This window comes from Aeromonas sp. Prich7-2 (assembly GCF_017939255.1).
GTDB lineage: Bacteria > Pseudomonadota > Gammaproteobacteria > Enterobacterales > Aeromonadaceae > Aeromonas > Aeromonas caviae.
Genome location: NZ_JAGKRI010000049.1, coordinates 1 through 57021 on the forward strand (window position 1 = coordinate 1; position 57021 = coordinate 57021).

Sequence of the window (57021 nt, forward strand, 5' to 3'; positions counted from 1 at the left end):
TTGGTTGAAGAAGTTTCGCCGGTTTTCAACGAGATATGAAAAGCTAGCCAAGAGTTTTGCAGCCTTTATCAAACTGGCTTTCTGCCTTCGCTACTTGCGCGAGTTATGTGTGGACAGAAAACCAGCATTTTGAGAACACAGCCTAGGCTGCGACCCGGATGTGACAAAGGCGACCCCGGGGTCGCCTTTATTCATCCTGTGTATGGATATTATTTCGCCACGCACCCGCTGAATAATGCCGGGTCCTGGCCCGGCAATCGGCCAGGCCAGGGGCTCAGAGGGGCTTGATGTAGCTGTAGAACTCGTTGTCCCGCTGGTAGCCGTGCCCTTCGTAGAGGGCCTGAGCCTGCCGGTTGTCGGTGGCGGTGCTCAGCATCAGGAAGGCGGCGCCCGTCTCCTGGCCGTGGCGATCGGCCCGCGCCAGCAGCGCCTGGGCCACCCCCTGCTGGCGGGCCGCCGGCGCCACGAACAGATCGTACAGCAGCCAGATGGGCTTCAGGGCGAGGGAGCAGAACAGGGGATAGAGGTGGGCAAATCCCAGCACCTCTCCCGCCTCGCTCTGGGCCACGAAGAGCACCGACTCCCCGGCGGTGCAGCGCTCCAGCAGGAAGGCTTCGGCGGCCTCGGGCCGGGCAGGCAGCCGGTAGAACGCCCGGTATTCCACGAACAGGGGGGTGACCCGGGGAATGTCCCCGGGGGTGGCCTGGAAGATCCTCATGGGGCGTTCCCCGCCGGATCCTGGCTGACCCAGATCAGCCGGTCGGTGGCAAAGCCGAGCCCCCGGGCTCGCTCGACCAGGGCCTCTACCTTCTCTTTGGGGGGATGGGGCGTGCGGGAGAGGATCCAGAGGTACTGGAGGTTGTAACTGCTCACCAGAGAGAGGTCATAGTCCGTCGCCAGTACGTTGTAGCTGCCGTAGAAGGGGCCGAAGAAGCTCACCTTGAGGCGCCCCTCGTCGCTGTCGCCCACGAAGTAGGCGCGCCCCTCGGCCTCGCGCCATTCCCCCTGTTCGTCCTGCCCCCGGTTGATCACCCTGACACCGCCGTCATCCCGCAGGCTGTAGGTGGCGGTGACCCGGTTCAGGCCGCGCTCGAAACCGTGATCGAGGCGGGCCACCTCGTACCAGGTGCCCAGGTAGCGGTCGAGCTGGAAGGGCTTGACCACCTGGTGCCCCGGCGGAATGCCGGTGCAGGCGGTGGCCAGCAGGGTCAGAACGAGCAGGATCAGTGTGCGCATGTCATCCCTCCACGATACGCAGTTGTCCCGAGCGGAAGCGTGCCGCGTGTTCGCTCGGGGTGTTGCCAAAGAAGCGTTTGTATTCGCGGCTGAACTGGGAGCAGCTCTCGTAGCCTACCTTGTCCGCCGCCACCCCGGCCTTGAGGCCGTCGTGCAGCATCATCAGCCGCGCCCGGTGCAGGCGCAGGGTCTTGATGTACTGCAGGGGCGAGGTGGCGGTGGCCGCCTTGAAGTGGTGGTGGAAGGCCGAGATGCTCATGTTTGCCTCCCGGGCCAGCTCCTCCACCGTCAGGTTCTCGGTAAAGCGCTGCTCCATGATACGCAGCACCCGGGCTATCTGGCTCACCTGGCTGTGACGGCTGGCCATGGCCAGCAGGGCGGGGGCCCCCCCTTCGTGCAGGGCGTGGAACAGGATCTCGCGAACGGTCTGGGGCCCCAGCACCCGGGCGTGGAGCGGTTTGTCCATCACGTCGATGAGGCGCTCCACCGCGCAGAGCATGGTCTCGGAGAGGGGCACTGAGACCACGCCGCGACCCTGCTCCGCCGGGGCGGGGGCCGCGTCCCCCATCTCCAGCAGCAGGGCCTGCAGCGCCGCCACGTCGATCTCCACCGAGAGCCCCACCAGGGGGGATTCGGGGGAGGCGAAGCACTCGCACTCGCAGGGCAGCGGCAGGGTCATCATCAGGTAGTGCTCGGGGTCGTAGCGGAAGGTGAAGTCCGAGAGATAGCCCACCTTGTGCCCCTGCAGGATGATGATCATGCGCGGGCGGTAGAGCACCGGGATGCGGTCGTGATGCTCCGTGGTGTAGATGAGGTGCACGCCGGGCACGGGGGCGGCGGTGATCCCCGGGTGGGGGGCCAGGGCGGCGAGTCGGCTGGCGAGGGCGGACTGGTGGGTCGCCGCGATGGGCTGATTTGTACTCATTTATCTAGGCTCAGTAGAAATAGGCAAGAAATCGGCAGAAAGTTCCCTTGATGGTAGGTGGTTATAAGAGAAAAATGCAACCCATACCTTACCGACTACGACCACCCCGGGAGATCCCATGAACAACTTCATCCTGCACACCCCCACCAAGGTGCTGTTCGGCAAGGGCCAGGTGGCCCAGCTGCGCGGCCAGATCCCCAGCGACGCCCGTATCCTCGTCACCTACGGCGGTGGCAGCGTGGTGCGCAGCGGCCTGCTGGACCAGATCCGCAGCGAGCTGGCCGGCCTGACCCTGTTTGAATTTGGCGGCATCGAGCCCAACCCCACCTACGAGACCCTGATGGGTGCCGTCGAACTGGCCCGCGCCGAGAAGATCGACTTCCTGCTGGCAGTGGGTGGCGGCTCCGTGCTGGACGGCTCCAAGTTCATCGCCGCGGCCGCTCACTACGATCCGGCCAGGGATCCCTGGCACATCCTCGAGACCGTCGGGGGCGAGGTGGCCTCCGCCATTCCTCTGGGCAGCGTGCTGACCCTGCCGGCCACCGGTTCCGAGATGAACATGGGCGCCGTCATCACCCGCAAGAGCACTGGGGACAAGCAGCACTTCTTCTCGCCCTTCGTGATGCCGCGCTTCGCCGTGCTCGACCCCGTGCTCACCTACACCCTGCCCGCCCGTCAGGTGGCCAATGGGGTAGTGGATGCCTTCATCCACACCCTGGAGCAGTACCTCACCTACCCGGTGGATGCCAAGGTGCAGGATCGCTTCGCAGAAGGGCTGCTGCTGACCCTGGCGGAAGAGGGGCCCAAGGCGCTGGTGGAGCCGGAAAACTACGACGTGCGTGCCAACATCATGTGGAGCGCCACCCTGGCGCTGAACGGCCTGATCGGAGCCGGTGTGCCCCAGGACTGGGCCACCCACATGCTGGGTCATGAGATCACCGCCCTGCACGGTCTGGACCACGCCCAGACCCTGGCGGTGGTGCTGCCCGCCCTGCTGCAGGCCAAGCGCGAGCAGAAGCGCGCCAAGCTGCTGCAATACGCCGAGCGGGTCTGGGATCTGCGCAGCGGCAGTGACGAGGCGCGTATCGACGGTGCCATCGCCGCCACCCGCGACTTCTTCGAGCGGATGGGGATCAAGACCCGGCTGCGGGATTACGTGGCCGACGCCCGGATCGACGCCCTGCTGGCCAAGCTCGAAGAGCACGGCATGACCGCCCTGGGTGAGCACGGCGACATCGACCTGGCCCAGAGCCGGCATATTTATGAGGCGGCCTGGTAAGCAGAGCACGCCTGAACCGGGCCCAAGGCCCGGTTGCACCAGGGGGCCCGAGCCCGCCAGCAGGCGGGGACGCGGCCCCCTGATCGTTGCAAAATGGTTACTTTTTCCCTTTTCATCTCATCAGATGAGCCAACGGCAGATTTCGTAAGAACAAAAAACGCTAAGGTAGAGGCCGGGTTAAACATTTTTTTTGACTGGTTGGATCACTTTTTTTAGCGCTTTTTGCTGGTATAAGCCCCTAATTTGGTTTGTTTTTTTTAATCATGGTCCGGGATGGGCTGAATTCTGTACCCGCCCGCCCGGGGCCGTGGTTGTAATAAAACTCCAAAATTTGATACTAATCACCCTCGCGCCTGAAAAGCGGGGGCCTGACCGTGACAGGAGGTCGAGGTGAAGCCTGCTGATTTTCATAACAAAGGGCCCGTGACCTGCACTTTGATCATGCCTTGTCCCCTCAGACATGAGAGACTTGGCGATGATTGTTTATTAACCATCAGGGAATAGTCATGCAGATTGGAATACCGAGAGAGAGTCTCGCCGGTGAGACCCGGGTCGCAGCGACCCCGGCCACTGTCGAGCAGCTGAAAAAGCTCGGCTTCGAGGTTGCCATCGAGGCCGGTGCCGGCCTGCGAGCCAGCTTCGATGATGCCGCCTTCGAGGCTGCCGGTGCCAGCGTGGTACCGAACGTCTGGCAAGCCGACCTTGTCTTCAAGGTCAACGCGCCGACCGAGGCCGAAATCGCACAAATTAAGGATGGTGCCACCCTGGTGAGCTTCATCTGGCCCGCCCAGAACCCCGAGCTGGTCAAGAAGCTTTCCGAGCGCAACATCAATGTGATGGCGATGGACATGGTGCCGCGGATCTCCCGTGCCCAGTCCCTCGACGCCCTCTCTTCCATGGCCAACATCGGTGGCTATCGCGCCGTCGTGGAAGCCGCGCACCAGTTCGGTCGCTTCTTCACCGGCCAGATCACCGCCGCCGGTAAAGTTCCGCCCGCCAAGGTGCTGGTCATCGGTGCCGGTGTGGCCGGTCTGGCCGCCATCGGGACCGCCGGTTCCCTCGGTGCCATCGTGCGTGCCTTCGATACCCGTCTGGAAGTGGCCGAGCAGATCGAGTCCATGGGTGGGGAATTCCTCAAGCTGGACTTCGGCGGCGAAGATGGCGCTTCCAGCGACGGTTACGCCAAGGTGATGAGCGAAGAGTTCATCAAGGCCGAGATGGAGCTGTTCGCCCAGCAGGCCAAGGAAGTGGACATCATCATCACTACCGCCCTGATCCCGGGCAAGCCGGCACCCAAGCTGATCACCAAGGAAATGGTGGACAGCATGAAGCCGGGCTCCGTCATCGTGGACATGGCGGCCCAGGCCGGCGGCAACTGCGAATACACGGTACCGGGTGAACTGCATGTCACCGACAACGGCGTCAAGGTGATCGGTTACACCGATCTGCCGGGCCGCCTGCCTGCCCAATCCTCCCAGCTCTACGGCACCAACCTGGTGAACCTGATGAAGCTGATGTGCAAGGAGAAGGACGGCAACGTCGCCATCGACTTCGAAGACGTGGTGCAGCGCAACATGACGGTGGTCCAGGCCGGTGAAGTGACCTTCCCGCCCCCCGCCATCTCCGTCTCTGCCGCCCCGCAGAAACCCGCTGCCGCCAAACCGGCCGCCAAGAAGGAAGAGGCCAAGCCCTCCAACAAGAAGTTCGTGTTCGGTGCCCTCGGCATCGCCGCCTTCGGTTGGGTGGCCGCCGTAGCGCCTGCCGCCTTCCTCTCCCACTTCACCGTCTTCATCCTGGCCTGCGTGGTCGGTTACTACGTGGTGTGGAACGTCTCTCACGCCCTGCACACGCCGCTGATGTCGGTCACCAATGCCATCTCCGGCATCATCGTGGTCGGTGCGCTGTTGCAGATTGGACAAGGGTCGACCCTGGTCACCGTGCTGGCCTTTGTCGCCGTGCTGATTGCCAGTATCAACATCTTCGGTGGCTTCACCGTCACTCAGCGCATGCTGAAGATGTTCCGTAAGGATTAAGGGGGTTTAACGTGTCTCAAGGACTGGTAACAGCATCCTATATCGTTGCCGCCGTGCTCTTCATCCTCAGTCTCGCGGGACTGTCGAAGCAAGAAACGGCCAAGCATGGCAACCTGTTCGGTATCGCGGGGATGGCCATCGCCCTGCTCGCCACCGTCTTCAACCCGGAAACCAGTGGCGTTCACTGGATCATCCTGGCCATGGCCATCGGTGGCGCCATCGGCGTGCGTCTGGCCCTCAAGGTCGAGATGACCGAGATGCCCGAGCTGGTGGCCGTGCTGCACAGCTTCGTGGGCATGGCAGCGGTGCTGGTGGGCTTCAACAGCTTCATCGATCTGCACCCCTCCGCCCCCGCTGAAGTGGTGGTCTCCGTCGGTTCCAACCTGGATGCGACCCTGGCAGCTGCCCGGGCGGCATTCGAGCAGGCGGCCAGCGTCGCCCAGGTCGAGCACCTCTCCGGCGCCATGCTGAACATCCACCTGGTGGAAGTGTTCCTGGGCGTCTTCATCGGTGCCGTGACCTTCACCGGTTCCGTGGTGGCGTTCGGCAAGCTGCGTGGCCTCATCTCTTCCAAGCCGCTGATGCTGCCGCACCGCCACAAGCTGAACCTGCTGGCCGTGGTGGTCTCCATCGCGCTGATGATCCACTTCGTCAACGCCGGTGGCTCCACCTTCGCCCTGCTGGTAATGACCCTGATCGCCTTCGCCTTCGGCTGGCACCTGGTCGCCTCCATCGGCGGTGCGGACATGCCGGTGGTGGTCTCCATGCTGAACTCCTACTCCGGTTGGGCGGCGGCGGCGGCGGGCTTCATGCTCTCCAATGACCTGCTGATCGTCACCGGTGCCCTGGTGGGTTCCTCCGGTGCCATCCTTTCCTACATCATGTGCAAGGCGATGAACCGCTCCTTCATCTCCGTGATCGCCGGTGGCTTTGGCTCCGACGGCGTGGCCTCCACCGCCGAGCAGGAGCTGGGCGAATACCGCGAGACCAACGCCGAAGACGTGGCCGACATGCTGAAGAACGCCAGCTCCGTCATCATCACCCCAGGCTACGGCATGGCGGTGGCGCAGGCCCAGTACCCGGTGGCCGAGATCACCCAGAAGCTGCGTGATCGTGGCGTCAAGGTGCGCTTCGGCATCCACCCGGTGGCCGGTCGTCTGCCTGGTCACATGAACGTGCTGCTGGCGGAAGCGAAAGTCCCCTATGACATCGTGCTGGAAATGGACGAGATCAACGATGACTTCGCCGACACCGACGTGGTGCTGGTGATCGGTGCCAACGACACCGTCAACCCGGCCGCCATGGAAGATCCGGGCAGCCCCATCGCCGGCATGCCGGTGCTGGAAGTGTGGAAGGCGCAGAACGTCATCGGCTTCAAGCGCTCCATGAACACTGGCTACGCCGGTGTCCAGAACCCGCTGTTCTTCAAGGAGAACACCCAGATGCTGTTTGGCGATGCCAAGGCCAGCGTCGAGGCCATCCTGAAGGCGCTGTAAGCGTTGACCGGATGAGACAAAAAGGGGGCTTCGGCCCCCTTTTTTTATGACCAGAGTGGATGACCGTGGCAGGGAACAGACAGACGGTGGTGCCTGCCTGTCCGGACTGACTGACGAGCCCTGGCTCAATTAAAGTTGAGCCAAAGCACCAAAAAACCACCTTAAAGGCCTCTCATGGGGCCTTTTTGTCATTTTCGTCGTGATTTTGCTCACATTTTGTGGTGTTGTCTCACCAGTCGGGCATAATGCCCGCGCAAAAAGCGGATTTGCTCAATTTTATTTGAGTCCGCTTTGATTATCCTTGCCCAACGTTGACCGGATGACCCCATGACCGAGGTAGCTCCCTTGCGCGACGCCAGCACACTGACCGATGAAGAGCGCCATCTGATTGCCAGCTTTGAGCCTGCGGTGGCGGCGCTGTCCGCCCTGTTTGGCCCGGGCTGCGAGGTGGTGCTGCACGCCTTTGACAGCCTGCACGCCTCCGTCATCAAGATTGCCAACGGCCACATCACCGGCCGCCAGGAGGGAGCGCCGGTCACCGATTTTGCGCTCGACAAGTTGCACAGTGCCGCCGGCAGCCAGTGGAGCAGCTATTTCTCCCGCACCCGGGAGGGCTCCCTGCTGAAGTCCTCGTCCATCACCATCAGCAACCGCGAGGGCAAACCCATCGGTATGCTGTGCGTGAATTTCAGTCTGGACACGCCCCTTGGCAGCCTGCTCGACACCTTTGCCCCGCCCGCAGTGCCCCCTGCCCACGGCACCGAAACCTTCGCCAGCTCGGTGGATGATCTGGTGGCGCAGGTGATCGCCAAGGTGGACAGGGATCCCGGGCTGGGCAGCAACGTTCGCAACAAGGCGATCGTGCACCGGCTCTACGACATGGGCATCTTCGAGATCAAGGATGCCGCCCAACTGGTGGCCGAACTGCTCGGTATCTCCCGCCATACCGTTTACCTGCATATCCGCAATCACAAGGCGGAACTGGCCGAACAACAATGACGAGCCCGCACGCGGGCGCCATGAACATGAGACACATCGCAATGAACGCACAATGGACCGACTTTATTACCCTGCTCAAGCGTGAAGTGGTGCCGGCCCTCGGCTGCACCGAGCCCATGTCGGTCGCCCTGGCGGCGGCCAACTGCCGCAAGCTGCTGGGCCAGGTACCGACCCGCACCCGCGTCTGGGTCAGCGGCAATCTGTTCAAGAACGGCATGGGGGTCGGGGTGCCCGGCACCGGCATGATCGGCCTGCCGGTGGCCGCCGCCGTCGGCATCACCGGTGGCAACCCGGATGCCGGGCTGGAGGTGCTCAAGAGCCTCACGCCGGATCAGGTCGAGGCGGCCAAGGGGCTGCTGCCCACCATAGAGGTGGATGTGAAGGATGTGCCCGACGTGCTCTACGCCGAGGTGCTGGCCGAAGTGGAGGGGCACAGCGCCCGGGTGGTGATCTGTACCGACCACACCCGCATCGTGCTGATGGAGAAGGATGGCGAGGTGCTGATGGTGCAGGACAGCGCCCCCGGGGTGCAGATCCAGCCAGCCAAGGCCGACAAGCCCGCCATGACCCTGAAGGAGATCGTGGCCTTCGCCCTGGAGGTGCCGCTGGCCGAGATCGACTTCATCCGCGAGGCGGCCACCATGAACCAGGCGCTGGCGGACGAAGGGCTGCAGGGCTATGGCCTGCGCATCGGCAAGATCCTCACCGACCAGGTGGAACGCAAGCTGCTTTCCGACGATCTGATGACCCTGGCCATGCGCCTGTCGTCTGCCGCCTCCGATGCGCGGATGGATGGCGCCATGCTGCCCGCCATGTCCAACTCCGGTTCCGGCAACCAGGGCATTGCCGCCACCATGCCGGTGGTCGCCGCCGCCCGCTTCCTCAAGGCCGATGACGAGCAGCTGGCCCGTGCCCTGGTGATGAGCCACCTGGTGGCCATCTACATCAAGGCTTACCAGAACAAACTCTCCGCCCTGTGTGCAGCCAGCACTGCCGCCATGGGATCGGGGGCCGCCATCACCTGGCTGCTGGGGGGCCAGTTCGAGCAGATCAGCCACTGCATCAACAACATGATTGGGGATGTTTCCGGCATCATCTGCGACGGCGCCGGCAGCGCCTGCTCCATGAAGGTCTCCACCTCAACCTCGGCGGCGGTGAAATCCTCGCTGATGGCCATCAACAATCTGCGCGTGCCCCAGAGCGAGGGGATCGTCTCGGACGATGTGGACCAGACCATCGCCAACCTGGGTCGCCTCTCCAGGGAGGGGATGCTGGATACCGACATCGAGATCATCAACATCATGCGGGCCAAGCAGCAGGGTAAGCACCAGTGACCCCGGAGTGCCGCCGTCGGCCATAAAAAAACCGGAGCCAGTGGCTCCGGTTTTTCATTGTCCGTTCGCTACTCAGCCGCGACCGAGACGGTTGTCCGGGTAGTTTTTGGCCAGCACTTCTCGGGCATGCTGGGCCAGGGTCGGCATCTTCAGGGTGTCATAGGCGTTGACCATGATCTCCAGCGCCTTCTCGGTTTCCATCGTGTCAGGATAGGTCTCGACGATCAGCTTGGCGCGGTTGGCGGCGGCGATCAGGGCGTCACGCTTGACGTAGTACTCGGCTACCCCCAGGTCATAGCGGGCAAGACGGTTCTTCAGGCCGATCATGCGGGCACGGGCATCGGCTGCATAGCTGCTGTTGGGGTAGTTCTGCAGCAGGGTCTTGAAGTCCTGGAAGGCCTGACGGGCGTAGGAGGGGTCCTTGTCATCCCGATTGATGCCGAGGAAATCCTGGAAGAAGTTGTAATCCGCCGCCATGTTGGTCAGGCCGCGCATATAGAAGACGTAATCGATGTTCTTGTGCGCCGGGTTCAGGCGGATGAAACGGTCGATGTTGGCGATCGCCTGGGCGGTATCATCCTGCTTGTAGTAGGCATAGATGAGATCGAGCTGAACCTGGTTGGAGTAGGCACCGAACGGGTAACGAGAGTCCAGCGCTTCCAGCAGTTCGATGGCATTGAGGTAGTTGCCGGTATCCAGTTTGATGCGGGCTTTCTGGTACAGAACTTCCGGCGGTTCGTCGGGAACCTTGGGTTTGGTGCTGGAACAGCCAGTGATCAGGGTAGCGACCAAGGCGAGCGACATCAGCAGGTGAGACTTCTTTCCCATCAACAACATCCGGTCCATTTCCACGAAATTGGCAAAGTATCCGTTATGCTTGGCTAAAAGAAAAGCTAGAATACCCGGATTATTTCGAATTGATACCCCCGCTCAAGAGACCATACATGAGCCAGCATATTGAACTGACAGGCGAATTTCAGGATCACCAATTCGGGCAACGACTCGACCAGGCCCTGGCCGAATTGTTTCCCGACTACTCCCGGACCCGCATCAAGGAGTGGATTTTACAGGACAGAGTGACCCTGGACGGTCAGGTTGCCAATACCCCGCGCGAGAAAGTGGTGGCCGGGCAGCAGGTACATGTGAATGTGGAACTGGCAGACGACACCCGCTGGGATGCCCAGAACATCGAGCTGAACATCGTCTATGAAGATGAACACATCCTGGTGATCGACAAGCCGGCCGGCCTGGTGGTTCATCCGGGCGCCGGTACGCCGGACGGCACCGTGCTCAACGCCCTGCTGCACCGCTACCCCGGCATCGCCGAGGTCCCCCGCGCCGGTATCGTGCACCGTCTGGACAAAGACACCACGGGGCTGATGGTGGTGGCCAAGACCATTCCCGCCCAGACCCACCTGGTGGAAGCCCTGCAGGCACGCCAGATCACCCGTGAGTACGAGGCGATTGCCATCGGTCACATGACCGCCGGCGGCACCGTCGATGCCCCCATCGGTCGTCACCCGACCCAGCGTACCCACATGGCCGTAGTGCCCAACGGGCGCGAGTCCGTCACCCACTACCGGGTGCACGAGAAGTTCCGTGGTCACACCCGTCTGCGGTTGCGGCTGGAGACCGGCCGTACGCACCAGATCCGTGTCCACATGGCCCACATCAAGCATCCGCTGGTGGGGGATCCCGCCTACGGCGGTCGTCTGCGTCTGCTGCGCAACGCCACCCCCGAACTGACCGAGGCCCTGCGAGGTTTCCACCGTCAGGCGCTGCACGCCACCATGCTGAAGCTGGCGCACCCCATCACGGGTGAAGTGATGGAGTGGCACTCCCCCACGCCGCAGGACATGGTGGCGCTGATGGAAGTGCTGCGGGCGGATACCCTGGCCAATCCGGACGATCTGGTCTGGAACTGATCCCGGGGGCGGCCTTGCGACGATTCCTGCCGTAACCTGCCCTCCATGATCTGATGCGGGGCCCCTTGACTGGTTGCAGCCAAGGGGCCCCGTTTTCATATGAACGAAAGGAGCCACAGATGAACTGGATCGCACCCGACTGGCCCGCACCGGGCAATGTCAGGGCTCTCTCGACCACCCGGGACGGCGGCATCAGCGAAGGGGTCTTTGCTGGTCTGAACCTCGGGGCCCATGTGGGCGATGCACCGGCCAGGGTCGAGGCCAACCGCGCCCGACTGCAGCAGGTGGCGGGGATCCCCGGCACTCTCAACTGGCTCAACCAGGTACATGGCATCGCCGTCCATCCGGTGAGCGACCGTTATGAGCGCGTACCGGATGCCGATGCCGCCTGTGCCCGTGAGGCGGGGCAGGCCTGCATCGTGATGACTGCCGACTGCCTGCCGGTGCTGTTCTGCGATCGGGCAGGCACCGTAGTGGCGGCGGCCCATGCCGGCTGGCGCGGACTGCAGGGGGGCGTATTGGAGGCAAGCATCGCCGCCATGGGCTGCGAGCCTGGCGAGATCCTGGCCTGGCTGGGCCCGGCCATCGGTCCCGCTGCGTTCGAAGTGGGTGGCGAGGTGCGTGAGGCCTTCATGGCGGAGCAGGCGGAAGCGGCGGCTGCGTTCGTGCCATCCCTCAACGAAGGGAAATGGCTGGCGGATATCTACCAGCTGGCCCGACTGCGCCTCGCCCGCGCCGGCGTCACCGCCATCTATGGCGGCGAATACTGCACCTTCAGCGACAGCGAGCGCTTCTACTCCTATCGCCGCGACGGGCAGACGGGTCGCATGGCCTCCCTTGTGTGGCTGGAAAAATAGCCGAAGAGGCGCTCGCGAGTGGCCGCAAGCGCCTCTTCACTCCCTGGTGATGGCCCTTTGGCGGCCATGTCTTGCTGCCGAGCAGGCTCAGGGTGCAGGCTGCCATTGCGAGGTCGTTTTCCCTCGGTCACCGCTATTGAGGAAAAAATAAACAGCCACCCCTTGAAATTGCCCTTCAAGACCACATCTTCCTTGTCAGAAAGCGATGTTGTTGCCGCGCATGCGGCGTCTGTCTTGAAGGGGGAGTGCAATGCGCCTCGATCGCCTGACCAGCAAATTCCAGATTGCCATTTCCGATGCCCAGTCTCTTGCACTGGGTCGTGACCACCAATTCATCGAACCCGTCCATCTGATGAGCGCCTTGCTCAATCAGGACGGCGGATCCATTCGCCCGCTGCTCACCCTGACCGGGCTCGACATCAATACCCTGCGCTCGCGCCTCGGCGAGGAGCTGGATCGCCTGCCCCGCGTCAGCGGGGTGGAAGGGGACGTACAGCTCTCCAACGGCCTCGGGCGACTGCTCAACGTCTGCGACAAGCTGGCCCAGCAGCGCAAGGATCAGTTCATCTCGTCCGAGCTGTTCGTGCTGGCGGCCCTGGACGAGAAGGGGACGCTGGGCGAGCTGCTGCGTGCCCAGGGGCTGACCAAGGAAAAACTCGAGGCAGCCATCGACAAGGTCCGTGGCGGCAAGAAGGTGGAGGATGCCAACGCCGAGGAGAATCGCCAGGCGCTGGAGAAGTACACCATCGATCTCACCGAGCGGGCCGAACTCGGCAAGCTCGACCCGGTGATCGGCCGGGATGACGAAATTCGCCGCACCATCCAGGTGCTGCAACGCCGCACCAAGAACAACCCGGTCCTGATCGGTGCCCCCGGCGTCGGCAAGACCGCCATCGTCGAGGGTCTGGCCCAGCGCATCATCAATGGCGAAGTGCCGGAAGGGCTCAAGAACAAGCGGGTGCTGTCGCTCGACATGGGGGCCCTGGTGGCCGGAGCCAAGTATCGCGGCGAGTTCGAGGAGCGGCTCAAGGCGGTTCTGAACGATCTGGCCAAGGAGGAGGGCAACGTCATCCTCTTCGTGGACGAGCTGCACACCATGGTCGGCGCCGGCAAGGGCGAGGGTGCCATGGATGCGGGCAACATGCTCAAGCCCGCCCTGGCCCGCGGCGAGCTGCACTGCGTCGGGGCCACCACCCTCGATGAGTACAGGCAGTACGTGGAGAAGGATGCCGCCCTGGAGCGCCGTTTCCAGAAGGTGCTGGTGGAGGAGCCCTCGGTGGAGGACACCATCGCCATCCTGCGTGGCCTGAAGGAGCGCTACGAGCTGCACCACCATGTGCAGATCACCGACCCCGCCATCGTCGCGGCGGCCCAGCTATCCCACCGCTACATCGCGGATCGCCAGCTGCCTGACAAGGCCATCGACCTCATCGACGAGGCGGCGGCCAGCATCCGGCTCCAGATCGACTCCAAGCCGGAATCCCTGGACCGGCTCGAGCGGCGCATCATCCAGCTCAAGCTGGAGCAGCAGGCGCTGATGAAGGAGGACGATGACGCCAGCCGCAAGCGCCTCGATCTGCTCAATCAGGAACTGACGGAAAAAGAGCGGGAATACAACGAGCTGGAAGAGGTGTGGAAGGCCGAGAAGGCTGCCCTCGCCGGGACCCAGCACATCAAGGCGGCACTGGAGCAGGCCCGTCAGGATCTCGAGGTGGCGCGCCGCGCAGGGGACTTGGGCCGCATGTCCGAGCTGCAGTACGGCCGCATCCCGGAGCTGGAGAAACAGCTGGATCTCGCCACCCAGGCCGAGATGCAGGAGACCAGCCTGCTGCGCAACCGGGTCACCGACGTGGAGATCGCCGACGTCCTGGCCCGCTGGACCGGCATTCCGGTGGCCCGCATGCTGGAAGGGGAACGGGAGAAGTTGCTGCGGATGGAGGATCAGCTGCACAGCCGGGTGATCGGCCAGGAAGAGGCGGTGGACGCCGTCTCCAACGCCATTCGCCGCTCTCGTGCCGGGCTGTCCGACCCGAACCGCCCCATCGGCTCCTTCCTCTTCCTCGGCCCCACCGGGGTGGGCAAGACCGAGCTGTGCAAGGCGCTGGCGGAGTTCCTGTTCGATACCCAGGACGCCATGGTGCGGATCGACATGTCCGAGTTCATGGAGAAACACAGCGTGGCCCGTCTGGTGGGGGCGCCTCCGGGATACGTGGGTTACGAGGAAGGGGGGTATCTCACCGAGGCGGTGCGCCGTCGCCCCTACTCGGTGATCCTACTGGACGAGGTGGAGAAGGCCCACCCGGACGTGTTCAACATCCTGTTGCAGGTGCTGGACGATGGCCGCCTGACCGACGGTCAGGGGCGTACCGTGGACTTCCGCAACACCGTGGTGATCATGACCTCCAACCTCGGGTCTGATCTCATCCAGGAGCACCACTCCGAGAAGGATTACGACGAGATGAAGGCCATGCTGATGGAGGTGCTGACCCGCAGCTTCCGGCCGGAGTTCATCAACCGGATCGACGAGACCGTGGTGTTCCACCCGCTCGGTGAGGAGCACATCAAGTCCATCGCCCGCATCCAGCTCAAGAGCCTGATGAGCCGTCTGGAGTCCCAGGGCTTCGAGGTGGAGGTGAGCGAGGAGCTGCTGACCAAGCTGGTCCACGCCGGGTTCGATCCCGTCTACGGGGCGCGCCCCCTCAAGCGGGCGATCCAGCAGAAGGTGGAGAACCCGCTGGCCCAGGCCCTGCTCAGCGGTCGGGTCATCCCGGGCAAGACACTGCGGCTGGGGGCCGACAGCAACGGCCTCACCATGACCCAGTAATGGGATTGTCGATGAAAAACGCAGGCCTCGTGCCTGCGTTTTGTTTTCAGGGTGATTGAGATGCTGACGTTTTCCGTTTTGGTGGATGATGATGTTCATCTACCCGGCTGCTTGCCTGAAAAGGGACTGTCGTTACTGTTGGAGTGCGATGGACTCAAGGTGCTGTTCGACAGCGGCCGTGGCCGGGCGCTGTGCCACAACGCCGTCGTGATGGGGATCGATCTCGCCTCTCTCACCCATGTGGTGCTCTCTCACGGTCATTACGACCATGTAGGAGGCATCGGCTCCCTGCCCGTCTATTCCGATCCCATTCCATTGATCGCTTGTCCGGATGTGTTCAATGAGCGGGGCTACTTCCTGCCGTTGCTGCCCCGACGCTACAACCTCTACCGCCTCTCGGGCGACCTGGATCCGCGACAACTGGCGACGAGAGGGCTGCTCCCTCACTGTTCAGCTGAGCCGGTCTGGCTGTCCGAGCGGCTGGTGTTCCTGGGATCCATACTGCGACGGGAGCAGGCCAAACCCTCCTTGCTTGGTTACATGGTGCGGGGCGGGCGAGTGGAGAAAGACCTTATCAGCGATGATTCGGCGCTGGTCTACAAGAGCGAGCAGGGTCTGATAGTCTTCATCGGCTGTGGTCACGCCGGGGCCGAGAACATCATCGCGCGGGCCAAGGAGGTGTGTGGCGATGAGCGGATCCACGCCGTCATCGGCGGCCTGCATCTGAAGTTTTCCGGCCCGCAGCGGGCGGTGGCGCTCGGCACTTATCTGCAGGAGGAGGCGGTAGAGAAGCTGTTTGCCTGCCACTGCACCGGCAGCAGAAAGGCGGGGTTGCCGCGCCAGCACCAGATCGGGGCGGGTTTTGAGCACAGTTTTTCGGCGTAAAAAAAACGGCAATCCGAAGATTGCCGGGAGGAATGTATTCGATGCGATCTGACGTGGGTTGAGCGGATCGCAGGGGCAAGCCCCAGGGTCGGCAGGCACAGTCAGCGACCATGCCCGCCTTACAGTCAGTCGGGATACGCTCTCCACCCCGGCTGACCAGCTTCGCTATCGCGTCTGTCCCGCGCCGTGTTGCCGCGATAGGAGGACAGATGCAATCAAATCAATTCGTTACAGCATGCCTGGGATGGCAGCCTTCATTTCAGATGGCCAGACGCCGACCTGGACCTGACCGATGTGCTCTTTTTGCAGCAGCAGCATGGCCAGACGGGATTGGCCGATGCCGCCGCCGATGGTTTGCGGCATGCGTGCTGCCAGCAGATCCTGATGCCAGTCATATTGCAGGCGATCCTCGTCCCCGGTGATGGCGAGCTGGCGGCGCAGCGCCTCTGCGTCCACCCGGATCCCCATGGAGGAGATCTCGAAGCTGTCTTCCAGCACCGGGTTCCACACCAGGATGTCACCGTTCAGACCCGCCAGCCCCAGCTCGCTCTCGCTGCTCCAGTCGTCGTAGTCCGGGGCTCGCACGTCGTGGCGTTCGCCGTGGGAGAGGGCGCCACCGATACCGATGAGGAAGACCGCTCCCAGCTCTTTGGCGATGGCGCGCTCGCGTCCCTTGGCATCGAGGTCCGGGTAGCGGGTCAGCAGCTCTTCACTGTGCAGGAACTGGATATCCGCCGGCAGGAAGGGGGTCAGGTCGTGCTCGGCACAGACCGCGCGCTCGGTGGCCTTGATGGCGGCCCAGATGCTGCGCACCGTCTCCTGCAGATAGGCCAGATCCCGGCGCTCGCCCGGCATCACCTTCTCCCAGTCCCACTGGTCGACGTAGACGGAGTGAATGGGGCTGAGACGATCCTCGTCCGGACGCAGTGCCTTCATGTGGGTGTAGATGCCTTCACCCGGGCCGAAACCGAAGCGACCCAGGGTCTGGCGCTTCCACTTGGCCAGGGAGTGGACCACCTCATAGCTGTGCTCCGGCAGGGTTTTCACCTTGACCTGCACTGCATGCTCGCAGCCGGAGAGGTTGTCCTGGGTGCCGTCACCGACCCGGCTCAGAATGGGGGCTTGTACCTCCATCAGGCCGAGTTGCAGTGCGAGTTGGCGGGAGAACATCTCTTTGACGAAGCTGATCTGCTGTTGGCTGCGGATGTAGTGCTGTTTCATGCTGAATTACCTGTCGTGAATCCGTTGAATGCGGTGATTCTTCAACAGAATGCCAACTAAATTCAATATTCGATAATTGAAATAGGCTTTGTGTGTTTTTTTCTTCAAAATAAGCCATCAATTAATGATGAATCATTAAAAGGAGTGCAAAAAAGTGTCAGAAAATTATCGGATCGATAATCTCGATCAGGCCATCCTCACCGCCCTGATGGAGAATGCGCGCCTGCCTTACGCCGAGCTGGCCAAACAACTGCTGGTGAGCCCGGGCACCATCCACGTGCGGGTAGAGAAGATGAAGCAGGCGGGCATCATCGAGGGAACGCGGGTGCAGGTGAACCCCAAGAAGCTGGGCTACGACGTCTGCTGCTTCATCGGGATCAACCTCAAGAGCGCCAAGGATTACCCGTCGGCCCTGGCCAAACTGCAGGCGCTGGACGAGGTGGTGGAGGCCTACTACACCACGGGCCACTACAGCATCTTCATGAAGGTGATGACCCGCTCCATCGACGAGTTGCAGACGGTACTGATCCACAAGATCCAGACCATCGACGAGATCCAGTCCACCGAGACGCTGATTTCGCTGCAAAACCCGATCCTGCGGGATGTGAAGCCCTGAGTCGGGTGGTCTGAGGGGGGCGTAGAGATCCCTCTCCCGTGCGAGACCCTGTTCGCGCAGCAGAATTCGACCCTGCGGGTGATGACACCCTGAACGGTGGATCAGGGTTCGATATAGGGGATGCCGTATTTGTCGTAGAGGGCCTTGAGCCGGCCGTCCCGCTTCATGTGCAGCAGTTCGGCATCATAGGCGGCCATCAGGGCCGGGGTGTCGGCATCGGCCCGGGAACGGGTCCAGGCATTGAAGTAGGGGCTGGTCTTGAGGGGTTTTGGCAGGTAGTCGAGCTTGCCTTCCAGTCCCTCCTCTCTTATCTGGGTGAAGGCGGTGACCAGGGACATGGGCACCACGTCGATACGACCGGCAATGAGTTTTCGCAGTTGCAGCTGGTTGATGGGGATCTCCTGGAAGTGATAGCTCGGGTCTGTCATGGCTGCCGCGAGCTCGGGGGTATAGGAGAAATCCCGGGTGACACCGATACGCCAGGGTTTGAGATCCGTCAGATGGTCATAGTGGATCAGGCCTGCGGACTCCTTGCGTATGAAGAAGTGCCAGCTATGGAGCATATGGGCCTGTTTGGGGTAGAGCAGATAGGCCTCCCGCTCCGGTTTGTAGGAGTGGGCCAGCAGCAGATCATAGAAGCCGCTTTCGGCATTGCGGGTGAGCCTGGCTCCCGAATCGATGAGCTCAATCCTGATGGGGGTATGGAGCGTGCCGAAGATGGCGGTGACGAGATCCACATCCAGCCCGCGAGGGTGTCCTTGTGCATCCAGCCACTTGAGAGGGGGCTCCTGGATGCCACCAATGACCAACTCCCTAGCTGACAGCCAGCAGGGCAGCAGAAAGCAGAATACGAGCAAGCGTCGCATGTTACATTTCCTGAGCATTGGGGACGGGGTCGCATCCGGCAGGGACTGTGACCGATACCTATCTAACTAGAGACGACCACGGATGGCAAACCCTGAAATGGGGAGGGGACAAACGAACGGTGCCGGTGGGAGGAGGGCGGCGCTGCCTCGACAGGCCGCCCCGTGGCAGAGTCGGGCGGGGTGGACCAGCCACTCGCCGGCTGTGGACGGGAGGGTGGCCGGCATGAAACGTGTGCGAGGTTGCCTGCCTCAGGTTGCCTGACACTGTTTCATCTGGGTGTTGAGGGCCTGCATCACCTGACGACGGCTGATGATGCCTGTCACCTTGCCTCCCTCCATCACTGGATAGACCTTGGGTCTGGCCCCGGCCATCTGGCGGGCGAGATCCACGATGTTGTCATCAGGAGAGACGAACAGCGGGGTCCGGCTCATCAGATCTTCGACCAGAGTACGGGTGTCGCAGTGATAGCTGCCCGTGAGCAGGGCGGGAATGCAATCCTGCTCGGAGAGAAATCCGACGAGGTGCTGATGGTCATCCAGTACCGGCAGGCCCCCCAGGTTTGCCCGATGGAGTCTGTCCAGCGCCTCGGCCAGACCGAGGCTGGGGTGCAGTGAGTGGGTCAATGGCTGCATATGATCGCGAATTTGTAGCATGATGGTGGCTCCATGGGGGTCGATGGGGCCACTATGCCCGGTGGCCGTGACAGGGGGCCAATGGGTTTTGCCTCGGACATCGATAGGTCATGGCCGATGAATGGGTCCTCCGTGCGATCCAGCATGGATCGGGGAGGGCGACAACCACAAGGAGAGGGTATGCGTGCATTGGTAACGGGCTGTGGCCGTCGCCTGGGATTCTATCTGTGCGAGCAGCTGGTGGCCGCTGGCTGGCAGGTGACGGGCAGCTATCGCAGCGAACGGCCCGAGCTGGATCGTCTGCGAGACGTGGGCGTCGAGCTGGTAAAGGCGGACTTCACCCGGGAAGAGGAGGTGGGCGCCGTGGTGACGGCGCTGGCGGCCCATGAGGATCTTGCCCTGATCATCCACAATGCCTCCGCCTTCGAGCCCCAGGCGGCGGATCCTGCGGTGCAGCTGGCCCAGTTTGATCAGTTCTACCGGGTACACATGGCGACTCCCTTCCAGCTCAACCGGGCGCTGGCCCCCGCCCTTGCTCGCCAGCCCAACGGGGGCATCATCCACATCACCGATATCTACATCCATGCCCCGGCGCCCCAGTTTGCCGCCTACGTGGCCACCAAGGCGGGAGCCCATTCCCTGGCCATGAGCTTTGCCCGCGAACTGGCACCCGCCGTGCGGGTCAACACCATAGAGCCTGGCCCCATCCTGTTTCTCGACGAGCACGGGGATGACTGGCGCCAGCAGGTGCTGGCGAAGACGCCGCTGGCGCGGGAAGGGGGTCTGGAGCCCATCTGGCAGGCGGTACAGATGCTGATGAAGAACGACTACATGACCGGGGCCAGCATCCGGGTGGACGGGGGGCGCGCCCTCGCCGTCATCTAGGGCAAGGCGGGCCGCCATGACATGAGGCGCCTTTGGGCGCCTCATGCGTGTGAATGGCTCAAGGGTGCCGGATGGCGGCGTGCCGGGAAGGGGGGCCGGGGTGGCCGTTGCCGGGAAGCAGGGCCTCGTCTTGCTGGCAGAGATGGATGGGGGCCTGGCCGATGCGCTGCTTCGCAAACACCTTGCTGCCCGGCAGGCCGAGGGTCACCTTGCCGGAGTCCACACTGCCGCCCTGATACATCTCCGCCAGCAGATCCCCCAGGTAGGCATCCACCCCGGCCTCGGCGAAGTCATCCCGTTCGCCGCAGGCCAGTATGTCGATGTCCAGTGGCCTGTCCGCCACCTTGCACAGGGGGTTGCTGCGATCCCGGCCATGGGCCAGCTCCATGGTGACAAACTCGGCCTTGAGCTGGGCGGGAGAGAGGTCGCTCTGGACGACGAACAGGCAGTTGAGGAAGTCGTGGCGCGAATGCATGCCCACAGGCTTGGTCTGGATGACGGAACTCAGGTGAAGGCGACCAAAGCGGGCCAGCAATTCGGCGACGGCCTGACTGACGTGCAGGGCGGGGTCGAGATTGGATCCAATGCTACAGAGGTAAAACATGCTTTCCATTCCTTGGGTTGGGCTCGTCTGAAATATATACGCAGCTCACGGTTATGGGATTCACTATGAATTAACATGTCGTTATCTGTTGTGATCCAACGCTGATTGGCAGAAAGGAGGTTTGCATGAGCGTAGAAATGAAATGGGCACTGTTGACCGCGTCAGGGGCCCTTGCCATGATCATTGTCATCTGTGTGGCGTCCGTCGGCCTGGCGTGAATCCGGCCTCGGTGAGCAATCAAACCGGCTTTATGGCCGGTTTTGCTTTTTGGGGCAGTGCGGATATGCTGGCTCCCCCATGACGAATCGAGACCGCAGAAGATGACCAAGGTTCGGCCCCGCTCCCTGCTCCAGGTAGTACTGATGGGCTTCGTGCTGGTGCTGATGCCCCTGGGGGGCATGATCTGGCACGACAGTCAGGCTCTCTCCCACCTGGGCCAGCTCACCAGCGACGAGATGGAACGTGCGGTGCGGGACACTCGCCGGGCGACGCTGCTCTCCACCCAGGCCATCGATCTGGAGCGCACCCTGCGCCGCTATGCGGTCCTGGGTGATGACCGCATCCTGGCCAGTTATCGGCAGCAGCTGGTGCGCTACCGGGAACTGCTCGCGACTCATCAGGACTCCATTCCGGATGCCGAGGTCTACGGAGATCTCGAGGCGACGCTGGTCTGGCTCGATGGCCTGCAGGATCTGCGCAAGGCCAGGCAGGAGGCGACCAGCCCCCGTTTCACCGATTTCAACGAACTGAACCAGCAACTGGAGGTGGTCACCCGCAGCCAGGTGGATGATCACGTGACCCGCATGCGGGGCGCCATCGTGGAGCTGAAACAGCAGATCTGGTGGGTCAGCGGCTTCGTGGCCGGGCTCAGCCTGCTGCTGGTGTTGCTCTTTACCTACCTCATCATCCACCCGGTACGTCAGATTGAGTCGCGGATCCTGAGTTTGGGCGCAGGCGTCGAGCCGGATCAGCGTCCGGTGGATGGCCCGGCCGAACTGGTGCTGCTGGGGGAGCGGATCAGCTGGCTGCACGACAAGCTCAAGGAGTTGGAACAGCAGAAATACCAGTTCCTGCGCCACGTATCCCACGAGCTGAAAACCCCCCTTGCCGTGCTGCGGGAGGGGGCTGATCTGCTCTCGGAGCAGCTGGTGGGGCCCCTCAACGGGGATCAGCAGGAGATCTGCCAGATGCTGGAGGAGAACAGCCGCCGTCTGCAGACCCTGATCGAGCGGCTGCTCGACTTCAATCGCCTCAGCCAGCAGGAGGTGTTCACCCTGTCCGAGGTGCCCCTGGCGCCCTTGTTGTCAGACTTGTCCGAAGAGTACCGGCTCGCGCTGGAATCCAAGCAAATCAGTGTACACTTGCCGCCCGAGCCCATCAGCCTACGGGCAGAGCCCTACCGCCTGCGACTCATCCTCGACAATCTCTTTTCCAACGCGGTCAGCTATGGCGCCAGGGGCGGACAGATCTGGATCCGCGCCGGGGCGGGAGCGGGCGGCGGCTGGCTGGAGGTGGCCAACGAAGGGCCTGTCATCCCGCCAGACGAGCGGGAGCGCATCTTCGAGCCCTTTGAACAGGGCAGCATAGTGCGCCAGGGATTGCTGAAAGGCTCCGGCATGGGCCTCTCCATTGCCCGGGAGTCTGCCATGAGTCTGGGCGGCGAGCTCAGGCTGATCGAGGATGCCCAGGCGGATGTCTGTTTCCGGCTGGATTTGAACGTGCGCCCGAGCTGACGGGCGTGGCGGCGACCCCGCAGGTGCGGGTGGCGCCTTGACACCGAATATTGAGAGGAGCGGGCAGGTGCCTGTTCCCCACCAGGATCTGAAGTGACATTCAAGATGAAACGATTTGTGATTCCCGTATTGATGATAGGCCTGCTCGCTGGCTGTTCCCTGCTGCCTTCTACCAGCCTCACCGAGCCTTCCCAGGAGGCGATCGCCAGGCGGATGGAGTTTGCCAACAAGGAGATGCAGGTGCGCCTGCAATACTTGGACTGGCTGCTGGCCAGCCATCCCCAGCAGCGGATGCAGGAGCGCCAGCGACTGGCCGGCGCCACCGACCTCGAGAGCCGGGTCAGCCTGGCCATGGTCAACACCCACCCGTCCGAATCGGTGGCCAGTCGCCGGGCCGGGCTGGATCAGCTGAAGGCTCTGTTGCCGGAGCTCGGTCTCGATGCCCAGGCCTTCCTGCGCAGCTGGATCGCCCTCGGGGAGGAGCTGCTGGTGCGAGACAGCCGCCGCGACGATCAGAGTCAGGAGGTGAAGCGTCTGCGCCAGCAGATAGAGCAGCTCTCCGCCATCGACGAGCAGCTCAACCAGCGTAAGCTCAATGGGGGAGGTCAGCCATGACAGCTCCGGACCGCGCCGCAATGACCGCGTTTTTCGCCAAGAGGGGGTGAGAGCATGAGCCGTATTCTGCTGGTGGACGATGATGCCAGCCTGCTCAAGCTGATGAGCATGCGCCTGCGCAGCCAGGGTTACGAGGTGGATACCGCCGACAGCGCCGAAGGAGCGCTGGACAGGCTGCGCCAGCAACGGGCCGACTTGGTGCTGAGCGATCTGCGCATGGGGGGCATGGACGGGCTGGCGCTGTTCGAGCGGATCCAGTCCCAGTGGCTCGGCATGCCGGTGATCATCATGACCGCCCACGGCACCATTCCCGACGCCATCCAGGCGACCCGCTCCGGGGTGTTCAGCTTCCTCACCAAGCCCATCGACAAGGACGAGCTGCTGGTCACCATAGAACATGCTCTCAGCCTGACCCGTCCGAAGCAGCAGCAGGAGTGGCAGTCCCTCATCCAGACCCGCAACCCGCAGATGGAGCAGTTGCTGATCCAGGCGAGCAGCATCGCCACCATGGACGTGCCCGTGCTGATCCTGGGCCCCTCCGGCGCCGGCAAGGGGGTGATGACCCAGGCGCTGCACCAGGCCAGCCACCGTCGCGACAAGCCGCTGCATACCATCAACTGTGCGGCTCTGCCCTGGCCCGCGCTGGACTTGCAGCTGTTCGGCGAGGATGGCCAGTCCGGCCTGTTTGCCGAGGCCAAAGGCGGCACCCTCTTCCTCGACGAGATAGGGGATCTGTCGGAGTCACTCCAGGCCAAGTTGCTCCAGGTGCTGGCGGAGTATGGTCAGGGCACCCCCGAGGTGCGGGTTATCAGCTCCAGCCATCAGGATCTGGTGACCGCCATGGAAGAGGGGCGTTTTCGCGAGGATCTCTTCTACCGCCTCAACGTGGCCAACATCACCCTGCCACCTCTGAGCGCCCGCAGCGAGGACATCCCCCTGCTGGCCCGTCAGGCGTTGGACGATTACCGCAACCGTCACCCCGATTGCGCCGCCCTCGGCTTCTCGCCGGAGGCGCTGGCCCTGCTGGCCGCCGCGGCCTGGCCGGGCAACGTACGTCAGCTCTGCGGGGTGGTGGAGCAGCTCGCGAGCCTCTGCTGCAGCCCGGTGATCGGCGCGGCCATGGTGGAGTCGGCCCTGAGTGGCGGCGGTGGCGGCATTCCCTCGTTCAACGAGGCGCGGGCCGAGTTTGAAAAGGAGTACCTGATCCGGCTGCTGCGCACCACGGAAGGCAATGTGACCCTGGCGGCCAACATGGCGGGGAGAAACCGCACCGACTTCTACAAGCTGCTGAATCGGCACGGCATCGAGGCGGCCAACTTCAAGTCGAAGGGATAGAAGGGATAAATGACAGAGGGGCGGCCCGTCGATGACGGGCCGCCCCCCTGGTTTCCGACCGAATCGGTTACCTTGTCAGCCTCAGGCCGGGTCGCTGACACCGTCGGTGGAGAGAGTCTTCTGGGAGAGCCAGAGGCCGCTCGCCTTCATCAGATAGCCAAACAGGGCGCCGATGATGAGGGAGGGCAGAATGAGCCGCCACTCGCCTGCGGCGCCGAAGGTGGCACAGCAACCGGCGAAGGTGCCGGGAATGTAGGCGAGCCACTGCTGCCTGGCCTGCACGCACATCAGGGTGGCCACCACCCCTGTCATCAGATAACCCGCCATGCCGGCCCCCCACCAGGTCTCCCCGTGGATCAGCAGGAGTGCCCACAGCATGCCGGTGGTGTTGCACAGCAGGGTCTGCAACAGCGCCTTGTAACCGCCACTCGAGGCGAAGTAGCTGGTGCAGCCGAGGAAGCCGACCCAGGAGATGAGACCGAGTGCGGCGGCCAGTCCACCCCAGACGGCGGAGAGGATCCCGGTCGTGATGGCGATGGCGAACAGTGGGCTCATGGCGTGACTCTCAGTGGTTGAATCCGGAAAAGGAGGCAGCCTACTCCGCGGTAGAGCGGCAGCAAGCGGGGGCCGGATTGTGTGTGATCCCGATCACTCTTTGCAACTCTGGAATACGCTTGCGCTCGCGAAAAAAATTCATTGGAGGCGCCGCAGACCTTGTTCCATAGTTAGAGGCCCTGTCCTGCTCATGGAGTGAGTCTGATGGTGCCAAACGTGATCGTTCCTCTGCTGGTGTTCGTAGTGCTCTTCCTGGCCGGTACCATGGCCAAGGCACTGCCCCTTTACCAACTCATGTAATTCTGTGTGAAATAAAACTCGGCCGGGGCGGGTCTTATGGTTGTCAACCTCATCGTCCCGGGAGTTTTTTCATGTTGATCAAGCGCCGTACTTCTCATCACCCCACCGAACAGGATGTCACGCCGGAAACCGTCTATCAGGATCGTCGCCGCATCCTGAAAGGGCTGGGCCTGGGCGTCGGTGCCGCCACCCTGGCGTTTCCGGTGAAGGCCAGCCTGCTGGATCTCTTCGCATCGGACAAGCCGGCCCCCGTGGCCCCCACCAGACCCCTCGACATCCGTGCCGCGACCCGGCCAGAGGGATTGATCCTCACCCCGGAGGAGAAGGCCACCACCCACAACAATTTCTACGAGCTGGGGACCGACAAGGGGGATCCGGCCCGCAACGGCCATTATCTCAAGCCCGAGCCCTGGACCCTGAAGGTGGAAGGGGAGGTGGCCAAACCCTTCACCCTGGATGTGTGGGATCTCATCAACAAGAGCACGCTGGAGGAGCGCATCTATCGGCTGCGCTGCGTGGAGGCCTGGTCCATGGTGCTGCCCTGGAGCGGCATTGCGCTGGCGGATCTGATCCGCCGTGCTGAGCCCACCAGTCGCGCCAAGTTCGTGGCCTTCGAGACGCTCTATGATCCGGAACAGCTGCCGGGGCAGGCCTCCCGTGCCCTGGGGGGCGGTATCGATTATCCCTATGTGGAGGGCTTGCGCCTCGACGAGGCCATGCACCCCCTCTCCTTCCTCGCCATGGGGCTCTATGGCAAGACCCTGCCCGCCCAGAACGGGGCTCCCATCCGGCTGGTGGTGCCCTGGAAGTACGGCTTCAAGAGCATCAAGAGCATCGTCTCCATCCGCCTGGTGGAGGAGATGCCCCCCACCACCTGGAACCTGCTGGCCCCCAACGAATATGGCTTCTACGCCAACGTCAACCCGAGCGTGGATCACCCGCGCTGGAGCCAGGCGAGCGAGCGTTTCATCGGCGAGGGGGGCATCTTCGGGGCCAAGCGCCAGCCGACCCTGATGTTCAATGGCTACGGCGACGAGGTGGCGTCCCTCTATCAGGGGATGGATCTGCGTAAATGGTATTGAGACTGACGTTCTGCCCGACTGATCTCTTGCCCCCTTCTCCCCTGGTGGGAGAGGGGATGAGAAGCGGGAAAAACATGACGGGAACTGCAATATGATGCCGAGACTGAAAACAGCCCATGTCAACGGCTTGCGGGCGCTGGTGCACCTTGGTTCGTTCGGCTTTCTGCTCTGGCTGGGCTATGCCGTGCCAGCCGGGCTGCTGGGGGGGGATCCGGTCCAGGGGCTGACCCATTACCTCGGCAAGGGGGCCCTCCACCTGCTGTTGCTGACCCTGCTGGTGTCGCCGCTCGCCAAGCGCTGGCGCCAGGGGCAGCTCATCAAGTTGCGTCGCCCCCTCGGGCTCTGGTGCGCCGCTTGGGCGTCCCTGCACTTCATGGTCTGGCTGGGGCTGGATCTGCAGTTCGACTGGGGGCTGATTGGCGGCGAGCTGGTGAAGCGCAGCTACATAGTGGTGGGCATGGTGGCGCTGCTACTGTTGCTGGCGCTCGGCATCACCTCGATCCCGGCCCTGTTGCGGCGCATGGGGCCTGCCTGGCAGAAGCTGCACAACTGGATCTACGGGGTGGCTCTGCTGGTGCCGGTACACTACTGGTGGTCGGTCAAGAGCGGGTGGCAGGAGCCTCTCATCTATCTGGTGCTGGCCTGCGCCCTGCTGTGGCCCCGTCGGGAAAAGCTGCTGCGCCCCTGGCGCAGGCGAGCGCAAGTAGCCGGGAGGGGGGCGGCGCAACAGCCGTCACGCCCATAGCAAAAGAGGCCTATTCGGCCTCTTTTTTGGTGATCTCGCCGGTGTTGGCATCGACCTGCAACTGGACGCGCTGATCGTCGGCATTCAGGGTATCGACCTCGAATTTGTCCCCTTCCAGCTCCACTTCTCGAATGTCGTGATAACCTTGTGCCAGCAACAACTTGACCAGTCCGGCCATGTCGAGACGTGTCTGCGCCGCCCAGCCAAAGGTGGAAAAGAGGCACAAGATCAGCAGGATACTGCGTGGGATCATATTCATTCCGGATTCATGGCTGGCACACTATAAACGGCATTATGTTAGGTTTTGAGAGATGAATCACCCATGAATAGCGCGCTGCCCCTGCTTGGATTGCTGCTGCCGATGCTGGTTCAGGCGGCCCAGCCGAACGAGGCCTTGCTGCAACAGGCGGTCAGCGAGGGGCGGGTCCGCCCGTTTCATGTGTTGATGGAGGTGGCCTCCCGCCTGCCGGTGCGCGTGCTGCGCGTCGATCTGGGTGAGGAGGATGGCGTCTGGCTCTACGAGCTCAGGCTCATCGACGAGGAGAACAGCGTCATCAAGGTGGGCTATCGGGCTGACAATCTGGAGATGGTGTGGCTCAAGGGTCACCATCTGGAGCGCCTGTTCGCTCCGCGCCCGCCCCCGGAAGAGGAGTAAGGAGTAACGGCGTGAGTCCGCGAACCTACCGTCATCCGGTTCGTCCCCCCAACCGTTGCCGGTGCCGGCACAACCCTGTTTTGGATACCCATGTATGCGCATTCTGATAGTTGAAGATGAAAAGATCCTCGCGGGCCAGCTGGCGGAACAGCTGCGTCTGTCCGGTTTCGTCACCGATCTCTGCCACGATGGCAACGAGGCGGGCTTTCTCGGCGAGACCGAACCCTATGACGCCATCATCCTGGACCTCGGTCTGCCCGGTCGCGACGGCCTGAGCGTACTGAAGGAGTGGCGCAGCAAGGGGATGGACACCCCGGTGCTGGTGCTGACCGCCCGTGGCCAGTTGCACGAGAAGATTGAAGGGCTCAACGCCGGGGCGGACGACTACCTCACCAAGCCCTTCCAGGTGGCGGAGCTGGTGGCGAGGGTGCAGGCGCTGGTGCGCCGGGCGGCGGGGAACGCCAGCTCCATCCTCGAGATCGGTGGCGTGCGTCTCGACATGGCGGCTTCCCAGGTGTGGTACGAAGGGACCCCCATCAAGCTCACCGCCCACGAGTTCCGGGTGCTGGGCTACCTGATGCAACACAGGGGCAAGGTGGTGTCCCGCAGCGAGCTGATCGACCACATCTATGCCCAGGATTTCGATCGCGACTCCAACACCGTGGAGGTGTTCATCGGCCGCATTCGCAAGAAGACCCACGCCGATCTCATCGAGACGGTGCGCGGCCTCGGCTACCGGATCAACGAATGACACCCTCGCAACCGATGGCGGGGTGGGTTGAATGAGGCTGGTACGCACCCTGCGAGGTCGGCTGGTGGTGATCGCCATGGTCTGGTGCGGTCTCTTCCTGTTCGCCACCGGCTTCAGCCTGCAGACCATGATGCGCAACTACTGGCAGGAGGCGGAGGCCGATGGCCTGCGCCTGCAGCTCTACGATCTGCTCTCCCGCCTCGAGATCCAGCCGGACGGAATGCCGGTGGTCACCGAGCCCATGGCCGACCCCCGTTATCGCCAGCCCTACTCCGGCTACTACTGGCAACTGGAGCTGGGGGAGACGGTGGTCAGTCGCTCCCGCTCCTTGTGGGATGCCCATTTGAGCGCCCACGGCCTGAAGTCGGCCTTCGGCGATCCGGATCTCTTTGTCGGCAAGGGGCCCAACAAGGAGCCCCTGCTGATCATGACCCGTACCGTGCTGCTGCCGGGGTCTGATCGGGTCTTCACCCTGGTGATGGCCAAGGACAGCAGCGCCCTGACCCAGACCCTGAAGAAGACCCGCATCAGCCTCTTCCTCGGCCTCGGCTTCGCCGCCACCGGCCTGGTGCTCGGCTTCATGTTCCAGATCCTCTACGGCCTGCGCCCGCTGCACCTGCTGCGTCGCGAGCTGAGCCGCGTCCATCAGGGTCATCAGGAGGGATTCCGGCTGCGTTACCCCCTGGAGATCCAGCCGCTGGTGGAGGACATCAACCGCCTGCTGCACCACTATGGCGAGCTGCTGCAACGAGCCCGTTCCCACACCGGCAACCTGGCCCACGCCCTCAAGACGCCGCTCAGCATCATGCGCAACCAGGTGACCCAGTTGCCGCCGGAGGATCAGGCCGCCCTCGGCGAGCAGCTCGACCAGATCCAGCGCCACATCGACTATCACCTCGGCAAGGCGCGGGTGACCGGCGCCGCCAAGATCCTCGGGGTGTCGACCCCGGTGCGGGCCCGGGTGGAGTACATCTGCCGCGCCTTCTCCCGCCTCTATCCCGGCAAGACGGTGGACTTGCAGGTGCCGGTCAATCTAGCGGTCGGGGTGGAGGAGCAGGACTTCGACGAGATGGTGGGCAACCTGCTGGAGAACGCCTTCAAGTGGTCCGCCAGCGAGCTGCGCATCTCCAGTGCCGAGCTGGGGGGCTGGATCACCCTGCGCATCGAGGACGACGGCCCCGGCATGAGCGAGGATCAGATCGCCAAGGCGGTGCTGCGGGGGGTGCGCCTCGACGAGAAGGTGCCGGGCTCGGGCCTTGGCCTCAACATCGTCTCGGATCTCGCGGAAGCCTATCGCGGCAGCCTCATCATGGGGCGGGCCGAGCTGGGGGGGCTCGCCGCTTCCCTCTCCCTGCCCAAGGTGGCCAGGGTCGAGTGACGGGGGCCCCGTCGGGGGGCCCCTTTTGTGCCGCCGTGCTGGCAAGGGTGCGGCACCCGGCATAAGATACGTCTCTTGTTTCAGGTGTAGGAAGGGTAGCAATGACTGACGATCCTTGGGCTTTGTGCCATCTCGATGATTCGTTCGATGCCTCGGTGCTGGGCACCAAGGGGGCCCAGATCCAGTGGTTCGAGGACAGGGATGCCCTGATCCAGTTCCTGCTGGAGGACTTTGTCGACCTGCTGGCCGACGTGGGCGAGCTGGACGAGGATCAGACCGAGAGCGCCCGCGAGCGCTTCACCCTGCTGGTGGAGCAGAGCCTGGATGATCGCACCCTGATGGATGCTATCAACGATCTCGCCTCCGGCCTGCGCCGCATTGCCTGGCTGGGGCCCCTCTCCGAACTGGCGGAGTTGAGCGACGACTTCGCAAGCGGGCTGCGAGCCTTCTTCTGGAGCCAATATGACGGTGACGAGGATGACCCCGAGGCCTGGGTGCCGGAAGATCTCTGGCCCCAGCTGGTGGAGTGCGCCGAAGAGTACATGGTGGAAGGAGACTTCTGAGCCACACCACAAACTGCGATAAGAAAACGGCGCCTTGATGGCGCCGTTTTTGTTGCTCAGTCCTCTACTCAGCCGTTGGCGGGTACCTCGTGCGCCGTGTTGGCGAGCACTGGCCCGATATACTTCTCTATCTGCAATTGGGCCATGTGGCCGCAGTTGCCCTGGGCCAGACTGGACGAGCCCTCGTCGAAGGTGAGGCAGTTGACGTTGCCGTTCTTGCAGATGCTGCCCGCTTCGCCCGGCTTGGCCGGGTCATACCAGGCCCCTTCGCACACGCGCACCACCCCGGGGCGGATGTCGGCCGAGAGCCGTGCCCCCACCAGGATCTGGCCGCGCTCGTTGAAGGCCCGCACCAGATCGCCATCCTGGATGCCGCGCGCTTTGGCGTCGTCCGGATGGATCAGGATCGCTTCGCGGTCGGCGATGGCGAACTTGTCCCGCAGCGGGGTGTTGTCGAGCTGGGAGTGCAGCCGCTGGGTCGGGTGGGAGGTGTTGAGCGACAGCGGATAGCGCGCCGCCACCTCGCTCTTCACCCACTCCTTGGGCTCATACCACTTGGGATGACCGGCGCAGTCGGCATAACCCATCCCCGCCACCGTGTTGGAGAAGATCTCGATCTTGCCGGACGGGGTACCGAGCGGGTTGAGCAGCGGGTTCTCGCGAAAATCGGCGTGACGGATCCACTGGCGGTTGGCTTCCGGGATCGGGAAGCGGATGTAGTTGTTGGACTCCCAGAACATGTTGAACGGCGGCAGCGCCACGCGGGCACCGCGGGCCTGCGCCGCCATGCCGTCGTACATCTGCTTGAGCCACAGCATCTCGTCCTTCCCTTCGGTGTACTGCTCCTGCACGCCCAGCTTGGCGGCGATGGCGCTGAAGATGTCGAAGTCGTTGCGGGCTTCAAACTGGGGGGGCACGCACTGGTGCATGGGGAAGACGTAGCGCTGGGAGTAGTCGCCGCCCATCTCCAGATCGTTGCGCTCGTAGCTGGTGGTGACCGGCAGCACGATGTCGGCGTGTTTGGCGGTGGCGGTCCAGTAGGGCTCGTGGACGATCACGGTCTGGGGTTTGCGCCAGGCCTGCAGCAGGTTGTTGGTGTCCTGATGGTGGTGGAAGGGGTTGCCCCCCGCCACGTAGACCAGCTTGATGTCCGGATAGGTCACCTTGCGGCCGTTGAAGTCGATGGTCTTGCCCGGATTGGCGAGGCAGTCGGCGATGCGCGCCACCGGGATCGGTGCCGGGCTGTTCTTCGGTGCGTTGCCGGCGGAGATGCCCGCCAGAATGCCGCCCTTGGCGGTGGGGCTGCCACCGGAGGAGTAGTGGTAGCTGAAGCCGTAGCCGCCCCCCGGCAGGCCGATCTGGCCCAGCATGGCAGCCAGAGTGACCAGCATCCAGTTCGGCTGCTCCCCGTGGTGCTGACGCTGCATGCCCCAGCCCGCCATGATCATGGTGCGCTTGGCGGCCATGTCGAGGGCCAGTTGGCGGATCACCTTGGCCTCGACGCCGCAGACGCTGCTCGCCCACTCGGCGCTCTTGGGCTGGCCGTCCTCCTTGCCGAGCAGATAGGCGAGGAAGGTGTCGAAGCCGACAGTGTAGCGATCGAGGAAGGCCTGATCGTGCTTCTTCTCGCTGTGGAGGGTGTGGGCCACCCCCAGCATCATGGCCACGTCGGTGTAGGCGTTTGGGGCAATCCACTCGGCGCCGACCAGCTTGGCGGTCTCGTTGTAGACGGGGTCGATGCTGATGACCCGGGTGCCTTTCTCTTTCAGCGCCTTGAAGCCCGCTTGACCTTTGTGATCCGGCATGTTCCAGCTGTTCTTCAGGGTGACCTGGGCGTTGACCCCCCAGAGCACCACCAGTTCGGCGTGCTCCACCACGTTGGGCCAGGCGGTCTGCTGCTCGTACACCTCGATGGAGCCCATCACGTGGGACATGATCACCTGAGCCGCGCCGGTGGAGTAGTCACCGGCATAACCGGTGAAGCCGCCCGAGAGGTTCATCAGTCGGTGCAGCAGGGTGCGGCTGTTGTGGAACATGCCGACACTCTTCCAGCCGTAGGAACCGGCGTGGATCGCCTGCGGGCCGAAATCAGACTGGACGCGCTGGATCTCGCCGGCCACGAGGTCGATGGCCTTTTCCCAGCTCACCCGTACCCACTCGTCGGCACCGCGCAGCTCCGGTCTGGCGCCCGGGCCGTGCTCCAGCCAGCTTTTGCGCACCATGGGGTACTTGATGCGGTTCTTGGCGTGGACCTGGAACGGCGCCAAGTCGATGAGGTCATTCGGTGCCGGATCGTCGGCCACAGGCTGGACCCGCACCATGCGGCCCTCGGAGACGATGGCCTCGAAGGCTCCCCAGTGGGCGCCGGTCAGGATGCCCTTCTGGGCGGACACCAGGGTGGGGAACTGCTCAAGGGCCGTGCTGACGGCCTTGGCCAGGGCGCTTTTCGGGAAGAGACCAGCCAGCAGGGGCAGGGCGGCACAGGCCCCCAGCCCCTTGAGCAGAGTACGGCGGGAGAGGTTGGTCTGTTGGTCATTGAAAAAAGTCATGGGAGAGTCCTCTGTTCCTGCCTTAATGGGCCGCGCTCATGTCGCTGGCGTGTTTCTGCACGTATTGGGTGAGCATGCGCGCCTGCTCCGGGGTGAGGGAGGTACGGGACTCCATCCCCTTGATGACGCCGATCCACTGGTTGGCGTTGAAGTGATCCAGCGCGGTGAGGCCGTGACAGCCGGTGCAGTTGTTGGACATCAGGGTGGAGGCGTATTGCCACAGCTTGCCCTGGTCGCCGATGAGCTGGCTCTGGTCGACCCAGGCGGTCAGGCTGACCTGATGCCAGGTGAGGTTGGTGGCGCTGTCGGTTTCGCTCTTGCCGGTCACGAGGGCTTTTCTGGCGGCTTCGCCGACCAGCACGCTCAGGATCCGTTTGCCGGGGGCGGCGTAGAACACCTCGCTCACACCGTCCTGCTGCCAGCCGTCGATGCGCACCTGGGTGCGGCCGTTGTCGTTGGCCAGCACTTCCACCTGGGTGGAGGGCATCAGGGTGCCTTCGTCAGTCTTGGCGCCAGCATCCAGATAGAGCGTGGTGGTGGCGATGGCATAGCGGGTGGTGACGGTTACCGGGGTCTGGGCCGCGGCGGCGGCCAGTTCGCTGGCACCGGCGGCGGCCAGGCCGCTCATGTCTGGCATGATGTGGGCAACGCCGCGGTGACAGTCGATGCAGGTCTGACCCTCCTTGATGGCGACCGGGTGCTCGGCGCGGGCATTGGGGCGTTGGGCCAGGATGTCCATGGCGGCGTAGCTGTGGCAACTGCGACAGGTGGCGGAGTCATTGGCCTTGAGCTGATCCCACACGGTCTGGGCCATGCGCAGCTTGTGGGCCTCGTATTTTTCCGGGGTGTCGAGGGTGCCGATCGCCTCGTGATAGATGTCTTTCACGGCGCGGATCTTGGTCCAGAGATAGGCGGCGGGTTCACTGGGGATGTGGCAGTCGGCGCACTCGGCGCGGATCCCCTTCACGTTCTGGAAGTGGACGCTGCCCTGATATTCGGCGAGGGGGGTCTGCATGGAGTGGCAGGAGACGCAGAACTCGGTGGAGCTGGTCTTGTGCAGCACGGTGACGGTGACGCCCAGTGCGGCGATCCCCAGCAGGGCCCCGAGCAGCAGAAGCCAGAACCAGGTCTTTCTCAACAGTTTTCCAAGCATGGTGACGGTGTCCTTCGAATTCGGGTATTACCAATATAGTAGTAGTCCCAGGATTCTAAGGGTTGACCTCGGTCATGGTTTTAATTTCGACATATAATTGATTTTTGGTTTTGTTATTTGTTTTGGCATGATTTATTGAATTTAAATCGCATTTTTCCCATACAGCGGGAGCGGGATGTGCGGTGGTGGGAGCGATGCCCAAGCCGGGGCGAGGAGGCAGTACGCCACCCCGGGGCTTGGGGTTTGTGGCGAGAGGATTGTATACTGTTCACATATACAGTATTCAGGTGTATCCATCATGCGACTCTTTATCGCCGAGAAACCCAGCCTTGGCCGCGCCATCGCCGATGTCCTCCCCAAACCTCACAAGAAGGGGGAGGGTTTCATCGAGACGGCGCAGGGAGACGTGGTGACCTGGTGCATCGGTCACCTGCTGGAGCAGGCCGAGCCCGATGCCTACGATGCCGCCTACAAGCAGTGGCGCATGGAATCCCTTCCCATTGTCCCGACCCAGTGGCAGCTGGTGGCCAAACCCAAGACCAAGGCCCAGCTGGCCGTCATCAAGGGGCTCATCAAGCAGGCGGACTGCGTGGTCAACGCCGGTGACCCGGACAGGGAAGGGCAACTGCTGGTGGACGAGGTGATCGACTTTCTCGGCTATCCCAAGACCAAACCGGTTCAGCGCTGCCTCATCAGCGATCTCAATCCCCCCGCCGTGCGCCGCGCCCTCGACAAGCTCAGAGACAACAAGGAGTTCGTGCCGCTGGCGGTGTCGGCGCTGGCCCGTAGCCGTGCCGACTGGCTCTATGGCATCAACATGACCCGGGCCTATACCCTGCTTGGCCGCAAGGGGGGCTGCAGCGAACTGCTGTCGGTGGGTCGGGTACAGACCCCCTTGCTCGGTCTGGTGGTGCGCCGGGATCTCGAGATCGAGGCCTTCGTTCCTAAGCCGTTCTACGAGGTGATGGCCCATCTGTTGACCCAGGGCAACGAACGCTTCACCGCCAGGTGGCTGCCATCGGAGGCATGTCTGCCCTGGCAGGATGAGGAGGGACGGGTGCTCAACCGGGCGCTGGCCGCCAAGGTGGTGGAGCGGATCCAGGGGCAACCCGCCCGGGTGGAGGCGGTGGAGGAGCAGGCGCGCAAGCAGGCGGCGCCGCTCCCCTACAACCTCTCCAGCCTGCAGATCGACGCGGCCAAGCGCTTTGGCATGGATGCCAAGCGGGTGCTGGATATCTGCCAGAGCCTCTACGAGCGGCACAAGCTCATCACCTATCCCAGATCCGACAGCCGCCATCTGCCGAGCGAGCACTTCAACCGGGCCGGCCAGGTGCGGGAGGCCATCGCCAGCACGGCCCCTGCGCTGGCCAGGGCGGTCGCCGAAGCGGATGGCAGGATCCGCAGCAAGGCGTGGAACGACAGCAAGGTGGATGCCCACCACGCCATCATTCCCACCGAGAAGAGGGGGAACGAGGGGAGCCTGGGGGCCGACGAGGCGAAGCTTTACGGCCTGATTGCCCGCCAGTATCTGCTGCAGTTCTACCCGCCGTTCGAGTACAACGACAGCAAGGTGTTGCTGCGCATCGCCGGAGGGCTGTTCCAGGCCAAGGCGCGCCGCATCCTCAAGGCGGGCTGGAAGGCGCTGCTCGGAGTGGAAGAGGATGACGAGGAGGAGGCGGGAACCCTGCCTGCCCTGAAAGAGGGGGAGGAACTGCTGTGCGAGCGGGGGGAGCTGCTGGAGAAGATGACCCAGCCCCCCAAGCCGTTTACCGATGCCACCCTGCTGGCCGCCATGACCGGCATCGCCCGTTATGTGCAGGATCCCGAGATCCGCAAGACCCTGCGGGAGACCGACGGTCTGGGCACCGAGGCGACCCGGGCCGGGATCATCGATCTGCTGTTCAAGCGCCGCTTCCTGGTGCGCCAGGGCAAGAGCATCAAGGCCACCCCGACCGGGCGAGCCCTGGTCCAGGCGCTGCCCACGACCGCCACGACACCGGACATGACGGCACTGTGGGAGCAGAGTCTGGGTCAGATCGCCGAACGTCACGGCAGCTACCAGCAGTTCATGGGGCCGCTCACCGAGCAGCTCAACGGCCTGATCGAGGGGGCGCGGCAGGATTCCGGCGTCAGCTTCAGCGCGCTGCCCAAGGCGGCGCCCGGTGACAGCAAGCAACGCTTTGCCCGCCGCAAGCGGACTGGGTCCACCGCCGCACGCCCCCGCACGAGCACGGGCAAGAGTGCTCGTGCGGGGAAGAGCCCTGGAAAGAGCACTGGTAAGGGGACGACCAGGGGCAAGGTTGCCTGAGGCTGGCGAGCGCCGTGATCACATAGAAAAGAAAGAGGGGCCAGTGGCCCCTCTTTGCATGGATGGAGCGGCTTACCCCGTGTAGACGCTCTCTTCCGGATAACGGATGCGGGTCTCCACTGGGCGGGCCAGCATGATGGCCAGGGTGAGGGGCCCCAGACGACCGCAGATCATCACCAGCACCAGGATCAGTTTGCCCGGTTCGCTCAGAGAAGCGGTGATGCCGGTGGACAGTCCCACGGTGGCAAAGGCCGAGATGGTCTCGAACATGATCTTGTCGAATGATTGCGACTCCGTGAGCATCAGCAGGAACATCGCCAGCATCAGCACCATGGTACTGACGATGATGATGGCCAGGGAGCGGGTCACTATCTGGGGTGACAGGGTGCGGCCGAAGGCGGTGACATGGGGGCGCTTGGTCAGAAACGCCCGGGTCGCCAGCAGGACGACGGCAAAGGTGGTGACCTTGATACCGCCCCCGGTGGAGGTTGCCCCGGCACCGATGAACATCAGCATCATCATGAACAGCAGGGAGGCCGGTACCATCTGGCCGATATCCACCGTGTTGAAGCCCGCCGTGCGCGCGGTGGCCGACTGGAAGAAGGCTGCCAGCCACTGGCTCCCGAAGGAGGCGTTGCCCAGGGTGCCAGGGTTGTTGTGCTCCAGCAGCCAGAACATCAGGGTCCCCAGCAGCAGCAGGGCAGGGGTCATCAGCAGCATCAGCTTGCTGTGCAGTTTCAGCTTGCGCCAGCGGCGGTTGCGCACCAGGTCGACGATGACGGTGAAGCCTACCCCCCCCAGGATCAGCAGGGCCGGTATGGTCAGGCTGATGATGGGGTCATCCCGGTAGTCCATGAGGTTGTTGGCAAACAGCGAGAAGCCGGCGTTGTTGAAAGCCGACACCGCGTGGAAGAAGCTGACGTAGAGGCCGTGGCCCCAGCCCATGTCGGGCACCCAGCGAATGGCCATGATGGCGGTGCCGATCAGCTGGGCAATCAGGGCGAACAGGACGATGCGTTTCACCAGCTGGACGATGTTGACGGATCCCTCCTGGCCCAGTGCCTCCTTGGCCAGCACCTGCTGGCGCAGCCCGACCCGCTTGCTGAACATGGCGATGAGCAGCAGTGTCATGGTCATCTGGCCGAGACCACCAATCTCCATCAATATCAACAGGATGATCTGCCCCTGCAGGGTGAAGGCGGTGCCGGTATCCACCACCCCGAGGCCGGTCACGCTGATGGCGGAGGTGGCGGTGAACAGGGCGTTGATGACGGTGACCTCACCCTTGTGGCTGGAGGGCTGGACCAGAAACAGGGTGCCAACCAGCAGGATGATGAGGAAACTGCCCAGGATGAGCTTGGCCTCGCTCCAGCGGGAGTTATCTTCCCGATGCAGGGTGAAGGCGTAGTTGCTGCGCCAGTTGATCATAGGGTGTCGAGCCAGTGATCGATGGCGTGCTTGTTGCCGGCCAGGATCAGGATGTCACCGAGTTGCAGCTCCATCTTGCCGGTCAGGACGTTGTGCAGCACCTCACCCCGCTTGATGGCCAACAGCTGGAAATCGCTTTGCTGCAGCAGGCGTAAGTCGGCCAGGGTGCGGGTGTTTTGCTGCAAGCCGATCACGAACTCGGTCAGCACCATGTCGTGACCCAGCTCCAGGTAGTCGAACAGCCGGTTGTCCAGCATGCTCTGGGCCACCCGGCGGCCCATGTCCCACTCCGGGTTGATCACCTTGTCCGCGCCTACCTTCTGCAGGATCTTGGCGTGGAACTTGTCGCGGGCCTTGACCCAGACCTTCTTCACGCCCGCCTCTTTCAGCACCAGCGTGGTCAGGATGCTGGTCTCCAGGTTGTCGCCGATGGCGACAAAGACGATGTCGAAATTCGCCAGGCCCAGTTCGGCGACCGTGGCCTCGTCGGTGGCATCGGCCACGATGACGTGGTTGCAGAGGGTGGCTATCTGGCGGGTCTTGCTCTCGTCGATGTCGATGGCCAGTACCTCGGCATTCTGGCGCTGCAACTCTTCGCACAAGGCGCTGCCAAACAGGCCCAGGCCGATGACGGCGAATTGATTGTTCATGCATGCTTCCTCAGCGGGATGAAGGGGTTACTCTACTCCAGAGCCCTGAGTCCGAAAAGTGTCCGGGTTTTTTGTGCCGGGGGATCTGGGGTAAACTGCGCCCTTGTCCTTGTCGGAACACACAGATGAAACTCACCCCCCACGCCTCCCTGTCGACCCTCAATACTCTGGGCCTGGATGCACACTGCCTCTGGCTGGCCGATGTGACCCGGCCGGATGATCTCGCGCAACTGCGGACCAACCCGGAGTTGGCCACCTTGCCGCGCCTGGTGCTGGGAGGAGGAAGCAACATCCTGTTCTGCGATGACTTTGCCGGTCTGGTGATCCACAACGGCCTGAAAGGGATCACGCTGCACGAGGAGTCCGAGCACTGGCTGCTGCACGTGGCGGCAGGTGAAAACTGGCACGAGCTGGTATGCCACGCCCTGCAACAGGGCTGGCACGGGCTGGAGAACCTGGCACTCATTCCTGGGACGGTCGGGGCGGCCCCGGTACAGAACATCGGTGCCTACGGGGTCGAGCTGGCCAGCGTCTGTGCCTACGTGGAGGCGTTCAACTGGCAGAGTGGCGAGGTTGAGCGCATCGCGGCGGCCGATTGCCGGTTCGGTTACCGTGACAGCATCTTCAAGCACGACTATCAGGACTCCCATTTCATCACCGCCGTCGGTCTGCGCCTGTCCAAGGCATGGCGTCCGGTCGCCGGTTATGGCCCGCTGGCGGCGCTGGGGGATACCCCTTCGCCACAGGCCATTTTCGACACCGTCTGTGCCACCCGCATGGCCAAGCTGCCGGATCCGGCGGTGCTGGGCAACGCGGGCAGTTTCTTCAAAAACCCTGTGGTGCACGCTGCCCTGGCCGAGACCCTGAAACAGCAATACCCGCAGATGCCTTGCTACCCCGCAGCAGAAGGGCAGGCAAAGCTGGCTGCTGGCTGGCTCATCGATCAGTGCGGTCTCAAGGGGTTTGCCATCGGTCGTGCCGCCGTCCATCAGGAGCAGGCGCTGGTGCTGGTCAATCTGGGGGGCGCCAGCGCCATGGAGCTCATCGCGCTGGCGGCCCATGTCCGCGACAGCGTGGAGCACCAGTTCGGTGTGGTGCTGGAACACGAGGTGCGCTTCATGGGGCGCAGCGGTGAAACCTGGCTCGACGAGGTACTGGCATGACCCTGACCCCCGTCAGACAGACCCTGATCACCCTGCTGAGCGACGGTCAGTTCCATTCCGGCGAGCAGCTGGGCGAGCGCCTTGGCATCAGCCGGGCGGCGGTGAGCAAGCACATGGCCGCGCTCAAGGATCTGGGGCTGGATCTCTTCAGCCTGACCGGCAAGGGCTATCGGCTGGCGGTGCCCATGGCCCTCTATGACGAGGGGCGGCTGCAGGCAGAGGCACCGATGGCGCCGGTGCACTGCTTCCCTGTCATCGATTCCACCAACCAGTACCTGCTGGAGCGGGTCAATACCCTGAGCTCCGGGGAAAGCTGTCTGGCCGAGTGCCAGACCGCCGGGCGGGGACGTCGTGGCAAACCCTGGGTCTCCCCCTTCGGTTGCCAGCTGATCCTGAGCATGTACTGGCGGCTTGAGCAGGGCATGGCGGCCGCCATGGGACTGAGTCTCGCGGTCGGCGTGGCGGTGGTTGAGGCGCTGGAGTCCCTCGGTTATCCCGGGGTGGCGCTCAAGTGGCCGAACGACCTCTATTACCAGGGTCGCAAGTTGGCGGGCATCCTGGTGGAGATGAGCGGCAGTGCGGGTGCCAGCTGCCATCTGGTGATCGGGGTCGGCCTCAATCTGGCGATGCCGAGTCGGGAGGGGGAGAAGATCGATCAGGCCTGGTCCGAGCTGCGCCATATCCAGCCCGAGCTGGTGGATCGCAACGAGCTGGCCGCCTGCGTGCTGCTGCACCTGCAACAGGCCATGCAAACCTTCGAACAGTCGGGGCTGGTGAGTTTTGTCGAGAGCTGGAACCGGCTCGACCACTTCGCCGGCCAGCCGGTAAAGCTGCTGATGGGAGAGCAGGTGATCCGCGGGATTGCCCGGGGGATCGACGAACGCGGAGCCCTGCGTCTGGAGACGGAAGAGGGGCTCAAGCTCTATCTGGGAGGGGAACTCTCCCTGCGGCGGGGGGACTGAGCCCATACGCTCATGACGACTGAATGAAAGAGGGGGCCTGCGGGCCCCCTCTTTCATGTATGCACTGCGACAGTGGTCACTTGCGCAGCTTGATCTGCTCGATGGCGTGCTCGTTGCCCTTGGTGAGGATGAGGTTGGCCCGCTCCCGGGTCGGCAAGATGTTCTCTTGCAGATTCAGGTAGTTGATATCCTGCCAGATGTTGTTGGCGATCTCGGTCGCCTCGCTCTCGGCCAGCTTGGCGTAGTGGTGGAAATAGGAGTCGGGATCCGAGAAGGCGCCGCTGCGGAATTTGAGAAAACGATCGATGTACCAGGTGCGCAGCAGCTCGGCATCGGCATCCACATAGATGGAAAAGTCGACGAAGTCCGACACGAACACGCGATGAGGGTCCTGGGGATAGTCCATGCCGCTTTGCAGCACATTGAGCCCTTCCAGGATCAGGATGTCCGGCTGCTCCACCACCTTCTTCTCATCGGGCAGGATGTCATAGATGAGGTGGGAGTAGACGGGGGCCTCGACCTTCTCGTGGCCGGCGCGGATATTGGCGACAAACTCCACCAGATGGCGGATGTCATAAGACTCGGGGAACCCCTTGCGGCGCATCAGGCCACGGGCTTCCAGCTCCTTGTTGGGAAACAGGAAGCCGTCGGTGGTGACCAGCTCCACCCTGGGGTGCTCCGGCCAGCGCTCCAGCAGTGCCTGAAGGATACGGGCCGTGGTGCTCTTTCCCCCCGCCACGCTGCCGGCGATGCTGATGATATAGGTGCCCTTGCCGCGGGACTGACCGAGAAACTGCTCCAGCACCCGGCTGCGGCGCTGCTTGGCCTTGACGTAGAGATTGAGGAGACGGGAGAGGGGCAGATAGATCTCTTCCACTTCCCGCAATGACACCTTCTCGTTGATCCCGCGCAGGGTCTGCAGATCGTGCTCGGTCAGGGTCAGGGGGACCGCATCGCGCAATAACGCCCATTGTTCGCGGGTGAATTGCAAATAGGGGTTATGCTCTGTCGTCATGGTGTCATCACTGTTTCTTGGGCATGGCGACCATACACCAAGGGATCGGGAGCGACAAGGGACGCGTCCGGTCGGGACGGAGAAGGAGCGTTTTTTGCCTGGATCCCGGCATAAATGCACATTTTGCAAGGTGCAATGGTTGCATCCCCAAAATCCTTACCATAAAATGCGCGACGCTTGGATGTCTGTCGTCTATTTGCCGAGCAAAAGCGACAAAAACAACGGGTGCAAGCAGAATTACCGTTGTGGCATTTATGCAACTGGAGGGGTTCCCGAGCGGCCAAAGGGATCAGACTGTAAATCTGACGGCTCTGCCTTCGAAGGTTCGAATCCTTCTCCCTCCACCATATTTCTCTGCGGTTTGAGTTCTTTGGGTTAGAGAAATGCGGGCATCGTATAATGGCTATTACCTCAGCCTTCCAAGCTGATGATGCGGGTTCGATTCCCGCTGCCCGCTCCAAGATGCTGATATGGCTCAGGTAATTCTGAGAGCCACACCTTAGGGTGAGTTCGGCAATCGAACCAGCCTGTCAGCACCAACCTCTCTACTCCCCTTGATTCAAATCCATCATATAAACTGTTCTGTGGTTAGCTTGCCACCGCGTACTCAGCGTTAGTTTAGAGGGACGATCATGTCTAAAGAAAAATTTGAGCGTAATAAACCGCACGTTAACGTGGGTACCATCGGCCACGTTGACCACGGTAAAACCACCCTGACCGCCGCCATCACCAACGTGCTGGCCAAGCACTTCGGTGGTAAAGCTTTCGCCTTCGACCAGATTGACAAGGCGCCAGAAGAGCGTGAGCGTGGTATCACCATCAACACCTCCCACGTAGAATACGACACTGCTACCCGCCACTACGCTCACGTAGATTGCCCGGGTCACGCCGACTACGTTAAAAACATGATCACCGGTGCTGCCCAGATGGACGGCGCAATCCTGGTAGTAGCAGCGACTGACGGCCCGATGCCGCAGACTCGTGAGCACATCCTGCTGGGTCGTCAGGTAGGCGTTCCGTACATCATCGTGTTCATGAACAAGTGCGACATGGTAGATGACGAAGAGCTGCTGGAACTGGTCGAGATGGAAGTTCGCGAACTGCTGTCCGAGTACGACTTCCCGGGTGATGACCTGCCGGTAGTCCGTGGTTCCGCACTGAAAGCGCTGGAAGGCGAAGCTCAGTGGGAAGAGAAGATCCTGGAACTGGCTGGCCACCTGGACACCTACATTCCGGAGCCGGAGCGTGCCATTGACCAGCCGTTCCTGATGCCTATCGAAGACGTCTTCTCCATCGCAGGCCGTGGTACCGTAGTAACCGGTCGTGTAGAGCGCGGTATCGTCAAGGTTGGTGAAGAAGTGGAAATCGTTGGTATCAAAGATACCACCAAGACCACCTGTACCGGAGTTGAAATGTTCCGCAAACTGCTGGACGAAGGTCGTGCAGGTGAGAACGTTGGCGCACTGCTGCGTGGCGTGAAGCGTGAAGACGTAGAGCGTGGTCAGGTACTGGCCAAGCCGGGCACCATCAAGCCGCACACCAAGTTTGAATCTGAAGTGTACGTGCTGTCCAAGGAAGAAGGTGGTCGTCATACCCCGTTCTTCAAGGGCTACCGTCCGCAGTTCTACTTCCGTACTACCGACGTGACCGGTACCATCGAACTGCCGGAAGGCGTAGAGATGGTCATGCCGGGCGACAACATCAAGATGGTTGTTACCCTGATTGCCCCGATCGCGATGGACGACGGCCTGCGTTTCGCCATCCGTGAAGGTGGCCGTACCGTAGGTGCTGGTGTTGTAGCCAAAGTTATCGCTTAATCTTGGCTTACATAAATAAAGCAAAGCCCCTATAATAGGGGCTTTCTTATGCAGGGGCGTAGTTCGAATTGGTAGAACAGCGGTCTCCAAAACCGATGGTTGCGGGTTCGAGTCCTGCCGCCCCTGCCATATACCTCGTCTCGTACGGGGCTTTTGTGTCTTTGGTTACGTCAGATACAGGTGGGTTGTATGAGTGTTAGTTCTGAGGGTCAGGGCGGAAGCAAGGATACCCTGCTTTGGGGCCTGGTTTTCATCATCCTTGCGGCCGCTGTAGTGGGCAATTACCTGCTGAGCGACGTTATTGCTGCCGTCCGCGCCCTGGGTGTGGTCGTTGTCATCGCTGCTGCCGGTGCAGTGGCCCTGCAAACCACCAAGGGCAAGGCAACACTGGCGTTTGCCCGTGAGTCTCGCCTGGAAGTCCGCAAGGTCGTATGGCCGACCCGTCAGGAAGCCATTCAGACAACCCTGATTGTGCTGGCGGTGACTGCCGTGATGGGGCTGCTGCTGTTCGTGTTGGACGGCGCCTTGGTCTGGTTGGTCAACCTGATTACCGGTGTGTAAGGATAAGCCATGACTGAACAACGTGAACAGCGTATGAGATGGTATGTCGTGCAGGCATTTTCCGGCTACGAAGGCCGTGTTGCCAAATCCCTGCGTGAACATATCAAGATGCATGGCATGGAAGAGCTGTTTGGTGAAGTGCTGGTCCCGACCGAAGAAGTGGTCGAGATGCGTGCTGGCCAGAAGCGCAAGAGTGAGCGCAAATTTTTCCCGGGATACGTCCTGGTCCAGATGGTGATGGATGAAACCACATGGCACCTGGTACGCAATGTACCACGTGTAATGGGTTTCATCGGCGGTACCTCCGATCGCCCTGCTCCTATCTCCGATAAGGAAGCGGATGCCATCCTCAATCGTCTGCAAGATGCCCACGACAAGCCGCGTCCGAAAACCCTGTTTGAACCGGGTGAGATGGTCCGGGTTGCCGATGGTCCGTTCGCCGACTTCAACGGTACCGTTGAAGAGGTGGACTACGAAAAGAGCCGCGTGAAGGTCTCCGTACTGATCTTCGGCCGCTCAACGCCGGTAGAACTGGATTTTGGTCAGGTCGAAAAAGGCTGATTAATCTCTGTACGTTTAACGGTTGTCAGGGGCAGCGATTATCTCTATAATTCGCTGCCCCTTTATTTGTTGGGGAGCCGTTTGCAGGAGCATGTCTCCGAGGCGTTAGAACCCATTTTTGAGGTATTTTTGTAATGGCTAAGAAAGTCACAGCTTATATCAAGCTGCAAGTTAAGGCTGGCAGTGCTAACCCCAGCCCTCCCGTTGGTCCTGCTCTGGGTCAGCACGGTGTGAACATCATGGAATTCTGTAAGGCATTCAACGCCCGTACAGAAAAGCTGGAAAAAGGTTCTCCGACTCCGGTCGTGATCACCGTTTACAGCGACCGTTCCTTCACCTTCGAAACCAAGACTCCGCCCGCTTCCTTCCTGCTGAAGAAAGCCGCTGGTATCCAGTCTGGTTCCGCCAAGCCGAACAAAGACAAGGTTGGTAAGGTGACTGTGGCTCAGCTGCAAGAAATCGCCAAGACCAAAGAGCCGGATATGACTGGTGCCGATCTGGATGCAAAAGTACGTTGCATCGCCGGTTCCGCTCGTTCCATGGGCCTGGTAGTGGAGGAGTAAGACAATGGCTAAACTGTCCAAGCGTATGCGCGTTATTCGCGAAAAAGTTGACGGTACCAAAGAGTACTCCATCAACGAAGCCATTGCCCTGCTGAAAGAACTGGCTACTGCCAAGTTCGTTGAGAGTGTTGACGTTGCCGTTAACCTGGGTATCGATGCTCGTAAATCCGACCAGAACGTACGTGGTGCAACTGTACTGCCGCACGGTACTGGCCGTGACATCCGTGTCGCTGTATTCACCCAGGGTGCCAACGCCGAAGCCGCCAAGGCTGCCGGTGCTGAACTGGTTGGTATGGATGACCTGGCTGAGCTGGTCAAGAAAGGCGAGATGAACTTCGACGTCGTGATCGCATCCCCGGATGCCATGCGCGTTGTTGGTCAACTGGGCCAGATCCTGGGCCCGCGCGGTCTGATGCCGAACCCGAAGGTTGGTACCGTCACTCCGAACGTAGCCGAAGCCGTCAAGAACGCCAAGGCTGGTCAGGTTCGTTACCGTAACGACAAGAACGGTATCATTCATACCACTCTGGGCAAGGTCTCTTTCAACGAAGTTCAGTTGAAAGAGAACCTGGAAGCGCTGCTGGTTGCCTTGAAGAAGGCCAAGCCGTCCTCCGCCAAGGGTGTATTCATCAAGAAAGTCAGCATCTCCACCACCATGGGTGCCGGTGTTGCCGTAGACCAAGCTTCCCTGGAAGCTCAGGCCTAATTGATGGGTTTTACAAGGCGCAAAATTTAATCTATAATTTTGCGCCTTGATTGGTTGGGGGTTTCGACCTCCGTCCAAGACCGCAGGAGGCCGCAAAGCCTTAATTCTTCCTGCGTAGACGGTGCCGGAAACCCAGCGAGAAAGATTCTTTCTCTTCTGGAATCCTGCTACCGCATCGTTCCCCTCTGTTGTAAAGGTAGGGGGGATGTGTCAGTACTGGGTCAACAGACCCGGATTCAATCCAGGAGTTAAGCCAATGGCATTGGGACTCGAAGACAAAAAGGCAATTGTTGCTGAAGTCAACGAAGCTGCCAAAGGCGCTCTTTCTGCAGTTGTAGCCGATTCTCGCGGCGTCACTGTAGAGAAGATGACCGTCCTGCGTAAGACCGCTCGTGAAGCTGGTGTGTATATGCGCGTTGTGCGTAACACCCTGCTGCGTCGCGCGGTAGAAGGTACCGAATACGAGTGCCTGAACGACGCATTTACCGGTCCGACCTTGATTGCTTTCTCCAACGAACACCCGGGCGCTGCCGCTCGTCTGTTCAAAGAGTTTGCCAAAGCGAACCAAAAGTTCGAAATCAAGGCTGGCGCTTTTAACGGTGAGTTTATCGCCGCAGCACAAATTGATCGTCTGGCCACGCTGCCGACTTACGAAGAAGCAATTGCGAAGTTGATGGCTACCATGAAGGAAGCCTCTGCTGGCAAGCTGGTTCGTACTATCGCTGCTGTTCGCGACCAGAAACAAGCTGCTGCTTGATTCTCGCCTATCTAGGCTGTTTGAGTTTATTCAACATCAGGAATTTTTGTCATGTCTATCACTAAAGACCAAATCATCGAAGCCGTTGCTTCCATGTCCGTAATGGAAGTTGTTGAGCTGATCGAAGCTATGGAAGAGAAGTTCGGTGTTTCTGCCGCTGCTGCCGTCATGGCTGGCCCGGCTGCTGCTGAAGCAGTAGAAGAGAAGACCGAGTTCGACGTAGTTCTGACTGCTGCTGGCGCCAACAAAGTTGCCGTCATCAAGGCCGTTCGTGGCGCTACCGGTCTGGGCCTGAAAGAAGCCAAGGACCTGGTAGAAGCTGCTCCGACCAATCTGAAAGAAGCCGTGTCCAAGGACGAAGCTGAAGCTCTGAAGAAAGAGCTGGAAGCTGCCGGTGCTTCTGTTGAGATCAAATAATCTGCATTTATGTAGATTAGCCTGATAAAACAGGCTAAGGCTGGTGAATCTTTATTCACCAGCCTTTTTGCGCTGTAGACTGAGAGTATTTCACACCGTTCACGACTCTCGGTGCACCAGCAATCCGGACCGCCTCATCGTCCGGGCCAACACAAAACGGTGTTGAGACAGAGCTGTCCCGTGGGGACAGAGTGGGTCACTTATCAGCGAGCTGAGGAACCCTATGGTTTACTCTTATACCGAAAAAAAACGCATACGTAAGGACTTCGGTAAGCGAGACCAGGTACTGGACACGCCTTATCTGTTGTCCATTCAGCTGGACTCCTTCAAGCAGTTCATCGAGGCTGACCCGGAAGGTGAGTACGGCCTAGAAGCCGCCTTCCGTAGCGTTTTCCCGATCACCAGTTACTCCGGTAGTGCTGAGCTTCAGTATGTCAGCTATCGCCTGGGTGAGCCGGTATTTGACGTAAAAGAATGCCAGATCCGTGGAGTGACCTACTCCGCGCCGCTGCGTGTCAAGCTTCGTATGGTTCTGTACGACCGTGAAGCAGCTGCCGGCACCGTCAAAGACATCAAGGAACAAGAAGTTTACATGGGCGAAATTCCGCTCATGACCGAAAACGGCACCTTTGTCATCAATGGTACCGAGCGGGTCATCGTCTCCCAGCTGCACCGCAGCCCGGGCGTCTTCTTCGACCACGATAAAGGCAAAACACATTCATCCGGTAAGGTGCTTTATAACGCTCGCGTTATCCCCTACCGTGGCTCCTGGCTGGACTTTGAGTTCGATGCGAAAGACAACCTGTTTGTCCGTATCGACCGTCGTCGTAAACTGCCAGCCTCCATTATTCTGCGCGCCCTGGACTTCAGTTCCGAAGAAATCCTGGCCACCTTCTTCGAGACCATCGGTTTCGAAGTCAAGGATGGCAAGTTGATGATGGATCTGGTGCCCGAGCGCCTGCGTGGCGAGACCGCGACCTTCGACATCATTGCCAATGGCGCCGTGGTGGTTGAAACCGGTCGTCGTGTCACTGCCCGTCACATCCGTCAGCTGGAAAAAGACGGCATCACCCAGATCGAGGTGCCGGTAGAGTATGTTGTTGGCAAAGTTGCAGCCAAGAACTACGCGCACCCGCAGACTGGTGAGATGGTTGTCACTGCCAACCAGGCGCTGAGCCTGGAAGCGGTTGCCAACCTGTCTCAAGCCGGCTTCAAGCACTTCGAGGTTCTGTTCACCAACGAACTGGATCACGGTGCCTACATGTCCGAGACCCTGCGTATCGACTCCAGCTCCAGCCGCCTGGAAGCCCTGGTCGAGATCTATCGCATGATGCGTCCGGGCGAGCCGCCCACTCGCGAAGCGGCCGAGCAGCTGTTCGAGAACCTGTTCTTCTCTTCCGAGCGTTACGACCTTTCTACCGTAGGTCGGATGAAGTTCAACCGCCGTTTGGGTCGTGAAGACGAGACTGGCGTTGGCGTGCTGACCAAGGACGATATCGTCGAGGTCATGAAGCGCCTGATCGACATCCGTAACGGTAACGACGAAGTGGACGATATCGACCACCTTGGTAACCGTCGTATTCGTTCCGTCGGTGAAATGGCCGAGAACCAGTTCCGTGTCGGTCTGGTCCGTGTCGAGCGTGCGGTGAAGGAGCGCCTGTCTCTGGGCGATCTGGACACCCTGATGCCGCAGGATCTGATCAACGCCAAACCGATCTCCGCCGCGGTCAAAGAGTTCTTCGGTTCCAGCCAGCTGTCCCAGTTCATGGACCAGAACAACCCGCTGTCCGAAGTGACCCACAAGCGCCGTATCTCCGCGCTGGGCCCGGGCGGTCTGACCCGTGAGCGTGCCGGTTTCGAAGTTCGAGACGTACACCCGACCCACTACGGTCGTCTGTGCCCCATCGAAACGCCGGAAGGTCCGAACATCGGTCTGATCAACTCGCTGTCCGTGTATTCCCGCACCAATGAGTACGGTTTCCTCGAGACCCCGTACCGCAAGGTGATCGACGGTGTGATCACCGACGAAGTGGATTACCTGTCTGCGATTGAAGAAGGCAAGTACGTGATCGCACAGGCCAACGCCGCGACCACCGAAGATGGCCGTCTGAAAGATGAATTGATCCCGTGCCGTCACAAAGGTGAATCCACCTTTATGAACGCCGACCAGATCCAGTACATGGACGTGAGCCCGCAACAGATCGTCTCTGTGGCAGCGGCCCTGATCCCGTTCCTGGAACACGATGACGCGAACCGCGCATTGATGGGTTCAAACATGCAACGTCAGGCTGTACCGACCCTGCGCGCCGACAAGCCGCTGGTTGGTACCGGTATGGAACGCGCAGTGGCCGTTGACTCCGGTGTGACCGTAGTGGCCAAGCGTGGCGGCATGATCGACTATGTCGATGCCTCCCGTATCGTTATCAAGGTCAACGAAGATGAGCTGCTGCCTGGCGAAGCCGGCATCGACATCTACAGCCTGACCAAATACACCCGTTCCAACCAGAACACCTGTATCAACCAGCGTCCGTGCGTGATGTTGGGTGAGCCGGTGATGGCTGGCGACGTGCTGGCTGACGGCCCGTCCACCGATCTCGGTGAACTGGCGCTGGGTCAGAACCTGCGCGTCGCGTTCATGCCGTGGAACGGTTACAACTTCGAAGACTCGATCCTGGTGAACGAGCGTGTTGTTCAGGAAGATCGCCTGACCACCATTCACATCCAGGAACTGGCCTGTATCTCCCGTGACACCAAGCTGGGTCCGGAAGAGATCACTGCTGACATCCCGAACGTGGGTGAAGCCGCTCTGTCCAAGCTGGACGAGTCCGGTATCGTCTACGTGGGTGCCGAAGTGAAGGGCGGCGACATTCTGGTCGGCAAGGTGACTCCGAAAGGTGAAACCCAGCTGACTCCGGAAGAGAAGCTGCTGCGCGCCATCTTCGGTGAGAAGGCGTCTGACGTGAAGGACTCTTCCCTGCGAGTGCCGAACGGTGTGTACGGTACCGTGGTTGACGTGCAGGTCTTTACCCGCGATGGCGTGGAAAAAGACAAGCGCGCCAAAGAAATCGAAGAGATGCAGCTGAAGGAAGCGAAGAAGGACTTGACCGAAGAGTTCAAGATCCTGGAAGACGGCATTTTCGGCCGTTCCCGCAACCTGCTGCTGGCCGCCGGTTACAGCGAAGATCGTCTGAACAAGCTCGATCGTTCCAAGTGGTTTGAGCTGGCCATCGAAGATGAAGCCAAGCAAATCGAGCTGGAGCAGATCGCTGAGCAGCACGTTGAGCTGAAGGCCGAGTTCGACAAGAAATTCGAGAACAAGCGTCGCAAGATCATCCAGGGCGATGACCTGGCGCCGGGCGTACTGAAGATCGTCAAGGTCTATCTGGCCGTCAAGCGTCGCATCCAGCCGGGTGACAAGATGGCGGGCCGTCACGGTAACAAGGGTGTTATCTCCAAGATCTGTCCGGTCGAGGATATGCCCCATGACGAGTACGGCCGTCCGGTCGACATCGTACTGAACCCGCTGGGTGTACCGTCTCGTATGAACATCGGTCAGATCCTCGAAGTGCACCTGGGCCTCGCGGCCAAGGGCATCGGCGAGAAGATCGACCGCATGATCAAAGAACAGCGCGAGCTGCACGAGATGCGCGAGTTCCTGCAACAGGTCTATGACCTGGGCGAGAAGGACTCCCAGCAAGTGAACATTGCCGAGCTGTCTGACGACGACGTGCGTACCCTGGTGGGTAACCTGCGTAAGGGTCTGCCGGTGGCTACACCTGTCTTTGATGGTGCCAAAGAGCGCGAAATCAAAGCCTTGCTGAAGCTGGCCGATCTGCCGGAATCCGGTCAGATCTCCCTGTTCGACGGTCGTACCGGTAACGCCTTCGAGCGCAAGGTCACCGTGGGTTACATGTACATGCTGAAGCTCAACCACCTGGTAGACGACAAGATGCACGCGCGTTCTACCGGTTCCTACAGCCTGGTTACCCAGCAGCCGCTGGGTGGTAAGGCGCAGTTCGGTGGTCAGCGGTTCGGTGAGATGGAAGTGTGGGCCCTGGAGGCTTACGGTGCGGCATATACCCTGCAGGAAATGCTGACCGTCAAGTCTGACGATGTGAACGGCCGTACCAAGATGTACAAGAACATCGTGGATGGCGACCACCGTATGGAGCCGGGCATGCCCGAATCCTTCAACGTATTGCTGAAGGAAATCCGCTCTCTGGGTATCAACATCGAGCTGGACGAAGAGTAAGAGCTCGCTCTTATTGTTCGAGAATTGACGTGGGCGCCCCGCTGTTTCGGCAGCCGGGGCGCCGAGGTTAGACTCCTGACAGGGGAAACACGTGAAAGACTTACTCAAGTTTTTGAAGGCTCAGACCAAGACCGAAGAGTTTGACAGTATCAAGATCGGTCTGGCCTCTCCTGACATGATCCGCTCCTGGTCATTCGGTGAGGTCAAAAAGCCTGAGACCATCAACTACCGGACTTTCAAGCCGGAGCGTGATGGTCTGTTCTGCGCCCGTATCTTCGGACCGGTGAAGGACTACGAGTGTCTGTGCGGCAAGTACAAGCGCCTGAAACACCGTGGTGTGATCTGCGAGAAGTGCGGTGTAGAAGTGACCCAGACCAAGGTCCGTCGTGAGCGCATGGGCCACATCGAGCTGGCCAGCCCGACTGCCCACATCTGGTTCCTGAAGTCCCTGCCGTCCCGTATCGGTCTGCTGCTGGACATGACCCTGCGTGACATCGAGCGCGTGCTGTATTTCGAATCCTATGTAGTGATCGAACCCGGCATGACCAACCTCGAGCGCAGCCAGATGCTCTCCGAAGAGAACTATCTGGACGCATTGGAAGAGTGGGGCGACGAATTCGACGCCAAGATGGGTGCCGAGGCCATTCTGGCTCTGCTGCGCGCCATCGATCTGGAAGGTGAAGTCAAAGCCATGCGTGAGGAGCTGGATCAGACCAACTCCGAGACCAAGCGCAAGAAGACCACCAAGCGTCTGAAGCTGATGGAAGCCTTCCTGCAATCCGGCAACAAGCCGGAGTGGATGATCATGACAGTGCTGCCCGTGCTGCCGCCGGACCTGCGTCCGCTGGTACCGCTGGACGGCGGCCGTTTCGCGACCTCCGATCTGAACGATCTGTACCGTCGCGTGATCAACCGTAACAACCGCTTGAAGCGTCTGCTGGACTTGGCTGCGCCGGACATCATCGTGCGCAACGAAAAGCGCATGCTGCAAGAGTCCGTGGATGCCCTGCTGGACAACGGCCGTCGTGGTCGTGCCATCACCGGTTCCAACAAGCGCCCGCTGAAATCCCTGGCCGACATGATCAAGGGTAAGCAAGGTCGTTTCCGTCAGAACCTGCTGGGTAAGCGTGTCGACTACTCCGGTCGTTCCGTTATCACCGTAGGTCCGACCCTGCGTCTGCATCAGTGCGGTCTGCCGAAGAAGATGGCACTTGAGCTGTTCAAGCCCTTCATCTACGGCAAGCTGGAATCCCGCGGTCTGGCGACCACGATCAAGGCCGCCAAGAAGATGGTGGAGCGCGAAGAAGCCGTCGTTTGGGACATCCTGGACGAAGTGATCCGCGAACACCCGGTTCTGCTGAACCGTGCACCGACCCTGCACCGTCTGGGTATCCAAGCGTTTGAACCGACCCTGATCGAAGGCAAGGCCATCCAGCTGCACCCGCTCGTCTGTGCCGCCTATAACGCGGACTTCGACGGTGACCAGATGGCGGTCCACGTACCGCTGACCCTGGAAGCCCAGCTGGAAGCGCGCGCCCTGATGATGTCCACCAACAACATCCTGTCGCCTGCCTCCGGTGAGCCGATCATCGTTCCTTCCCAGGACGTGGTCTTGGGTCTGTATTACATGACCCGTGCCCGTATCAACGCCAAGGGCGAAGGTATGGTGCTGTCCGGTCCTAAAGAGGCCGAGAAGGTCTACCGTGCCGGTCTGGCCGACCTGCATGCTCGCGTCAAGTGCCGCATCACCGAGTACGTGAAGAACGAAGCCGGTGAACTGGTTGCCAAGACCGAGATGAAGAACACCACCGTTGGTCGTGCGATCCTGAGCCTGATCCTGCCCAAAGGCATGGAATACGCCCTGATCGACGAGCCCAAGGTACTGACTGCTGCAGAGCAGGCTGACCTGGACGCCAACCCGCAGAACTGGATCAAGTGCGTCTCCAACAAGGCGCTGGGCAAAAAGCTCATCTCCCGTCTGCTGAACACCTGCTATCGCAAGCAGGGCCTGAAGGATACCGTCATCTTCGCTGACCAGCTGATGTATACCGGTTTCCACTACGCGGCCCTGTCCGGTGCCTCTGTTGGTATCGATGACATGGTCATCCCGGATGCCAAGAAAGACATCATCGCTGCTGCAGAAGCCGAAGTCGCCGAGATCCAGGACCAGTTCCTGTCCGGTCTGGTGACCGCGGGCGAACGTTACAACAAGGTTATCGATATCTGGGCCAGCGCGAACGATCGCGTCTCCAAGGCCATGATGGACAACCTTTCCAAGGAGCGTAACGTCAACTCCCTGGGCGATGAGGAAGAGCAAGCCTCCTTCAACAGCATCTTCATGATGGCCGACTCTGGTGCGCGGGGTTCCGCCGCCCAGATCCGTCAGCTGGCCGGTATGCGTGGCCTGATGGCGAAGCCGGATGGCTCCATCATCGAAACGCCGATCGTGGCGAACTTCCGTGAAGGTCTGAACGTACTGCAGTACTTCATCTCCACTCACGGTGCTCGTAAAGGTCTGGCGGATACCGCACTGAAGACAGCGAACTCCGGTTACCTGACCCGTCGTCTGGTTGACGTGGCCCAGGACATGGTGATCACCGAGGACGATTGCGGCACTACCGACGGTCTGTGGATGACTCCGCTGATCGAGGGTGGCGACGTGGTCGAGCCGCTGCGTGAGCGCGTGTTGGGTCGTGTGGTGGCCGAAGACGTTATCAAGCCGGGTACCGAGGATGAAGTGCTGGTAGCGCGCAACACCCTGCTCGACGAGCAGCTGTGTGACCTGCTGGAGCGCAACTCCGTCGACCGCGTGAAGGTACGTTCTGCCATCACCTGTGAGACCGACTTCGGTAACTGTGCTCACTGCTACGGCCGTGATCTGGCTCGTGGTCACCTGGTTAACAAGGGGGAGGCTGTCGGTGTTATCGCCGCTCAGTCCATCGGTGAACCGGGTACTCAGCTGACGATGCGTACCTTCCACATCGGTGGTGCCGCATCCCGAGCGGCTGCCGAGAGCAGCATCCAGGTGAAGAACACCGGTAGCATCAAGTTGCAGAACGCCAAGTTCGTTCTGAACAACTCTGACAAGCTGGTTATCACCTCCCGTTCTACCGAGCTGACCATCATGGACGAGATGGGCCGTACCAAGGAAAGCCACAAGCTGCCTTACGGTTCCGTGCTGGAAGTGAAGGATGGCGAAGCGGTGAACGCCGGTGATACCGTCGCGAACTGGGACCCGCACACCCACCCGATCATCACCGAAGTGGCGGGTCGTCTGCACTTCGAACACATGATCGACGGTGTGACCATCACTCGTCAGACTGACGAGCTGACCGGCCTCTCTTCCATCGTCGTACTGGATGTCAACGAACGTCCGAGCGCCGGTAAAGAGATGCGTCCGACCGTGAAACTGGTCGACCTGAATGGCAAGGATGTGATGATCCCGGGCACCGACGTTCCCGCCCAGTACTTCCTGCCGGGCAAGGCGATCGTGAACCTGGAAGATGGTGCCAACGTGGGCGTGGGTGACGCGGTTGCGCGTATCCCCCAAGAGTCCAGTGGTACCAAGGACATCACCGGTGGTCTGCCGCGCGTTGCGGATCTGTTCGAAGCACGTCAGCCGAAAGAGCCGGCCATCCTGGCCGAGATCTCCGGTACCATCTCCTTCGGGAAAGAGACCAAGGGCAAACGTCGTCTGGTCATCACCCCGACCGATGGTGGCGAGATCTATGAAGAGATGATTCCGAAATGGCGTCACCTCAACGTGTTCGAAGGTGAAAAAGTTGAGAAGGGTGAAGTGCTGGCGGACGGTCCCGAGTCTGCTCATGACATCCTGCGTCTGCGCGGTATCAGCCCGGTCGCCAACTACATCGCCAACGAAGTGCAGGACGTTTACCGTCTGCAAGGCGTTAAGATCAACGACAAGCACATCGAAGTCATCGTGCGTCAGATGCTTCGCAAGTGCGAGATCCTGAGCGCTGGCGACACCGACCTGATCGAAGGTGAACAGGTTGAAGTGGCCCGTGTGAAGATCGCCAACCGTAAACTGGTTGCCGAAGGGAAGACCCCGGCTACCTACCGTCATATCCTGATGGGTATTACCAAGGCATCTCTGAGCACCGAGTCCTTCATCTCCGCGGCTTCCTTCCAGGAGACCACCCGCGTGCTGACCGAAGCAGCCGTTGGTGGCAAGCGTGATGAACTGCGCGGCCTGAAAGAGAACGTGATCGTGGGTCGTCTGATCCCGGCTGGTACCGGCTTTGCCTACCACCACAGCCGCATCAACCAGCGTGCCGCCGCAGCTCGTGCTGTCGGTGTGCCGCAGGTGACTGCCGATGAAGCTCAGCAAAACCTGGCGGATCTGCTCAACGCAGCCGGCAGTTTTGACGAAGAGTAATCTTCCGCAGCAGTGATCGAAAAGGGCCCCTTCTAGGGCAATGCTGTTCACTTAAGAGAATTTGAGTTCCAGTCTACGTAGTATCAGGACAAAAAATCGAGGGAGGCATGATGCCTCCCTCTTTCTATTGCAAGCCCCGCTGGATAAAGGCTGGAGGAAGATCGACTGGACACAGCCTTGCCCCCTCAACTCAAATCCAATTTATGAATAATCAGTCAAAAAAGTGCTTATCTGAACAGCATTGCCCTTCTAGGGGCCCTTTTTTTATTTCCCATCCGGCGCCTAGCGTGCACTGGGCTGGGGCAGGGGGATGATCCAGTGCAAGGTTATAGAGCAAAAAATCAAAAAAAGTTGACATTGCCCCGTCGCAACTGAAAACTCGGGAAAGTTGAATGGGTATTACAGGGGTAGAACATGGCTGTCGGTATCGAGGAAGTACTGCTTCCCGAAGAGCAACTGAGCGGTCGCGCTTTTACAGACGAAGACAGGGAGCTGTTGCGTTCATATGGGGGCCTTATCGAAGGCCTGGCCGATCTGTTCGGCAAGCACTGCGAGGTGGTGCTCCACTCCCTGGAAAATCTGCATGAGTCCGTGATCCAAATCGCGAATGGTTTCAATACGGGTCGAACTCTGGGGGCGCCGATCACCGATCTCGCCCTGCGGATGCTCAAGGATATCGAGAGCACGGGTCAGGATCACACCCAGAGTTATTTTGCCCGCAGTCGGACCGGTGCCTTGATGAAGTCGAGCACCATCGCCATCCGTAACCGCGACAAGCAGGTGATCGGCCTTATCTGCATCAACCTGCACATCAATGCGCCTTTCCACGAGTTCGTGGCCGAATTCTTCCCGACGCCACAGCAGGTGGAGCGGCAATCACCGGAGACCTTCGCCAACAGCGTCGAAGAGCTGGTTGCCCAGACGGTGGACAACACCATCGACGAGATCAATCGTGATCCCTCCGTGGCCAACAATGCCAAGAACCGTTTTATCGTGACCCAGTTGTTCGAGAAGGGCATATTTGATATCAAGGATTCGATCAACCTGGTCGCCGACAAGCTGAATATTTCCAAACATACCGTGTATCTCTACATCCGACAGCGCAAGCAGGGTGAAGAAGAGAGCGAGTAAGCGCCATAGATAGGGGATAGATAACAATGGCTAAAGAAGTGATTGCAACCGACAAGGCGCCTGCCGCAATTGGCCCTTATGTCCAGGCTACCAAGCTGGGTGAGCTGGTCTTTACCTCCGGGCAGATCCCGCTCGATCCGGCCACCATGGACATCGTTGCCGGTGGCATCGAGGCTCAGGCAGAGCAGGTGATGAAGAATCTGGTCGCAGTCTTGAAAGCCGCAGGGGCCGATACCAGCAAGGTACTGAAGACCACTTGCTTCCTGAGTGACATGAACAACTTCGTGGCCTTCAACCAGGTG

General features: G+C 61.3%; 50 protein-coding genes, 3 tRNA genes and 1 pseudogene (1 of these 54 only partly in view). 39 read left to right on the plus strand and 15 right to left on the minus strand.

From position 1 onward, the window contains the following. Nucleotides 1–133 (plus strand): annotated as a pseudogene (locus J9892_RS10060) (IS5/IS1182 family transposase); the annotation flags it as partial. Nucleotides 134–274: 141 nt separating this feature from the next. Here the strand turns inward: J9892_RS10060 and J9892_RS10065 are convergent. The 3 genes from J9892_RS10065 to J9892_RS10075 are packed head-to-tail and all read right to left on the minus strand — an operon-like array spanning nt 275 to nt 2161. Next, nucleotides 275–718, minus strand: a complete 444-nt coding sequence (locus J9892_RS10065) for a GNAT family N-acetyltransferase (RefSeq protein ID WP_042015636.1) — start codon at nt 716–718, stop codon at nt 275–277. Beyond that, complete coding sequence (locus J9892_RS10070) at nt 715–1236, minus strand: lipocalin family protein (RefSeq protein ID WP_039039627.1); 522 nt, start codon at nt 1234–1236, stop codon at nt 715–717. Before J9892_RS10070 ends, J9892_RS10065 begins: the two co-directional genes overlap by 4 nt. Nucleotide 1237: 1 nt before the next feature. Beyond that, nucleotides 1238–2161 carry an AraC family transcriptional regulator gene (locus tag J9892_RS10075; protein WP_113978604.1) on the minus strand — a complete coding sequence of 308 codons (924 nt, stop codon included), beginning with the start codon at nt 2159–2161 and terminating at the stop codon, nt 1238–1240. Between the two features lie 118 nt (nt 2162–2279). On the opposite strand from J9892_RS10075, the gene yqhD reads away from it, so the two are divergent. From yqhD to J9892_RS10100, 5 genes are all read left to right on the plus strand, one after another. Next, a complete protein-coding gene (gene yqhD / locus J9892_RS10080) occupies nt 2280–3440 on the plus strand; it encodes an alcohol dehydrogenase (protein ID WP_010675997.1) in 1161 nt (386 codons plus the stop codon). Nucleotides 3441–3946: 506 nt separating this feature from the next. Beyond that, nucleotides 3947–5473 (plus strand): Re/Si-specific NAD(P)(+) transhydrogenase subunit alpha, encoded by a 1527-nt coding sequence (locus J9892_RS10085; RefSeq protein ID WP_010675996.1) that lies wholly within the window; start codon nt 3947–3949, stop codon nt 5471–5473. 11 nt (nt 5474–5484) lie between these two features. Further along, nucleotides 5485–6969 (plus strand): Re/Si-specific NAD(P)(+) transhydrogenase subunit beta, encoded by a 1485-nt coding sequence (pntB, locus tag J9892_RS10090; protein WP_010675995.1) that lies wholly within the window; start codon nt 5485–5487, stop codon nt 6967–6969. Between the two features lie 327 nt (nt 6970–7296). Further along, a complete protein-coding gene (locus tag J9892_RS10095; protein WP_043153940.1) occupies nt 7297–7968 on the plus strand; it encodes a PAS domain-containing protein in 672 nt (223 codons plus the stop codon). Nucleotides 7969–7994: 26 nt separating this feature from the next. After that, complete coding sequence (locus J9892_RS10100; protein ID WP_041215805.1) at nt 7995–9302, plus strand: L-serine ammonia-lyase, iron-sulfur-dependent, subunit alpha; 1308 nt, start codon at nt 7995–7997, stop codon at nt 9300–9302. 72 nt (nt 9303–9374) lie between these two features. Here J9892_RS10100 and J9892_RS10105 read toward each other — a convergent pair whose 3' ends face one another. After that, nucleotides 9375–10130, minus strand: a complete 756-nt coding sequence (locus tag J9892_RS10105) for an outer membrane protein assembly factor BamD (RefSeq protein ID WP_029314864.1) — start codon at nt 10128–10130, stop codon at nt 9375–9377. Between the two features lie 116 nt (nt 10131–10246). Between J9892_RS10105 and rluD the strand changes: the two genes are divergently transcribed. The 4 genes from rluD to J9892_RS10125 all read left to right on the plus strand — a co-directional run bounded on the left by rluD (nt 10247) and on the right by J9892_RS10125 (nt 15793). Beyond that, nucleotides 10247–11227 (plus strand): 23S rRNA pseudouridine(1911/1915/1917) synthase RluD, encoded by a 981-nt coding sequence (gene rluD / locus J9892_RS10110; protein ID WP_010675991.1) that lies wholly within the window; start codon nt 10247–10249, stop codon nt 11225–11227. A 119-nt stretch (nt 11228–11346) separates the two neighbouring features. After that, nucleotides 11347–12084: a peptidoglycan editing factor PgeF gene (pgeF, locus tag J9892_RS10115; protein ID WP_043153937.1), complete on the plus strand. Its 738-nt coding sequence runs from the start codon at nt 11347–11349 to the stop codon at nt 12082–12084. Nucleotides 12085–12334: 250 nt separating this feature from the next. After that, nucleotides 12335–14908, plus strand: coding sequence for an ATP-dependent chaperone ClpB (gene clpB / locus J9892_RS10120; RefSeq protein WP_052816170.1), 2574 nt, complete (start codon nt 12335–12337; stop codon nt 14906–14908). Nucleotides 14909–14968: 60 nt separating this feature from the next. After that, nucleotides 14969–15793 (plus strand): MBL fold metallo-hydrolase, encoded by an 825-nt coding sequence (locus J9892_RS10125; protein ID WP_103243874.1) that lies wholly within the window; start codon nt 14969–14971, stop codon nt 15791–15793. A gap of 228 nt (nt 15794–16021) precedes the next feature. Here J9892_RS10125 and asnA read toward each other — a convergent pair whose 3' ends face one another. Continuing rightward, nucleotides 16022–17014 carry an aspartate--ammonia ligase gene (gene asnA / locus J9892_RS10130; RefSeq protein WP_103243873.1) on the minus strand — a complete coding sequence of 331 codons (993 nt, stop codon included), beginning with the start codon at nt 17012–17014 and terminating at the stop codon, nt 16022–16024. Nucleotides 17015–17168: 154 nt separating this feature from the next. Between asnA and asnC the strand changes: the two genes are divergently transcribed. Further along, on the plus strand, nt 17169–17630 hold the full coding sequence (gene asnC, locus J9892_RS10135; RefSeq protein WP_010675986.1) for a transcriptional regulator AsnC: 462 nt from the start codon (nt 17169–17171) through the stop codon (nt 17628–17630). Between the two features lie 101 nt (nt 17631–17731). Here asnC and J9892_RS10140 read toward each other — a convergent pair whose 3' ends face one another. Then, a complete protein-coding gene (locus J9892_RS10140) occupies nt 17732–18496 on the minus strand; it encodes a transporter substrate-binding domain-containing protein (RefSeq protein WP_043153932.1) in 765 nt (254 codons plus the stop codon). 249 nt (nt 18497–18745) lie between these two features. After that, on the minus strand, nt 18746–19150 hold the full coding sequence (locus J9892_RS10145) for a CBS domain-containing protein (protein WP_043153930.1): 405 nt from the start codon (nt 19148–19150) through the stop codon (nt 18746–18748). Between the two features lie 159 nt (nt 19151–19309). Between J9892_RS10145 and J9892_RS10150 the strand changes: the two genes are divergently transcribed. Continuing rightward, nucleotides 19310–20014, plus strand: coding sequence for an SDR family oxidoreductase (locus tag J9892_RS10150; protein ID WP_043153929.1), 705 nt, complete (start codon nt 19310–19312; stop codon nt 20012–20014). 58 nt (nt 20015–20072) lie between these two features. Here the strand turns inward: J9892_RS10150 and folK are convergent, their stop codons facing one another. Next, entirely contained in the window at nt 20073–20618 is a 546-nt protein-coding gene (gene folK / locus J9892_RS10155) for a 2-amino-4-hydroxy-6-hydroxymethyldihydropteridine diphosphokinase (RefSeq protein ID WP_043153928.1), read from the minus strand. A 125-nt stretch (nt 20619–20743) separates the two neighbouring features. Between folK and J9892_RS10160 the strand changes: the two genes are divergently transcribed. From J9892_RS10160 to J9892_RS10175, 4 genes are all read left to right on the plus strand, one after another. Then, entirely contained in the window at nt 20744–20836 is a 93-nt protein-coding gene (locus tag J9892_RS10160) for a YnhF family membrane protein (RefSeq protein ID WP_152551729.1), read from the plus strand. 102 nt (nt 20837–20938) lie between these two features. After that, nucleotides 20939–22351, plus strand: coding sequence for an ATP-binding protein (locus tag J9892_RS10165; RefSeq protein ID WP_010675980.1), 1413 nt, complete (start codon nt 20939–20941; stop codon nt 22349–22351). 105 nt (nt 22352–22456) lie between these two features. Beyond that, nucleotides 22457–22966 carry a hypothetical protein gene (locus J9892_RS10170; RefSeq protein ID WP_210538281.1) on the plus strand — a complete coding sequence of 170 codons (510 nt, stop codon included), beginning with the start codon at nt 22457–22459 and terminating at the stop codon, nt 22964–22966. A 54-nt stretch (nt 22967–23020) separates the two neighbouring features. Further along, nucleotides 23021–24301: a sigma 54-interacting transcriptional regulator gene (locus J9892_RS10175; RefSeq protein ID WP_010675978.1), complete on the plus strand. Its 1281-nt coding sequence runs from the start codon at nt 23021–23023 to the stop codon at nt 24299–24301. Between the two features lie 81 nt (nt 24302–24382). On the opposite strand, the gene J9892_RS10180 is transcribed toward J9892_RS10175, so the two are convergent. Further along, nucleotides 24383–24856, minus strand: coding sequence for a DUF1097 domain-containing protein (locus J9892_RS10180; RefSeq protein ID WP_039039614.1), 474 nt, complete (start codon nt 24854–24856; stop codon nt 24383–24385). A 371-nt stretch (nt 24857–25227) separates the two neighbouring features. Here J9892_RS10180 and msrP point away from each other — a divergent pair, with 371 nt between their 5' ends. Together msrP and J9892_RS10190 are read left to right on the plus strand one after the other, a co-directional pair. Continuing rightward, nucleotides 25228–26238 (plus strand): protein-methionine-sulfoxide reductase catalytic subunit MsrP, encoded by a 1011-nt coding sequence (gene msrP, locus J9892_RS10185; protein ID WP_210538282.1) that lies wholly within the window; start codon nt 25228–25230, stop codon nt 26236–26238. Between the two features lie 91 nt (nt 26239–26329). Continuing rightward, nucleotides 26330–26983 carry a protein-methionine-sulfoxide reductase heme-binding subunit MsrQ gene (locus J9892_RS10190; protein ID WP_210538283.1) on the plus strand — a complete coding sequence of 218 codons (654 nt, stop codon included), beginning with the start codon at nt 26330–26332 and terminating at the stop codon, nt 26981–26983. A gap of 10 nt (nt 26984–26993) precedes the next feature. On the opposite strand, the gene J9892_RS10195 is transcribed toward J9892_RS10190, so the two are convergent. After that, the gene (locus J9892_RS10195) at nt 26994–27242 is read right to left on the minus strand and encodes a PepSY domain-containing protein (protein WP_010675973.1); all 249 of its coding nucleotides are present in this window, start codon (nt 27240–27242) and stop codon (nt 26994–26996) included. A gap of 63 nt (nt 27243–27305) precedes the next feature. Between J9892_RS10195 and J9892_RS10200 the strand changes: the two genes are divergently transcribed. From J9892_RS10200 to J9892_RS10215, 4 genes are all read left to right on the plus strand, one after another. Further along, the gene (locus J9892_RS10200; protein WP_210538284.1) at nt 27306–27638 is read left to right on the plus strand and encodes a hypothetical protein; all 333 of its coding nucleotides are present in this window, start codon (nt 27306–27308) and stop codon (nt 27636–27638) included. Between the two features lie 94 nt (nt 27639–27732). Then, nucleotides 27733–28389, plus strand: coding sequence for a response regulator transcription factor (locus J9892_RS10205; RefSeq protein ID WP_005332666.1), 657 nt, complete (start codon nt 27733–27735; stop codon nt 28387–28389). 31 nt (nt 28390–28420) lie between these two features. Further along, nucleotides 28421–29767, plus strand: coding sequence for a sensor histidine kinase (locus J9892_RS10210; RefSeq protein ID WP_010675971.1), 1347 nt, complete (start codon nt 28421–28423; stop codon nt 29765–29767). A gap of 101 nt (nt 29768–29868) precedes the next feature. Beyond that, complete coding sequence (locus J9892_RS10215; protein ID WP_010675970.1) at nt 29869–30330, plus strand: hypothetical protein; 462 nt, start codon at nt 29869–29871, stop codon at nt 30328–30330. A 68-nt stretch (nt 30331–30398) separates the two neighbouring features. Here the strand turns inward: J9892_RS10215 and torA are convergent, their stop codons facing one another. Together torA and J9892_RS10225 are read right to left on the minus strand one after the other, a co-directional pair. Further along, a complete protein-coding gene (gene torA / locus J9892_RS10220; RefSeq protein WP_210538285.1) occupies nt 30399–32879 on the minus strand; it encodes a trimethylamine-N-oxide reductase TorA in 2481 nt (826 codons plus the stop codon). Nucleotides 32880–32901: 22 nt separating this feature from the next. Continuing rightward, nucleotides 32902–34032: a NapC/NirT family cytochrome c gene (locus J9892_RS10225; RefSeq protein ID WP_210538286.1), complete on the minus strand. Its 1131-nt coding sequence runs from the start codon at nt 34030–34032 to the stop codon at nt 32902–32904. 298 nt (nt 34033–34330) lie between these two features. Here J9892_RS10225 and J9892_RS10230 point away from each other — a divergent pair, with 298 nt between their 5' ends. Continuing rightward, nucleotides 34331–36340 (plus strand): DNA topoisomerase III, encoded by a 2010-nt coding sequence (locus J9892_RS10230; RefSeq protein WP_210538287.1) that lies wholly within the window; start codon nt 34331–34333, stop codon nt 36338–36340. 72 nt (nt 36341–36412) lie between these two features. Here J9892_RS10230 and J9892_RS10235 read toward each other — a convergent pair whose 3' ends face one another. Continuing rightward, nucleotides 36413–37768 carry a TrkH family potassium uptake protein gene (locus J9892_RS10235; RefSeq protein WP_041211921.1) on the minus strand — a complete coding sequence of 452 codons (1356 nt, stop codon included), beginning with the start codon at nt 37766–37768 and terminating at the stop codon, nt 36413–36415. Continuing rightward, nucleotides 37765–38418, minus strand: coding sequence for a TrkA family potassium uptake protein (locus J9892_RS10240; protein WP_010675965.1), 654 nt, complete (start codon nt 38416–38418; stop codon nt 37765–37767). Before J9892_RS10240 ends, J9892_RS10235 begins: the two co-directional genes overlap by 4 nt. Before the next feature lie 125 nt (nt 38419–38543). Between J9892_RS10240 and murB the strand changes: the two genes are divergently transcribed. Next, nucleotides 38544–39581 (plus strand): UDP-N-acetylmuramate dehydrogenase, encoded by a 1038-nt coding sequence (gene murB, locus J9892_RS10245; protein ID WP_109422364.1) that lies wholly within the window; start codon nt 38544–38546, stop codon nt 39579–39581. Further along, nucleotides 39578–40543 carry a bifunctional biotin--[acetyl-CoA-carboxylase] ligase/biotin operon repressor BirA gene (birA, locus tag J9892_RS10250; protein ID WP_210538288.1) on the plus strand — a complete coding sequence of 322 codons (966 nt, stop codon included), beginning with the start codon at nt 39578–39580 and terminating at the stop codon, nt 40541–40543. The genes murB and birA overlap by 4 nt, the downstream gene beginning before the upstream one ends. Nucleotides 40544–40619: 76 nt before the next feature. Here birA and coaA read toward each other — a convergent pair whose 3' ends face one another. Then, nucleotides 40620–41558 (minus strand): type I pantothenate kinase, encoded by a 939-nt coding sequence (gene coaA / locus J9892_RS10255; protein WP_029314861.1) that lies wholly within the window; start codon nt 41556–41558, stop codon nt 40620–40622. 262 nt (nt 41559–41820) lie between these two features. Between coaA and J9892_RS10260 the strand changes: the two genes are divergently transcribed. From J9892_RS10260 to J9892_RS10325, 14 genes are all read left to right on the plus strand, one after another. Next, a tRNA-Tyr gene (locus J9892_RS10260) sits at nt 41821–41905 on the plus strand. A gap of 38 nt (nt 41906–41943) precedes the next feature. Further along, a tRNA-Gly gene (locus tag J9892_RS10265) sits at nt 41944–42018 on the plus strand. A 172-nt stretch (nt 42019–42190) separates the two neighbouring features. Further along, nucleotides 42191–43375 carry an elongation factor Tu gene (gene tuf, locus J9892_RS10270; protein ID WP_005306325.1) on the plus strand — a complete coding sequence of 395 codons (1185 nt, stop codon included), beginning with the start codon at nt 42191–42193 and terminating at the stop codon, nt 43373–43375. A gap of 52 nt (nt 43376–43427) precedes the next feature. Continuing rightward, a tRNA-Trp gene (locus J9892_RS10275) sits at nt 43428–43504 on the plus strand. 60 nt (nt 43505–43564) lie between these two features. Then, on the plus strand, nt 43565–43936 hold the full coding sequence (gene secE, locus J9892_RS10280) for a preprotein translocase subunit SecE (protein ID WP_010675960.1): 372 nt from the start codon (nt 43565–43567) through the stop codon (nt 43934–43936). Nucleotides 43937–43945: 9 nt separating this feature from the next. Further along, nucleotides 43946–44497, plus strand: a complete 552-nt coding sequence (nusG, locus tag J9892_RS10285; protein WP_010675959.1) for a transcription termination/antitermination protein NusG — start codon at nt 43946–43948, stop codon at nt 44495–44497. A gap of 134 nt (nt 44498–44631) precedes the next feature. Further along, nucleotides 44632–45060 carry a 50S ribosomal protein L11 gene (gene rplK / locus J9892_RS10290; protein WP_005306313.1) on the plus strand — a complete coding sequence of 143 codons (429 nt, stop codon included), beginning with the start codon at nt 44632–44634 and terminating at the stop codon, nt 45058–45060. Between the two features lie 4 nt (nt 45061–45064). Beyond that, entirely contained in the window at nt 45065–45766 is a 702-nt protein-coding gene (rplA, locus tag J9892_RS10295) for a 50S ribosomal protein L1 (protein ID WP_010675958.1), read from the plus strand. A 256-nt stretch (nt 45767–46022) separates the two neighbouring features. Next, nucleotides 46023–46523 carry a 50S ribosomal protein L10 gene (gene rplJ / locus J9892_RS10300; RefSeq protein ID WP_042016252.1) on the plus strand — a complete coding sequence of 167 codons (501 nt, stop codon included), beginning with the start codon at nt 46023–46025 and terminating at the stop codon, nt 46521–46523. Nucleotides 46524–46574: 51 nt separating this feature from the next. Continuing rightward, entirely contained in the window at nt 46575–46940 is a 366-nt protein-coding gene (gene rplL / locus J9892_RS10305) for a 50S ribosomal protein L7/L12 (protein WP_010675957.1), read from the plus strand. 223 nt (nt 46941–47163) lie between these two features. Continuing rightward, entirely contained in the window at nt 47164–51192 is a 4029-nt protein-coding gene (gene rpoB, locus J9892_RS10310; protein WP_010675956.1) for a DNA-directed RNA polymerase subunit beta, read from the plus strand. A 91-nt stretch (nt 51193–51283) separates the two neighbouring features. Further along, a complete protein-coding gene (rpoC, locus tag J9892_RS10315; protein WP_010675955.1) occupies nt 51284–55588 on the plus strand; it encodes a DNA-directed RNA polymerase subunit beta' in 4305 nt (1434 codons plus the stop codon). A gap of 414 nt (nt 55589–56002) precedes the next feature. After that, nucleotides 56003–56719, plus strand: coding sequence for a transcriptional regulator (locus J9892_RS10320; RefSeq protein ID WP_010675954.1), 717 nt, complete (start codon nt 56003–56005; stop codon nt 56717–56719). 26 nt (nt 56720–56745) lie between these two features. Further along, nucleotides 56746–57021: the 5' portion of a RidA family protein gene (locus tag J9892_RS10325; protein ID WP_010675953.1), read on the plus strand. Its footprint extends 105 nt past the window's final position; only the first 276 of its 381 coding nucleotides appear in the window; its start codon is at nt 56746–56748; its stop codon lies beyond the right edge, outside the window.

Coding starts and splice junctions, on each gene's coding strand:
- J9892_RS10100 (WP_041215805.1), top strand. CDS start 7,995: ATGAGACACATCGCAATGAACGCACAATGGACCGACTTTATTACCCTG.
- folK (WP_043153928.1), bottom strand. CDS start 20,618: ATGTTTTACCTCTGTAGCATTGGATCCAATCTCGACCCCGCCCTGCAC.
- rplK (WP_005306313.1), top strand. CDS start 44,632: ATGGCTAAGAAAGTCACAGCTTATATCAAGCTGCAAGTTAAGGCTGGC.
- J9892_RS10195 (WP_010675973.1), bottom strand. CDS start 27,242: ATGAATATGATCCCACGCAGTATCCTGCTGATCTTGTGCCTCTTTTCC.
- J9892_RS10160 (WP_152551729.1), top strand. CDS start 20,744: ATGAGCGTAGAAATGAAATGGGCACTGTTGACCGCGTCAGGGGCCCTT.
- J9892_RS10075 (WP_113978604.1), bottom strand. CDS start 2,161: ATGAGTACAAATCAGCCCATCGCGGCGACCCACCAGTCCGCCCTCGCC.
- J9892_RS10145 (WP_043153930.1), bottom strand. CDS start 19,150: ATGCTACAAATTCGCGATCATATGCAGCCATTGACCCACTCACTGCAC.
- torA (WP_210538285.1), bottom strand. CDS start 32,879: ATGACTTTTTTCAATGACCAACAGACCAACCTCTCCCGCCGTACTCTG.
- J9892_RS10200 (WP_210538284.1), top strand. CDS start 27,306: ATGAATAGCGCGCTGCCCCTGCTTGGATTGCTGCTGCCGATGCTGGTT.
- rpoB (WP_010675956.1), top strand. CDS start 47,164: ATGGTTTACTCTTATACCGAAAAAAAACGCATACGTAAGGACTTCGGT.
- J9892_RS10240 (WP_010675965.1), bottom strand. CDS start 38,418: ATGAACAATCAATTCGCCGTCATCGGCCTGGGCCTGTTTGGCAGCGCC.
- J9892_RS10105 (WP_029314864.1), bottom strand. CDS start 10,130: ATGGGAAAGAAGTCTCACCTGCTGATGTCGCTCGCCTTGGTCGCTACC.
- clpB (WP_052816170.1), top strand. CDS start 12,335: ATGCGCCTCGATCGCCTGACCAGCAAATTCCAGATTGCCATTTCCGAT.
- J9892_RS10165 (WP_010675980.1), top strand. CDS start 20,939: ATGACCAAGGTTCGGCCCCGCTCCCTGCTCCAGGTAGTACTGATGGGC.
- J9892_RS10190 (WP_210538283.1), top strand. CDS start 26,330: ATGATGCCGAGACTGAAAACAGCCCATGTCAACGGCTTGCGGGCGCTG.
- J9892_RS10095 (WP_043153940.1), top strand. CDS start 7,297: ATGACCGAGGTAGCTCCCTTGCGCGACGCCAGCACACTGACCGATGAA.
- J9892_RS10175 (WP_010675978.1), top strand. CDS start 23,021: ATGAGCCGTATTCTGCTGGTGGACGATGATGCCAGCCTGCTCAAGCTG.
- coaA (WP_029314861.1), bottom strand. CDS start 41,558: ATGACGACAGAGCATAACCCCTATTTGCAATTCACCCGCGAACAATGG.
- J9892_RS10205 (WP_005332666.1), top strand. CDS start 27,733: ATGCGCATTCTGATAGTTGAAGATGAAAAGATCCTCGCGGGCCAGCTG.
- msrP (WP_210538282.1), top strand. CDS start 25,228: ATGTTGATCAAGCGCCGTACTTCTCATCACCCCACCGAACAGGATGTC.
- J9892_RS10065 (WP_042015636.1), bottom strand. CDS start 718: ATGAGGATCTTCCAGGCCACCCCCGGGGACATTCCCCGGGTCACCCCC.
- pgeF (WP_043153937.1), top strand. CDS start 11,347: ATGAACTGGATCGCACCCGACTGGCCCGCACCGGGCAATGTCAGGGCT.
- J9892_RS10235 (WP_041211921.1), bottom strand. CDS start 37,768: ATGATCAACTGGCGCAGCAACTACGCCTTCACCCTGCATCGGGAAGAT.
- birA (WP_210538288.1), top strand. CDS start 39,578: ATGACCCTGACCCCCGTCAGACAGACCCTGATCACCCTGCTGAGCGAC.
- J9892_RS10125 (WP_103243874.1), top strand. CDS start 14,969: ATGCTGACGTTTTCCGTTTTGGTGGATGATGATGTTCATCTACCCGGC.
- yqhD (WP_010675997.1), top strand. CDS start 2,280: ATGAACAACTTCATCCTGCACACCCCCACCAAGGTGCTGTTCGGCAAG.
- J9892_RS10150 (WP_043153929.1), top strand. CDS start 19,310: ATGCGTGCATTGGTAACGGGCTGTGGCCGTCGCCTGGGATTCTATCTG.
- J9892_RS10085 (WP_010675996.1), top strand. CDS start 3,947: ATGCAGATTGGAATACCGAGAGAGAGTCTCGCCGGTGAGACCCGGGTC.
- J9892_RS10225 (WP_210538286.1), bottom strand. CDS start 34,032: ATGCTTGGAAAACTGTTGAGAAAGACCTGGTTCTGGCTTCTGCTGCTC.
- J9892_RS10210 (WP_010675971.1), top strand. CDS start 28,421: ATGAGGCTGGTACGCACCCTGCGAGGTCGGCTGGTGGTGATCGCCATG.
- rluD (WP_010675991.1), top strand. CDS start 10,247: ATGAGCCAGCATATTGAACTGACAGGCGAATTTCAGGATCACCAATTC.
- J9892_RS10320 (WP_010675954.1), top strand. CDS start 56,003: ATGGCTGTCGGTATCGAGGAAGTACTGCTTCCCGAAGAGCAACTGAGC.
- asnA (WP_103243873.1), bottom strand. CDS start 17,014: ATGAAACAGCACTACATCCGCAGCCAACAGCAGATCAGCTTCGTCAAA.
- tuf (WP_005306325.1), top strand. CDS start 42,191: ATGTCTAAAGAAAAATTTGAGCGTAATAAACCGCACGTTAACGTGGGT.
- J9892_RS10170 (WP_210538281.1), top strand. CDS start 22,457: ATGAAACGATTTGTGATTCCCGTATTGATGATAGGCCTGCTCGCTGGC.
- J9892_RS10140 (WP_043153932.1), bottom strand. CDS start 18,496: ATGCGACGCTTGCTCGTATTCTGCTTTCTGCTGCCCTGCTGGCTGTCA.
- murB (WP_109422364.1), top strand. CDS start 38,544: ATGAAACTCACCCCCCACGCCTCCCTGTCGACCCTCAATACTCTGGGC.
- nusG (WP_010675959.1), top strand. CDS start 43,946: ATGACTGAACAACGTGAACAGCGTATGAGATGGTATGTCGTGCAGGCA.
- J9892_RS10180 (WP_039039614.1), bottom strand. CDS start 24,856: ATGAGCCCACTGTTCGCCATCGCCATCACGACCGGGATCCTCTCCGCC.
- secE (WP_010675960.1), top strand. CDS start 43,565: ATGAGTGTTAGTTCTGAGGGTCAGGGCGGAAGCAAGGATACCCTGCTT.
- J9892_RS10230 (WP_210538287.1), top strand. CDS start 34,331: ATGCGACTCTTTATCGCCGAGAAACCCAGCCTTGGCCGCGCCATCGCC.
- rplJ (WP_042016252.1), top strand. CDS start 46,023: ATGGCATTGGGACTCGAAGACAAAAAGGCAATTGTTGCTGAAGTCAAC.
- J9892_RS10070 (WP_039039627.1), bottom strand. CDS start 1,236: ATGCGCACACTGATCCTGCTCGTTCTGACCCTGCTGGCCACCGCCTGC.
- J9892_RS10215 (WP_010675970.1), top strand. CDS start 29,869: ATGACTGACGATCCTTGGGCTTTGTGCCATCTCGATGATTCGTTCGAT.
- rplA (WP_010675958.1), top strand. CDS start 45,065: ATGGCTAAACTGTCCAAGCGTATGCGCGTTATTCGCGAAAAAGTTGAC.
- rplL (WP_010675957.1), top strand. CDS start 46,575: ATGTCTATCACTAAAGACCAAATCATCGAAGCCGTTGCTTCCATGTCC.